This is a genomic window from Curtobacterium sp. PsM8 (assembly GCF_030433875.1).
Taxonomy (GTDB): Bacteria; Actinomycetota; Actinomycetes; order Actinomycetales; family Microbacteriaceae; genus Curtobacterium.
Genome location: NZ_JARUXD010000026.1, coordinates 1 through 45,385, shown reverse-complemented (window position 1 = coordinate 45,385; position 45,385 = coordinate 1). Strand labels below are relative to the sequence as shown.

Annotated in this window: 43 protein-coding genes, 1 pseudogene and 1 riboswitch; of the genes and pseudogenes, 25 read left to right on the top strand and 19 right to left on the bottom strand. The window is 72.9% G+C overall.

What is annotated here, in order from left to right:
• Positions 1 to 168: 168 nt before the first annotated feature.
• Positions 169 to 1,203, bottom strand: coding sequence for a FecCD family ABC transporter permease (locus QCD68_RS08280; RefSeq protein ID WP_301222671.1), 1,035 nt, complete (start codon positions 1,201 to 1,203; stop codon positions 169 to 171).
• A gap of 187 nt (positions 1,204 to 1,390) precedes the next feature.
• On the opposite strand from QCD68_RS08280, the gene QCD68_RS08275 reads away from it, so the two are divergent.
• Complete coding sequence (locus QCD68_RS08275; RefSeq protein ID WP_301222670.1) at positions 1,391 to 2,983, top strand: S1C family serine protease; 1,593 nt, start codon at positions 1,391 to 1,393, stop codon at positions 2,981 to 2,983.
• Between the two features lie 147 nt (positions 2,984 to 3,130).
• On the opposite strand, the gene QCD68_RS08270 is transcribed toward QCD68_RS08275, so the two are convergent.
• Together QCD68_RS08270 and QCD68_RS08265 are read right to left on the bottom strand one after the other, a co-directional pair.
• A complete protein-coding gene (locus tag QCD68_RS08270) occupies positions 3,131 to 4,303 on the bottom strand; it encodes a hypothetical protein (protein WP_301222669.1) in 1,173 nt (390 codons plus the stop codon).
• A gap of 77 nt (positions 4,304 to 4,380) precedes the next feature.
• Positions 4,381 to 4,674 (bottom strand): hypothetical protein, encoded by a 294-nt coding sequence (locus QCD68_RS08265; protein ID WP_301222668.1) that lies wholly within the window; start codon positions 4,672 to 4,674, stop codon positions 4,381 to 4,383.
• Positions 4,675 to 4,763: 89 nt separating this feature from the next.
• On the opposite strand from QCD68_RS08265, the gene QCD68_RS08260 reads away from it, so the two are divergent.
• Positions 4,764 to 5,126 carry an RNA-binding S4 domain-containing protein gene (locus QCD68_RS08260; RefSeq protein ID WP_111075053.1) on the top strand — a complete coding sequence of 121 codons (363 nt, stop codon included), beginning with the start codon at positions 4,764 to 4,766 and terminating at the stop codon, positions 5,124 to 5,126.
• Positions 5,127 to 5,150: 24 nt separating this feature from the next.
• On the opposite strand, the gene QCD68_RS08255 is transcribed toward QCD68_RS08260, so the two are convergent.
• The 3 genes from QCD68_RS08255 to QCD68_RS08245 form a co-directional block, all read right to left on the bottom strand.
• Entirely contained in the window at positions 5,151 to 6,092 is a 942-nt protein-coding gene (locus tag QCD68_RS08255; protein ID WP_111075052.1) for a DnaJ domain-containing protein, read from the bottom strand.
• 110 nt (positions 6,093 to 6,202) lie between these two features.
• Positions 6,203 to 6,949, bottom strand: coding sequence for a phosphotransferase enzyme family protein (locus tag QCD68_RS08250; RefSeq protein WP_301222667.1), 747 nt, complete (start codon positions 6,947 to 6,949; stop codon positions 6,203 to 6,205).
• A gap of 188 nt (positions 6,950 to 7,137) precedes the next feature.
• Positions 7,138 to 8,085, bottom strand: a complete 948-nt coding sequence (locus QCD68_RS08245; RefSeq protein WP_301222666.1) for an NUDIX domain-containing protein — start codon at positions 8,083 to 8,085, stop codon at positions 7,138 to 7,140.
• Between the two features lie 67 nt (positions 8,086 to 8,152).
• Positions 8,153 to 8,249: riboswitch (TPP riboswitch) on the top strand.
• On the opposite strand from QCD68_RS08245, the gene thiM reads away from it, so the two are divergent.
• The 3 genes from thiM to thiD all read left to right on the top strand — a co-directional run bounded on the left by thiM (position 8,238) and on the right by thiD (position 11,268).
• On the top strand, positions 8,238 to 9,101 hold the full coding sequence (gene thiM / locus QCD68_RS08240; RefSeq protein WP_301222665.1) for a hydroxyethylthiazole kinase: 864 nt from the start codon (positions 8,238 to 8,240) through the stop codon (positions 9,099 to 9,101). (Overlaps the previous riboswitch by 12 nt.)
• On the top strand, positions 9,101 to 9,766 hold the full coding sequence (thiE, locus tag QCD68_RS08235; protein ID WP_301222664.1) for a thiamine phosphate synthase: 666 nt from the start codon (positions 9,101 to 9,103) through the stop codon (positions 9,764 to 9,766). Before thiM ends, thiE begins: the two co-directional genes overlap by 1 nt.
• Positions 9,763 to 11,268 (top strand): bifunctional hydroxymethylpyrimidine kinase/phosphomethylpyrimidine kinase, encoded by a 1,506-nt coding sequence (gene thiD / locus QCD68_RS08230; RefSeq protein ID WP_301222663.1) that lies wholly within the window; start codon positions 9,763 to 9,765, stop codon positions 11,266 to 11,268. The genes thiE and thiD overlap by 4 nt, the downstream gene beginning before the upstream one ends.
• 38 nt (positions 11,269 to 11,306) lie before the next feature.
• Here the strand turns inward: thiD and QCD68_RS08225 are convergent, their stop codons facing one another.
• The 4 genes from QCD68_RS08225 to QCD68_RS08210 form a co-directional block, all read right to left on the bottom strand.
• On the bottom strand, positions 11,307 to 11,846 hold the full coding sequence (locus QCD68_RS08225; protein WP_301222662.1) for a metallophosphoesterase family protein: 540 nt from the start codon (positions 11,844 to 11,846) through the stop codon (positions 11,307 to 11,309).
• A gap of 10 nt (positions 11,847 to 11,856) precedes the next feature.
• A complete protein-coding gene (locus QCD68_RS08220; protein WP_221851623.1) occupies positions 11,857 to 12,333 on the bottom strand; it encodes a MarR family winged helix-turn-helix transcriptional regulator in 477 nt (158 codons plus the stop codon).
• Positions 12,334 to 12,501: 168 nt separating this feature from the next.
• Positions 12,502 to 12,963: a VOC family protein gene (locus tag QCD68_RS08215; RefSeq protein WP_301222661.1), complete on the bottom strand. Its 462-nt coding sequence runs from the start codon at positions 12,961 to 12,963 to the stop codon at positions 12,502 to 12,504.
• A 17-nt stretch (positions 12,964 to 12,980) separates the two neighbouring features.
• Positions 12,981 to 13,277 carry a GNAT family N-acetyltransferase gene (locus tag QCD68_RS08210; RefSeq protein ID WP_301222660.1) on the bottom strand — a complete coding sequence of 99 codons (297 nt, stop codon included), beginning with the start codon at positions 13,275 to 13,277 and terminating at the stop codon, positions 12,981 to 12,983.
• A 94-nt stretch (positions 13,278 to 13,371) separates the two neighbouring features.
• Here QCD68_RS08210 and QCD68_RS08205 point away from each other — a divergent pair, with 94 nt between their 5' ends.
• On the top strand, positions 13,372 to 14,019 hold the full coding sequence (locus QCD68_RS08205; protein WP_301222659.1) for an NADPH-dependent F420 reductase: 648 nt from the start codon (positions 13,372 to 13,374) through the stop codon (positions 14,017 to 14,019).
• 104 nt (positions 14,020 to 14,123) lie between these two features.
• Positions 14,124 to 15,914 carry a hypothetical protein gene (locus QCD68_RS08200; protein ID WP_301222658.1) on the top strand — a complete coding sequence of 597 codons (1,791 nt, stop codon included), beginning with the start codon at positions 14,124 to 14,126 and terminating at the stop codon, positions 15,912 to 15,914.
• A 22-nt stretch (positions 15,915 to 15,936) separates the two neighbouring features.
• Here the strand turns inward: QCD68_RS08200 and QCD68_RS08195 are convergent, their stop codons facing one another.
• Positions 15,937 to 16,479: a hypothetical protein gene (locus tag QCD68_RS08195; protein WP_301222657.1), complete on the bottom strand. Its 543-nt coding sequence runs from the start codon at positions 16,477 to 16,479 to the stop codon at positions 15,937 to 15,939.
• A gap of 70 nt (positions 16,480 to 16,549) precedes the next feature.
• Positions 16,550 to 17,407: a LysR substrate-binding domain-containing protein gene (locus tag QCD68_RS08190; protein ID WP_204608201.1), complete on the bottom strand. Its 858-nt coding sequence runs from the start codon at positions 17,405 to 17,407 to the stop codon at positions 16,550 to 16,552.
• Positions 17,408 to 17,530: 123 nt separating this feature from the next.
• Between QCD68_RS08190 and QCD68_RS08185 the strand changes: the two genes are divergently transcribed.
• Positions 17,531 to 19,024 (top strand): MFS transporter, encoded by a 1,494-nt coding sequence (locus QCD68_RS08185; protein WP_301222656.1) that lies wholly within the window; start codon positions 17,531 to 17,533, stop codon positions 19,022 to 19,024.
• On the opposite strand, the gene QCD68_RS08180 is transcribed toward QCD68_RS08185, so the two are convergent.
• On the bottom strand, positions 19,018 to 19,665 hold the full coding sequence (locus QCD68_RS08180) for an NAD(P)-dependent oxidoreductase (protein ID WP_181439266.1): 648 nt from the start codon (positions 19,663 to 19,665) through the stop codon (positions 19,018 to 19,020). The genes QCD68_RS08185 and QCD68_RS08180 overlap by 7 nt on opposite strands.
• Positions 19,666 to 19,809: 144 nt before the next feature.
• Here QCD68_RS08180 and QCD68_RS08175 point away from each other — a divergent pair, with 144 nt between their 5' ends.
• The 4 genes from QCD68_RS08175 to QCD68_RS08160 all read left to right on the top strand — a co-directional run bounded on the left by QCD68_RS08175 (position 19,810) and on the right by QCD68_RS08160 (position 24,549).
• Positions 19,810 to 20,175 (top strand): winged helix-turn-helix transcriptional regulator, encoded by a 366-nt coding sequence (locus QCD68_RS08175; protein ID WP_301222655.1) that lies wholly within the window; start codon positions 19,810 to 19,812, stop codon positions 20,173 to 20,175.
• Between the two features lie 49 nt (positions 20,176 to 20,224).
• Positions 20,225 to 21,253, top strand: a complete 1,029-nt coding sequence (locus tag QCD68_RS08170; protein WP_301222654.1) for an NADPH:quinone reductase — start codon at positions 20,225 to 20,227, stop codon at positions 21,251 to 21,253.
• Positions 21,254 to 21,492: 239 nt separating this feature from the next.
• Positions 21,493 to 22,371 (top strand): patatin-like phospholipase family protein, encoded by an 879-nt coding sequence (locus QCD68_RS08165; protein WP_301222653.1) that lies wholly within the window; start codon positions 21,493 to 21,495, stop codon positions 22,369 to 22,371.
• Positions 22,372 to 22,458: 87 nt separating this feature from the next.
• Positions 22,459 to 24,549: a S9 family peptidase gene (locus tag QCD68_RS08160; protein ID WP_301222652.1), complete on the top strand. Its 2,091-nt coding sequence runs from the start codon at positions 22,459 to 22,461 to the stop codon at positions 24,547 to 24,549.
• 50 nt (positions 24,550 to 24,599) lie between these two features.
• Here QCD68_RS08160 and QCD68_RS08155 read toward each other — a convergent pair whose 3' ends face one another.
• On the bottom strand, positions 24,600 to 25,793 hold the full coding sequence (locus tag QCD68_RS08155) for an acyl-CoA dehydrogenase family protein (protein WP_301222651.1): 1,194 nt from the start codon (positions 25,791 to 25,793) through the stop codon (positions 24,600 to 24,602).
• A gap of 63 nt (positions 25,794 to 25,856) precedes the next feature.
• Here QCD68_RS08155 and QCD68_RS08150 point away from each other — a divergent pair, with 63 nt between their 5' ends.
• Positions 25,857 to 26,534 carry a QsdR family transcriptional regulator gene (locus tag QCD68_RS08150; protein WP_301222650.1) on the top strand — a complete coding sequence of 226 codons (678 nt, stop codon included), beginning with the start codon at positions 25,857 to 25,859 and terminating at the stop codon, positions 26,532 to 26,534.
• The gene (locus QCD68_RS08145; RefSeq protein WP_301222649.1) at positions 26,531 to 27,022 is read left to right on the top strand and encodes a hypothetical protein; all 492 of its coding nucleotides are present in this window, start codon (positions 26,531 to 26,533) and stop codon (positions 27,020 to 27,022) included. Before QCD68_RS08150 ends, QCD68_RS08145 begins: the two co-directional genes overlap by 4 nt.
• Positions 27,023 to 27,114: 92 nt before the next feature.
• Here the strand turns inward: QCD68_RS08145 and QCD68_RS08140 are convergent, their stop codons facing one another.
• On the bottom strand, positions 27,115 to 27,552 hold the full coding sequence (locus QCD68_RS08140) for a VOC family protein (protein WP_111075030.1): 438 nt from the start codon (positions 27,550 to 27,552) through the stop codon (positions 27,115 to 27,117).
• Between the two features lie 109 nt (positions 27,553 to 27,661).
• Positions 27,662 to 31,165, bottom strand: coding sequence for a bifunctional proline dehydrogenase/L-glutamate gamma-semialdehyde dehydrogenase (locus tag QCD68_RS08135; protein WP_301222648.1), 3,504 nt, complete (start codon positions 31,163 to 31,165; stop codon positions 27,662 to 27,664).
• A gap of 82 nt (positions 31,166 to 31,247) precedes the next feature.
• Here QCD68_RS08135 and QCD68_RS08130 point away from each other — a divergent pair, with 82 nt between their 5' ends.
• From QCD68_RS08130 to QCD68_RS08115, 4 genes are all read left to right on the top strand, one after another.
• Positions 31,248 to 32,150: a LysR substrate-binding domain-containing protein gene (locus QCD68_RS08130; RefSeq protein ID WP_221851657.1), complete on the top strand. Its 903-nt coding sequence runs from the start codon at positions 31,248 to 31,250 to the stop codon at positions 32,148 to 32,150.
• Between the two features lie 166 nt (positions 32,151 to 32,316).
• Positions 32,317 to 34,128 (top strand): putative Ig domain-containing protein, encoded by a 1,812-nt coding sequence (locus QCD68_RS08125; protein WP_301222647.1) that lies wholly within the window; start codon positions 32,317 to 32,319, stop codon positions 34,126 to 34,128.
• A 235-nt stretch (positions 34,129 to 34,363) separates the two neighbouring features.
• Complete coding sequence (locus QCD68_RS08120) at positions 34,364 to 36,046, top strand: putative Ig domain-containing protein (RefSeq protein WP_301222646.1); 1,683 nt, start codon at positions 34,364 to 34,366, stop codon at positions 36,044 to 36,046.
• 123 nt (positions 36,047 to 36,169) lie between these two features.
• Entirely contained in the window at positions 36,170 to 36,814 is a 645-nt protein-coding gene (locus QCD68_RS08115) for an FMN-dependent NADH-azoreductase (protein ID WP_301222645.1), read from the top strand.
• A gap of 50 nt (positions 36,815 to 36,864) precedes the next feature.
• Here the strand turns inward: QCD68_RS08115 and QCD68_RS08110 are convergent, their stop codons facing one another.
• Positions 36,865 to 37,884 (bottom strand): MBL fold metallo-hydrolase, encoded by a 1,020-nt coding sequence (locus QCD68_RS08110; protein ID WP_301222644.1) that lies wholly within the window; start codon positions 37,882 to 37,884, stop codon positions 36,865 to 36,867.
• Positions 37,885 to 37,988: 104 nt separating this feature from the next.
• Between QCD68_RS08110 and QCD68_RS08105 the strand changes: the two are divergent.
• From QCD68_RS08105 to QCD68_RS08095, 3 genes and pseudogenes are all read left to right on the top strand, one after another.
• Positions 37,989 to 39,004 (top strand): annotated as a pseudogene (locus tag QCD68_RS08105) (ATP-dependent DNA ligase).
• A gap of 147 nt (positions 39,005 to 39,151) precedes the next feature.
• Positions 39,152 to 39,313 carry a hypothetical protein gene (locus QCD68_RS08100; RefSeq protein WP_221851670.1) on the top strand — a complete coding sequence of 54 codons (162 nt, stop codon included), beginning with the start codon at positions 39,152 to 39,154 and terminating at the stop codon, positions 39,311 to 39,313.
• Positions 39,310 to 39,459 (top strand): hypothetical protein, encoded by a 150-nt coding sequence (locus QCD68_RS08095; protein ID WP_181439262.1) that lies wholly within the window; start codon positions 39,310 to 39,312, stop codon positions 39,457 to 39,459. The genes QCD68_RS08100 and QCD68_RS08095 overlap by 4 nt, the downstream gene beginning before the upstream one ends.
• 21 nt (positions 39,460 to 39,480) lie before the next feature.
• Here the strand turns inward: QCD68_RS08095 and ligD are convergent, their stop codons facing one another.
• The gene (gene ligD, locus QCD68_RS08090) at positions 39,481 to 40,500 is read right to left on the bottom strand and encodes a non-homologous end-joining DNA ligase (protein WP_301222643.1); all 1,020 of its coding nucleotides are present in this window, start codon (positions 40,498 to 40,500) and stop codon (positions 39,481 to 39,483) included.
• Positions 40,501 to 40,590: 90 nt separating this feature from the next.
• Here ligD and QCD68_RS08085 point away from each other — a divergent pair, with 90 nt between their 5' ends.
• From QCD68_RS08085 to QCD68_RS08075, 3 genes are read left to right on the top strand one after another with little or no spacing between them, the layout of a single operon-like run.
• Entirely contained in the window at positions 40,591 to 41,424 is an 834-nt protein-coding gene (locus tag QCD68_RS08085; protein ID WP_301222642.1) for a DUF429 domain-containing protein, read from the top strand.
• 9 nt (positions 41,425 to 41,433) lie between these two features.
• Positions 41,434 to 42,633, top strand: coding sequence for a glycosyltransferase (locus tag QCD68_RS08080; protein ID WP_301222641.1), 1,200 nt, complete (start codon positions 41,434 to 41,436; stop codon positions 42,631 to 42,633).
• Between the two features lie 11 nt (positions 42,634 to 42,644).
• On the top strand, positions 42,645 to 43,298 hold the full coding sequence (locus QCD68_RS08075; protein WP_301222640.1) for a uracil-DNA glycosylase: 654 nt from the start codon (positions 42,645 to 42,647) through the stop codon (positions 43,296 to 43,298).
• Positions 43,299 to 43,342: 44 nt separating this feature from the next.
• Here the strand turns inward: QCD68_RS08075 and QCD68_RS08070 are convergent, their stop codons facing one another.
• On the bottom strand, positions 43,343 to 43,780 hold the full coding sequence (locus QCD68_RS08070; protein WP_301222639.1) for a DUF6892 domain-containing protein: 438 nt from the start codon (positions 43,778 to 43,780) through the stop codon (positions 43,343 to 43,345).
• 96 nt (positions 43,781 to 43,876) lie between these two features.
• Here QCD68_RS08070 and QCD68_RS08065 point away from each other — a divergent pair, with 96 nt between their 5' ends.
• On the top strand, positions 43,877 to 45,334 hold the full coding sequence (locus tag QCD68_RS08065; protein WP_301222638.1) for an APC family permease: 1,458 nt from the start codon (positions 43,877 to 43,879) through the stop codon (positions 45,332 to 45,334).
• Positions 45,335 to 45,385 lie beyond the last annotated feature (51 nt).

Genomic DNA, 45,385 nt, shown 5'->3' with positions numbered 1-45,385 from the left:
CCTCGTGGAGCGACGACACGCGCCTGCCACTCCCGGAGGCACGCGCAGGCCGTGGGCGCCCCCCCCCGCCCCCCCCCGCGGGGGGGGGGCGCCCGCGCCCCGGGGCGGGGGGGGGGGGGCCCCCCGGCCCCCGCGGCCGAGGCTGGTCCGTCCGGGTCGTCGTCGCCGTCACAGTCCGCGCACCACCCGGGAGCGGACGAGCGCGATGAAGACCGGGGCGCCGATCAGCGCGGTGACGATGCCGACCTGCAGCTCCCCCGGGTACGCGACGACCCGGCCGATGACGTCGGCGACGAGCAGGAGCGCCGGTGCGACCACGGCGGACAGGAGGATCGTCCAGCGGTGGTCGGGTCCGGACAGTCGGCGGACGGCGTGCGGCACGGCGAGCCCGACGAAGGCGATCGGTCCGGCGGCGGCCACCGCGGAACCGGCGAGCAGCACGGTGACGACCGCGCCGACCGCCCGGACGAGCACCACGCGCTGCCCGAGCGACGCCGCCAGCTCGTCGCCGAGCGCCAGGGTGTTGAGCGAACGGCCGAGTCCGACGGCGATGACGAGCCCGACGACGATCGGGGCCACGACGATGCCGGCGGTGCGGAGGTCCTTGCCAGCGAGGGCCCCGACCTGCCAGAAGCGCAGCTGGTCGAGCAGGCTGGCGTTCGTGACGAGCACCGCGGTCGTGACGGACGACAGTGCCGCGGCGGTGACGGCGCCGGACAGGGCGAGCCCGACCGGGGTCAGTCCGCCGCGGGCGACGGCGGCGATGCCGTACACGAGCAGTGCGGCGAGCGCGGCGCCGGCGAACGCGAACGGCAGGTAGGTGGCGGTCCCGCTGATGCCGAACACGGCGATGCCGACGACGACCGCGAGGGCAGCGCCGGCGTTCACGCCGAGGATGCTCGGGTCGGCCAGCGGGTTCCGCGTGATCCCCTGCATGACGGCGCCGGCGACACCGAGGGCCGCGCCGGCGAGCAGCCCGACGACGGTCCGGGGCACGCGGTTGCCGAGCACGATGAGCCCGATCTCGTCCGTCCGCCCCGGGTGCAGGAGCGTGTCGACGACGACGCCGAGCGGGATCGGACGTGACCCGACGGCGACGCTCAGGCCGCACGCGACGGCGAGCACGACGACCGCGAGGACGGTGGCGAGCACCAACCGGGACACGGGAGCGGGCGCCGGAGGCGCGACGGATCGGGATCGCATGGGAAGTGAGGCGAGCCTAATGGATGCTCCCGGCGCGGTTCCGAGGGGCAGTGGCGTCGCTGTCGGCAAGCGTCGAGCAGCTGCTCGGCACCACCATGGTCCGTTCATAGGGTCGTCATGGGAACGGGGCCTGTACTGACATCCATCGACGGCCGACCGGGCCGCGAGGAACGACCGGAGAGCACCGATGAACGAGACCCCGAACCCCATGCCGGACGACGAGCGTCGCGAGCCGGAGCAGGCCCAGCGGCAGGAGCAGCTGCCCTCGTGGGAGGCGCCGCACGCGGACCGGGTGTCCCTGCGTCCCGCCTACGCCTTCGACGGTTCCGGTCCGTACCTGTACGGACCCGACGGCTCCGGTCCGTACGCGTACTCCCCCGACGGGCGCGGTCCGTACCTGGTCGGCAGCCCGGCACTCGGCGGGACGCAGCAGGGCGGCCCGACCGGCGCCCAGTACGGCGGGCAGTACGGCGCCGCGCAGTACGGTGCCGCGCAGTACGGTGCCGCGCCGCAGGGCTGGACCGGGGCGTTCGGCACCGCGCCGGGGACGAACCGACGCTCCCGCAAGCTGGCGCTGGCGATCGGCTCGGGCATCGCGGCGCTCGCGATCGTCGGTGCTGCCGGTGGCACCGCGCTCGGGCTGTCGTCAGTGCACACCACGACGACGTCCAGCCAGGGCTCGTCGCAGGGCACGACCACGACCCCGGGCACCGGCTCCGGCACCGGCTCGGGCTCGACGGGTGACGGCAGCGGCACGAACGGCTTCACCGTCCCGGGCCAGGGCACCGACGGCTCGGGCACCGAGGGCTCGGGCACCGGCACCAACGGCACCGGTACCGGCAGCACCTCCGAGTCCGCCGCCACCCCGGCGACCGCGGCGCAGAAGAAGGGCGTCGTCACGATCGACACCGTGATCGGCTACGACCAGTCGCAGCAGGCGGCCGGCACCGGCATGGTCCTGACGTCCGACGGCACGATCCTGACGAACAACCACGTCATCCAGGGCGCGACGTCGATCGAGGTCACCGACGAGACGACCGGCAAGCAGTACACCGCCGACGTCGTCGGTGCGGACGCGACGAACGACGTCGCGGTCCTCAAGCTGCGGGGCGCTTCCGGGCTGTCGACCGTCACGCTCGACGACGACGGCGGCGCCTCGACCGGTGACGCGATCACCGACGTCGGCAACGCCGAGGGCACCGGTGACCTGGTGGCGGCGACGGGCACCGTGACCGCCACCGACCAGGACATCCAGGTGCAGAGCGAGTCCGGCACCGGCACCGAGTCCCTGACCGGGCTGCTGCAGCTGGCGGCGCAGGTCGTCTCGGGCGACTCCGGCGGCCCGGTGCTCGACAGCGAGGGTGAGGTCGTCGGCATGGCGACCGCCGCGTCCTCGGGGACGGCCGACGTCACCGGGTTCGCGATCCCGATCAGCACGGCGAAGTCGATCGCGGACAAGATCCTGGCGGGCGACTCGTCGGGCACGATCACGATCGGGCTGCCGGCGTTCCTCGGGGTGCAGATCAGCAGCACCGCGACCGGCACGACCAGCGGGGTGCCGATCGCCGGCACCGTCGAGGGCTCCGGGGCCGCGAGCGCCGGACTGGCCGCGGGCGACACGATCACCAGCGTCGACGGCACCGCGGTGACGAGCTCGGACCAGCTGACGAAGACGATCAGCGGCCACGACGTCGGCGACCGGGTCTCGATCGGCTACACGACGAGCGACGGCACCGCGAAGACCGTCACCGTCACCCTGACCGCCGGCCCCGCAGCCTGACCCGACGGCCTGACCAGACATCACGTCCCGACTCCACCGACAGCACCGGTCTGTCCACGACACGGACTCCCCCGCACGATGCCCGCGCCCCACGGCGCGGGCATCGTGCTGTCCGGGGTCGTCCGACCGGCAGGAGGTCCGGGTCGCTCAGCCGAGCAGCGCGCGGACGAGCGTCCGGTAGACGTTCGCCGACGCCTCCGCCGCGAAGGCCGTGGTGCCGCCCTCGGTCCGGCCGACCCGGGCGAAGCCGATCCCCTCGGCCGAGACCACGACGAGCGGCCGGGTCCGACCGGGGCGCACGAGCGCCGAGACCGTCCACGGGGCCGCCCAGAACGCGGCCAGGGTCGGGTCGTCCGCGGCCACGGCAGCGGGCAGGTCGGGCGTCGACTCGCCGCCAGCCAGGCGTCGGTCGAGCAGGTCGCCGGGCAGGACCGCCGTGCGGAACGGCCAGGTCCACGTCGGGCGGATGCCGAGCCTCCCGGCCAGCAGTCCGACAACCCGTTCCGGCGGGACGGACGCGACCACGGACCGGCCGTCGGCACCGGTGTCGACGACGGTGCCGGACCAGGCCTGGAGGCGCGTCACCCGCCCGTCGTCGTCGTGCTGGTCGAGCGTGGTCGGCTGCACCCCCGCGGCCCAGGGGGCGAGGACGGCCGCGGTGTCCGGCGGGACCGTCCCGAAGCGGCCGACCAGGTCGGCGGCGACGAGTTCCCGCCCACCGTCGGTGCGGAGGAGCGCGGGGTTCCAGCGGCGGCCGGCGAGGTTCTGCAGGGTCGAGACGGCCTCGGCACCGAGCGACGGCCCGGTCAGGGTCGATCCGCTGAGCAGCACCGGCAGCGGTTCGAGGCTGCGCGACCCGCTCGCGGTGACCCGGTCGAGGACCCGGACCGAGTCGAGGACGGCGAAGACGACGTCGTCCGTGGCGGTCATCCGGGCGAGGGGCCGTTCGATCGTCAGGTCCACGCGGTGCCGCCCCGTGACGAGCAGCAGGTGCGCGCCGGCGACGTCGCCCTCCTCGTCGGGACGGACGTACTCCACCAGACGTGCGGGGGCGCCGGCCGTGGTCCAGACGTCACAGCCCACCAGGAGCAGCCCGTCGACCGAGCCCGGCAGCCGCTCGAGCAGCGAGGCGTTCTCGTCGCCGATCGCGCGGTCGCTCGGACGGGAACGGACGGTGAGGACGACGTCGTCGCCGCGGACCCGGAGGTCGGCGCCGGCGGCCTCCTCGGTGCGCCAACCGGACGGGCGGACGAAGCGGACGCGGGCGGTGCTGTCCTCGGTCTGCCCGGCAGCGGCGGCGGGTGGGTCGGGGACGAGCATGCTGCGAGGCTACGTGCGGGCCCGCGGCCTCGGGTCAGCGGCTCGCCGGGACGGGGCGGATCACCGGGCCGGCGGGATCAGCCGGCCGTCCGGCGCGGTCGGGGTGGCGGGGGCGGCGGGACCGGCTTCGCGGCGACGACGTCGGCGCGACGGACGGTGACGGGTCCGCGGCGGGTGGCGACGGTCACCGTCTCCGGGGTGCGGTCGGTGAGGTCGCCGAGGGCGTCGCGTGCGCCGTCACCGTCGCTGTCGTGCGCCCGGACGACCAGCCGGTCGCCGAGCGTCGCCGCGTCGAGCACGGCGAGGGCCTGCGCGCGGGCGATCTCGGCCTGCGAGGGAGCGGCGGCGGGATCGCGTTCGGCGGCGGACATGCCTCGAGGGTACGGCGGCCGGTCGGCGGCGGGGATGCCTGCTGGCGACGGCCCGGGGTCCGTCCGACCGCCGCGGCTAGGGTGGCCGGATGGACAAGGCCCGGGTGGACAGCTGGATCTGGGCGGTCCGGATCACCAAGACCCGGTCCGCCGCGACGACGGCGTGCAAGGCCGGGCACGTCAAGGTCAACGGCGAGCGGGCGAAGCCGTCGCAGCCGGTCGGCCCCGGGGACGAGGTCCGGGTGCGCCAGGCCGGGTTCGACCGGATCGTCGTCGTGAAGAGCATCATCCTCAAGCGCGTCGGTGCGACCGAGGCGGCGAAGCACCTCGAGGACAACACCCCACCCCGGCTCCCTCCCGAGGAGGCCGGCTTCGTCCCGATCCGCGAGCGCGGCGCCGGGCGTCCGAGCAAGCGGGAGCGCCGCGACCTCGAGAAGCTCCGCGGGTACTGACCGGCGTCCCGCCGACCACACGGCTCAGACGAAGCGGACGGTCTGCTGCAGGCGGTCGCGGATCGCGAAGACGTCGACCGAGCCCTCGGGCGACCAGTTGCCGGCGAGCACCTGCACGAGCGCACTCCGTCGGACGATCAGCGCCGTGGGCTTCCGGGGCGTGCCGATGAGTTCGACGTCCTCGTCCACCGCGGAGTCCGGCACGACGAGCAGCCGCCCGGTGAAGCGCACCCGGGTCTGCTTCTGCACGGCACGGGCGGCGCGGACGAGTTCCTTGACCGGGCGCTCCCCCGGCTCGAGCGTCTCGCCGACGACCTCGCCGTGTTCGATCAGCACCGGACCGCCCCAGTCGATGGACTCGACGGCCCAGAGCCCGGTCGGGGTGAGGACGGCGTGGTCGAGCTTGCCCTCGGCGCCGGCGTCCAGGTCGTGCCACACCGTCACGCCGATGCCCATGTCGGCGATGATCGCAGCGGTCGCTTCCTCGGCCAGTGCCTCGCCGAGCAGCCGGCGGACGGACCGCGGTGCGGAGCGGACCAGGGCGGGGTCGTAGGGGTCCTCGATCGGGTCGCCGAGTCCGACCCACTCGCGCTCGGCTGCCAGGAAGACCTCGCGCGACCGACCGCCGGGGTGGCCGTGCGACCGGGCTCGCGGGCGGGAGTCGCGACGCGCTGTGGGCGGTGCGTAGTCGTCGCGACCGGCACCGCTCCTCCAGGCCGCCGACCCGGACGGCGCGGACGACGAGCCGGGACGGACCGCGCCGGTGTCGTAGGCGCGGCGGGCGGCCGGGGTGCCGATCAGCTCCCACGCGACCTGTACCCGGCGGAAGTGCTGCGCGTCGCCGCCGAGGTCGGGGTGGCTCTCGCGCGCGGCTCGACGGTAGGCACGGCGGAGGGTCTCGTCGTCGGCGCTCGCGGGGACGCCGAGGACTTCGTACGGGGTGGCGTCGGCCGGGCTGTCGGTCATGGCCCTGGAACGCTACCCGACACGGGGTCGGTGTCCGCCGCGAGCGGGCTGGGCGGCTGCTGAGCAGAGCCGACCGACGACGCCGGTGCGGCCTGACCACCCCGGAGTGGTCAGACCAGCGCTGCCGTGATCGCGTCCCCGTGCTCCTCGAGCCAGGCGACGTCGGCGCGGTAGAGCTCCGCGTGCCCGTGGGCCAGGTCGCTGACGAACTTCGGGTTGCCCGCCGCCGCCTCGGTGTCGATCGTCGTGACGAGGGCCACCAGGCTCGACGTCATCGTCTCGACGAGCACGCTGCGGGAGCGGGCGTCCAGGCCGTAGGCGCGGCAGAACTCGGCGGCACGGGTCACCCGGTCGGCGAACTCGGGCACGGGCCCGCCCTCGTCGGCACTGCTGGTGAAGGGGGCGAAGCGGTACACGGCACTGGCGACGTCCCAGACCCGCGGGCCGGGGTGCGCCGTGTCGAAGTCGATCACGCCGACCGCCGCGATGCCGTCGTAGACGACGTTGTACGGGGCGAAGTCGCCGTGCACGATGGTCTCGACCGGCAGCCGCTCGGCCTGCGACCAGACGTCGGTCGTGTCGTCACGCGGGAACGAGGCGGCAGCGTCGTGGAACTGCCGCAGCAGGCGTGCGGTCGTGACGAGGGCGGCTTCGCTCGCGACGTCCGCGGTCCAGGGGTACTCGCCCGCCTCACCGGGGACGAACGTCACGGTCTCGAGCTGTGCGCCGAGGGCGATCGGGGCGGGGGCCGCGACGAAGCCCTGCTCGTGCAGGTGCGTCAGCAAGCGGTGCACGGTGGGGGTCCACGGCCCGGCAGGCCGGTGCACCCGGTCGTCGGCCTTGGTGATCCGTTCCATGGGGGAACCTCCTGAGCGTCGTCGTCGACGTGCTCGCCACTGTAGTGGCAGGAGCGGACGCTCGGGTCGGCCGACCGGCGACCATCCGATCGGCGCGCCGTCGGCGAGACGGAAGGCGCAGTCCGGACAGGAGCAGGCCGGCCAGGAGCGGGCCGGCCAGGGACGGATCGGAGTCTGACCGGTCGACGTCAGTCCGGCAGCAGCTCCCGCAACCAGCCCGGGCCGCGGACGTCGGCACCGAGCACCTGCACCCGGTCCCGCAGGCCACGGTCGGCGGTCACCACGACGACCGGTGCGTCCCCCGCGGCGACGGCTGCCTCGACCGCGGCGACGACGGCGTCGTCACCGGAGGCCGCTGCCCGGTCGATCGTCACCGGCGGCAGACCCGGCCGCGGGGCGGACGGTACCGGCTCCGTGGTGGCGCTGCGGGCCTCCCCCTCGAGCACGACGGTCCAGCGCGGCCACCAGGCGGTCGACGGCAGGTCGAGCGCGGTCGCGGGGACGCCGGCCGCGGCGAGCGCGCGGACCTGCTCCACGAGTCGGGTGGCGGCGCCGGCGCGGTCCTTCCACCAGCCGTCGGGGACGCTGCCGACGACGTTGGCGGCGTCGACGACGACGTGCGGGGTGCGGTCGAGGGTGGCGCTCAGGGCTGCCCAGGAGCGGCCGAAGCCGGGGTGCAGGTCGAGCGTGTCGACGTCGGGGACGGGGACCCAGGCCAGGGCGAGGCTCTCGCGGTCGGCCATCACGGGTTCGAAGGGCCGGGAGGCGCGCCCCACGACGGTCGTGTACGTCCAGAACCCGAGGTCGAGGACGGCGGTGTGGCGGAGGTCGACGGCGTCGTCGGGGACGCCGGCTTCCTCGGCGGACTCGCGGAGGGCGGCGGTGACGGGGTCCTCGTGCTGGTGGCGGGCACCGCCGGGGATGCCCCAGGTGTCGCCGTGGTGGCTCCACTCGACGCGGTGCTGCAGCAGGACGCGGCCGTGTCCGTCGTCGACGAGCAGGCCGGCGGCGCCGAAGCGGCCCCAGGCCTTGGTACCGTCCTCGCCGTACGCCCAGGCATCGCCCGGGTCGCGGGGGCCGGAGGGGGGTCCGGGCGGCGGTCCGGCAGGGGTCGCGGTCCGTCGTTCGTCGTCCACGTGTCCACCCTTCCACAAACGTCCGTCAGGAGCCCCTGGACGTCGGTGCCGATGCGTGTACGGTGTCGTCCGAGACACGGGGTGCCGCATCCGAGCGGCTGAGATCACACCCGTCGAACCTGCTCGAGCTCGTACTCGCGAAGGGATCGTCCATGGAGAACGCTGCGCCCACGATCGACTGGGCCCACCGAACCGCCGACCTGCTGGAGGCCGTCCGCACCCGGGCGCCGCTGGTGCAGTGCATCACGAACACGGTGGTGCAGAACGTCACCGCGAACGTGCTGCTCGCGCTGGGGGCGTCGGCCGCGATGGTCGACGTGCCGACCGAGGCGGGGCCGTTCGCCGGCGTCGCGGACGGACTGCTCGTCAACACCGGCACCCCGCACGCCGAGCCGCGCGTCGCCTCGCTCGAAGCCGCGGCCGCCGCCGTGGTCGCGGGGACGCCGTGGGTCCTCGACCCGGTGGCGGTGGGGTCGTTGCCGGTCCGGACCGCGTTGGCGCGTGACCTGCTCGCGCTCCGGCCCACGGTCCTCCGCGGGAACGCGTCGGAGGTGCTCGCGGTCCTCGGTGCCTCGGCGGGCGGTCGTGGTGTCGACAGCACCGTCGGGACGGAGGACGCGCACGACGCCGCGGTCGCGGCCGTCCGGGCCGACACGGTCGGGGCCGTCGCCGTCTCGGGTCCGGTCGACCTGCTGGTGGCGCCGAGCGGGCTGGTGCGGGTCGCGAACGGTACGGAGCTGCTCACCCGGATCACAGGCGGCGGGTGCGCGCTCGGCGCGGTCGTGGCGGCCTTCGCGGCGGTCTCCCCCGGCAGTCCGTTGGACGCGTCCGTCGCCGCGACGGCGGTGCACACGATCGCCGCCGAGCTGGCCGCGCGGGACGCCGGAGGTCCCGGTACCTTCCAGCCGCTGTTCCTCGACCGGCTCGCATCGCTGACGCCGGAGGACGTCGTCCGGGAGGCCCGGATCACCGCCGACACGTCGGCTGCGGCGGTCAGCGTCGGCGGGGCCGCCTGATGCCCGGTACGGACGACTTCGGCGTCTACCTGGTGACCGACTCCGCGCTGGCGGACCGGCACGGGCACGGGGTGCTCGGCGTGGTCCGGGCCGCGGTCGGTGCCGGGGTGCGGATCGTGCAGGTGCGTGACAAGACCGCGTCGGCTCGTGACCTGCTGGCGCTGACCGCCGCCGTGGCCGATGCGGTGGGCGACCGGGCGCTGGTGGTCGTGGACGACCGGCTCGACGTCGCCCTGGCGGCATGGCATGCGGGACACCGGGTGGCCGGTGTGCACCTCGGCCAGTCGGACGTCCCGGCGAGCGCCGCCCGTGCGCTGCTCGGCCCGGACGCCCACGTCGGGCTGACGGCGAACACGACGCGGCACCTGGTGGAGGTCGCGACGATGCCCGCCGGGTCGGTCGACCTGCTCGGGGTCGGGGTGGTGCACCCGACGAGCACGAAGCCGGACCACCCGCCGGCGCTCGGCGTCGCCGGGTTCGGACGGCTCGCGGCGACGACGACCGTGCCGTGCGTCGGCATCGGTGGAGTGACGCTCGACGACGTCGGACCACTGCGGCAGGCGGGCGCCGCGGGGGTCGCCGTCGTGTCGGGGATCTGTGCGGCGCCGGACCCGGGCGCTGCCGCTCGGGCGTTCGTGGCGGCGTGGGACGGAGCGGGACGGTGAGCGGGAGCGCAAGTGTTCCGGTTGCGCCGCTGCCGCGGGTGCTCAGCATCGCCGGCACGGACCCGACGGGTGGTGCCGGGGTGCAGGCGGACCTCAAGTCGATCGCGGCGCACGACGGGTACGGCATGGCGGTCGTCACGGCCCTGGTCGCGCAGGACACCGTCGGGGTCCGGTCGGTGCACGTCCCCGACGCGGTGTTCCTCCGGCAGCAGCTCGACGCGGTGTCGGACGACGTGATGATCGACGCGGTGAAGACCGGGATGCTCGGGACGGCCGAGGTGGTGCGGGTCGTCGTCGACTGGCTCCGGGCACACCGGCCGGCGTGGGTGGTGGTCGACCCGGTGATGGTGGCGACGAGCGGCGACCGGCTGCTCGACGCGGATGCCGAGTCCGCGATGACGGAGTTGTTCGCCCTCGCCGACCTGGTCACGCCGAACCGCGACGAACTGCGGGTCCTCGCCCAGCTGGCGGGCGCGGCGCCGACCGACGGCACCACGACCGACGGCATCGACGCTGCTCGTGCCGTCGCCCGCCGGTGGGACGTCCGAGTGCTCGCGAAGGGCGGCCACGACGACGGGCCGAGCTCGGACGACGCCCTGGTCTCCCCGGACGGCACCGTCCGGGTGTTCACCGGCCCCCGGGTCGCGACGACGAACACGCACGGCACCGGGTGCTCCCTGTCGAGTGCGATCGCCACCCTCGTCGCCCGGCACGGCGACTGGGAGCTGGCGGTCGGGTCGGCGAAGACCTGGCTGACGGCCGCCCTCCGCGGTGCCGACGCGCTGCAGGTCGGCCGCGGTCACGGGCCGATCGACCACAACGCCCTCGTCCGGGCGGCCCTGCCGACACCACGCTGGACGGACGCCTGGTGGATCGAAGCAGCAGAGGTGCTTGACGAGACGCTGGACTGCCGGTTCCTCCGGGGCCTGGCCGACGGCACGCTCGACCCCGAGGTGTTCGCGGGCTACCTGGCGCAGGACGTCCACTACCTGCGGGCGTACGAACAGCACCTCGCCACGATCGCTGCCGGGTCCACCGGGGAGGCCGCCGCGTTCTGGAGGACCGCCAGCGAGGGCTGCGCCGCCGAGGCCCGCGACCTGCACCACCGTCGGCTCGCCGGATCGCACGCCGACGACCCGGTGCACCCGGTGTGCGCCGGGTACCTGGCACACCTGGCCGACGCGGCACGGCAGGGTGCCGGCACCGGCACCGGGGACGTCAGCGTGCTCGCGGCCGCGGTGCTGCCCTGCTTCCGGGTCTACGCCTGGGTCGGGGAGCGGCTCGGGACAGCACCGGTCGGGCACCCGTTCGCCGACTGGATCACGGCGTACGGGGACCCGGGGTTCGCGGCCTCGAGCGCGCGGGCCACGGAGCTCGTCGAGGAGCTCGCGCGGCGGGCCGACCCCGAGCTGCGGGGGCGGATGGCGCGCGCGTTCCGGCAGTCGGTGGCGCAGGAGCTCGCGTTCTTCCGGATGCCGGAGCAGTTGGGCGAGCCGGTCTGACGGCGGCGGGACGGGCCTCCCGGTCGAACCGACGGGAGTCAGGACGCTTCCGGGGACGCGACCAGGCGGATGCCGTCCGCGCCGGGGGCCCGCCGGACCAGCGTGACCGTCAGGTCCGACCCGTCGACCTCGCAGCGCATCCACGTGTGGTCGGGCTGTCGTCGGCGGTCCGTCGGCGAGCCGGGGTTGAGCAGACGCAAGCCGTTCGGCGCCGTGGAGTCCCAGGGGATGTGCGAGTGGCCGAAGACCAGGACGTCGACGTCTGGGTGGTCCGCCTCGGCCCGACGTTCGCGCCCGGTCGCCGGTCCGGTCTCGTGCACGACGGCGAAGCGCAGCGACCCGATACGGCGGGTGGCGACCAGGGGCAGGTGGTCCTCGAAGCCCAGGTCGTTGTTGCCGCGGACGGCGAGCAGGTCGCGGGAGCGGGCCCGGAGCAGGTCGACCGTCGCCAGGTCCACCCAGTCGCCGGCGTGCACGACCAGGTCGGCGGCGTCGATGTCGGCCCACAGCTCGGCCGGCAGGTCCTTCGCCCGCTTCGGCAGGTGCGTGTCCGACAACAGGACGAGCGTGGTGCTCACGGGGTCGCCGTCACTCGCCGGGGTCGCGGCTCGGCATCGGCAGGTCGACCTCGTCGGCGGCGCCGAGCCGTTCGAGCATGCCGGCGAGCAGTGCCACGTCGTCGTCGGACCACTCCGCCAACCGTTCGACCAGGGCGTCCCGGTGCAGCTGCACGGACCGGGCCAGCGCCGCACGGCCGGCGTCGGTCGCCTCGAGCGGCTTCGCGTTGCCGGAACCGCCGTCGACCGTGCGGACCAGTCCCGCGACCAGCAGCCCGGACAGCTGCCGCGAGATCGTCGACCGGTTCAGGCGCAGGTAGCGGGCGATGTCGATCGCCATGCACCCGGGGTGCTGGACGACGAAGTCGACCAGCGACTGGTCCACGATGCTCAGCACGTCGTCGGTGCCGCGGGCGCGGACGCTCGCACGGCGGGTGATGCGGGAGAGCTCGGTGTACGCCCGTCCGATGTCCGCTTCGCGGATCCCGGGGCCCCTCGGGTCGGCCATGGTGTTCCAGTCTGTCGTCCGGCGTCGGCCGGAGGTCGGTCGCCCCTGGTCAGGGCGCGGTGATGCGTGGCGGTCCCCGCATCGCTGACACGGGCCCCTCCGCCGACGGTGTCGCCCCACGATAACCGGGGGTCCGCCGAAGAGGGGACATGTGACCCGCGGGCGGGCTCAGGCCGGAGCGCCCGCCGCCCGGAGCGCGGCGATGTCGAGCTTGACCATGTCCCGCATCGCCTCGTAGACCCGGGTGGCCGCCGCGTGGTCGCCGCCGGCTGCCATCAGCTCCCCCATCATCGACGGGGTGACCTGCCACGACAGGCCCCAGCGGTCGACCAGCCAGCCGCAGGCCACCGGGTGCCCGCCCTCGGCGATCAGGGCGTCCCAGATCCGGTCCAGTTCCTCCTGCGTGTCGACGTCGACCTGCAGCGAGAGCGCGTCGGTGAACGGGTGCCCGGGGCCGCCGTTCATCGCCCGGTACGGCTGGCCCATCAGGGTGAACTCGACCACGAGCACCGAGCCGTCCGGACCGCGGCCGACGCCGTCGATCCGTGAGTCGGGGAACAGCTCCGTGTAGTACTCGGTGGCGTGCTGGGCCTGGTCGTCGAACCAGAGGAAGGGGACGATGCGGGGCATGGCGGTCTCTCGGTGGGTCAGTCCGCGACGCCGCGGCTGAGGAGGTCGTTCTTCTCGGGGTGCTCGTCGAACCACTGGCTGACGAACCAGCACATCGGGACGATGCGCTTCGACGACGCCGTCTCGACGTCGGACACGGCGTGTTCCACGAGTTCGCCCGCGTACCCGTGGCCGCGGTGTGCCGGCACCGTGTACGTGTGCGGGAAGGCGATCGCGTCACCGTTGACGCGGTAGTCGAGCACGCTCACGAGGGCCCCGTCGACGTACATGGCATACCGGTCTCGGTCGGCCTCGTTCCGGAACTCGTGTGTCATGCCGCCATCCTGCACCGCCGTTCAGGGTCCGGTGCCACCGCACTCCGGGGAACGCCAGACGGAATGCCCCGGCGGCGCTCGTGTTGCACCGTGCATGACAACCATCGGAATCATCGGAGCAGGCAACATCGGATCCCAGCTCGCACGTCTCGCGGTGCAGCACGGCCACCAGGTCGTGATCGCGAACTCACGCGGACCGGAGACCCTCACCGACCTCGTCACCGAGCTCGGTGAGCACGCCACCGCCGGCACCCGCGAGGACGCCGCCACCCAGGGCGAGATCGTCGTCGTCACCGTGCCGCTCGGCGCCATCGACACGATCCCCGTCGAGCCGCTCGTCGGCAAGGTCGTCATCGACACGAACAACTACTACCCCCAGCGCGACGGCCAGATCGCTGCCCTCGACGAGGAGACCACCACCACGGCCGAGATGCTGCAGGACCACCTGGTCGGCGCCCACGTCGTCAAGGCCTTCAACCACATCGGCGCGGACCACCTCACCGAGCACGCCACCCCCGCCGGCACCCCGGACCGCCGCGCCCTCGTGATCGCCGGTGACGACGCCACCGCCAAGACGACCGTCGCCGACCTGATCGACGAGTTCGGCTTCGACACCGTCGACGCCGGCGCCCTCGCCGAGGGATGGCGCATCCAGCGCGACACCCCCGGCTACGGCCCGCGCCTGACCGTCGATGAGCTCCGCGAGGCCCTCGCCGCCGCGAAGCGCTACCGCGACATGTGACGTCGACGCACCCCGCGCTCGACCCCCTCTGACTGGGGCTCTCGGCCGCTGTTCCTCCCCGGTAGAACTGACGATGGATCAATCCAGGGAGAGGAACAGCGGCCGTGGCGTCTCATCGCATGCCCGAGTCCGAGCGACCCCGCCGGGCGGTACCCGCATGGGTCACCGCTCCGCCGGAGGACGCCCGCCCCGTGGTGGCGGCACCGACTGCGGCGAGCGCCGGGGTCGCCCCCACCGTCGGCAGCGTGGAGGTCAGCGGCCGCCCCGTCGCCCGTGCGCTCCCCGCGGTCGGGGCAGTTCCCTCCGCCGGGGCGGTTCCCTCCGCCGGCGCAGTCCCCGCGATCGGCGCAGTCCCCTCGGTCGGCTCAGCGCCGGCGGTCGGCGCGGCCCTCGCGGTCGACGCAGTCGGTCTGGAGGCGCTCCGCACCTCCGCCACGCCGGCCCTAGACCCGAACGCGGTCGCCCCCGACTACCCGCCGGCGCAGGAGCTGCTGCCGCCGGCCCCGACGTCCCCGAACGTCGACACGATCCCCTTCGCCCCGGTCTCCAGCCCTCCCGTCGTCAGCGCTCCCGTCGTCAGTGCGCCCACCGTCAACGCACCCGGCAGCGGCGTGACCGTCACCACGGTCCCGGCGGGCAGCTCCGCGGTCGGCCGACACGGTGCCGGGCAGCACGGTGCCGGGCAGCAAGCGCCGACCGGACGTCGTGGCGCCGGTGCAGCCGGCATGGCGATGCCCGTCGCGCCCGGGACCGATGTGCCCGCCGCGGAAGTCCAGCGCCCACCGCTCAGCCCCGTCGACTCCGCCACACCCGGTGCACCCGCCAACTGGTACACACCGCAGTCCGGGGTTCCGGCGGCTGCGGAAGCAGCGCCCCCGGCCCACCCGGAGACTCCGGTGCCGTCCGGGTCCTGGCTGCCGACCGTCGGCGCGCCCGCCCTCGGTGGGAGTGACACCGCTTGGTCCGCGTCCGGCCCCGCTCTGCCGCCCACGCCGGCCGTCCCCGTCGTACCGGCGGCCGGTCAGCCGCGGTTCTCGGTGCCGGGGCTCGAGCACGTCGTCGTCGAGGGTGGTGAGCCCGAGCCGGTCGGCCCGATCGGCTACCGCACGCCCGCACGCTTCGCCCGACAGCAGGCCCGGGTCGTCCCGCCGGCCGCCACGGCCGCCACGGCTGCCCCGACGTTCGACGCGATCATCGGCGCGTCGGCACCCACCGGTGTCGCGCAGTCCGCCCGCCTGGACCCGGCCGTCAGCACCCCCTCTGTCCCGCCCCTCGCTCCGGTCCTGCCGCCGGTCATCCCGGCCGTCTCCGGCAGCGCCGACACCACGGCCGTCGACCCCGCTGCGGTCGCCGGACCCACACCGGCCCGAGAGCACCGGAACGCTCGCGGACGCGGCACGACCGGCCGCCGGCTGTTCGGGTCCCGCCGCACCGTCGAGGAGCCGCCGAAGCGCCGCTCGACCGCCGTCCCGCTCCCGGCACCAGCGGAGGTCCCGACCGTCGCGACGGCCGTGACGGAGGGTGAGGCGCGCCTCCCGGCCGGTGCGCAGCCCACCCCGGGCCGGACCGCACGACCCGCCCGGTCGCTCGGGCCGACGCAGGGCGCTGTCCTGGGTGCGATCGCCGGCCTCGGGATGATCGGACTGGCCGCCTGGTGGTTCACCGCTCCCGCGACCGTGCACGCGGTCGGCGTGGTCCTCGGACTGCTCGCGGTCCTGGTGTCCGTCGTGACCATGCGGAACCCGCTGACCACGTGGCAGCGGCCCGTCGCCCTGCTCAGTGCGGTGCTCGGCACGGTCGGCACCCTCGTGCTGCTGTGGGCGGTCGCCTCGGCGCTCGGCGCACCGCTGCCGGACATCACCGGCACCGGGACCGTCCCGACGATCGCGCCCTGACCACCGAACGCCGCTCGGCTGGTCAGCCCGACCGGTCCGTCGCGAACATCCGGAGCGCCGAGCGGAAGTGCTCGACGTCACTGCGCACCGGCATCGACAGCAGGAGCGTCGACGCCGAGAGCCGCACGGCCATCGTGCCCGAGGTCGGGAGGACCACCAGGGTCCGCAGCCCGACGCGCCATGCGGCGACCAGGTCATCGAGCACCCGGTCGTCGTAGGTGACCTCAGCATCGCTCGGAGCCGCAGCCTCGAGCCAGGTGCCGTAGGCGTCCGCGAGGGCGTCATCGAGGACGGCGTCCTCCAGGTGCTCCGCGAGGTGCTCAGCCCACGCGCTCGCCTGCCGGAGGAACTCGAAGTCCTCTTCCCAGCCGTCCGGCCGCGTGACGAGCGCCGCGATCGACGCCGACCACGCCGCGAGCCAACTGCTCCGATCTGCTCCGGACCACCCGGCCGCACTCGCCGATGTCGACTCGAGGAAGAGCAGCATGCACAGCGAGTGCTCGCGTCGTTCCTCGGTGATGAGCATCTCCGGTGGCCAGGCGGACGTGGCGGCGTCTGCGTACATCTGGGGTCCCTCCTGCATCGTCGAGACCGACATGCTGGCATACCGGGCGTCCGACGGGGAAGGCCGACAGTCAGACGGCGCGGACGACCCCGCGCGACAGGATCGCGTTCGTCAGGGCCTCGATCGGCTCGCGCTGCACGGTCGGGTTGGCGATCAGGACGTAGTCGACCGCCGGCAGGTCCGGCAACGACAGCCGCTGCGACACCTTCACCAGGTCCGCCGGGATCAGCGAGTGCGGGAACACCGCGACCCCGATGCCGGCACGGACGGCTGCGAGGACTCCGTTGACGTCGCGGGTGTTGCAGGTGATCCGCCAGGTGCGGCCGGCGGCTTCCAGCGCGTCGATCGCCATCTGCCGACTGATGCTCGGTGCCTGGTAGGCGATCAGCGGCACCGGGTCGTCGACTTCCAGCGCGATGCCGTCCTGCGCCATCCAGACCATCTGGTCCGAGGCGACCCGGGTCCCTTCGGCGGACTCCCCCGCGGTGCGCTTGATGAACACGAGGTCGAGCTGCCCGGCGTGCACTCGGCGGAGCAGCGGTGCGGACTGGTTCACCGTCAGCTCGAGGTCGACCTGCGGGTGCAGCTTCCGGAAGTCACGGAGGATGCGCGGCAACTGCGTGATCGCCAGGTCGTCGGCCGCGCCGAACCGGAGGCGCCCTCGAGCAGCAACGCCGGAGAAGTACGCGTCGGCCGTGGCGTGGGCGGCGAGGATCGTCCGCGCGAACCCGGCCATCGCGTCGCCGTTGTCGGTCAGGCGGACCCCGCGGGTGTCCCGGGCGACGAGGGTCCGCGAGACCGTCGACTCGAGCCGGCGGACGTGCTGGGACACCGTCGGCTGGCTGATGCCGAGCTGCACACCGGCCTGCGTGAAGCTCCCGGTCTCGGCGACGGCCAGGAAGGTCTGGAGCAGGACGGGATCGAGCACGACGGCCACCTCATTCGACATCGCAATGGAGTGATGCCGATCATAGGAGGATCGAATGGCCACCGAGGGGTTAGTTTCGGTTGGGTACCGTTCCCATCCTCGACAGCCGGAGTCCCCCGCACCGTGCGATCGTCACCGACGACCATCCACCCGCCCACCGAGCCGCTCCCGATCAGCACCGTCCGCCCGCCGTGGCGCCGGTCCTTCATCGCCCTGTCCGTGCCGAACTTCCGGCTGTTCACCGCCACCAACCTCGTCGCGATGACCGCCGGGTGGATGCAGCGCATCGCCCAGGACTGGCTCGTGCTGCAGCTCACCGGGTCGGTCGCACAGGTCGGCATCACGGTCGCGTGCCAGTTCGCACCGATGCTGCTGTTCGGGCTGCTCGGCGGGGTGTTCGTCGACCGCTACTCGAAGCGGGCGCTGATGATGATCACGCAGGGTGCCTTCGCGGTGCTCTCGCTGCTGCTCGCGGTGCTGACCCTGGCCGGGGTGGTGCAGGCGTGGCACATCTGGGTGATCGCGTTCCTGGTCGGCATGGTCACCGTCATCGACAACCCGGCGCGGCAGGTGTTCGTCACCGAGATCGTCGGACACCAGCACCTGCGGAACGCGATCAGCGTCAACTCGTCGGTGTTCCAGCTCGGCGGCATGATCGGCCCCGCACTGTCCGGCATCCTGCTCGTCGCCGTCGGCGCCGGGTGGTCGTTCGGCATCAACGCGATCGCCTGTGTCGCCGTGGTCGTGACGCTCGGGTTCCTCCGCGTCTCCGAACTGCACCGCACGCCGCCGGCCCCGCGGTCGAAGGGGCAGCTCATGGAGGGCCTCCGCTACGCCGCCGCGAAGCCGACGATCATCGTGCCGGTGATCCTGGTGGCGTTCTTCTCGGTGTTCGCGTTGACGATGCCGGTGCTGCTCTCCGCCTTCGCGTCGAAGGTCTACGACGTCGGCGCGGGCGGGTACGGCCTGTTCAACTCCGCGGTCGCCGTCGGCGCATTGACCGGCGCGGTCCTCTCCACCCGGCGCGCGGTGGTGCGGCTGCGCACGATCGTCGGCGGGGTGTTCTGGACCGGGGTCCTGCTCGTGGTCGCCGGGACGACCCCGACGATCGCGCCGTTCACGGTCCTGCTGGTCGTGGTCGGGTTGTCCCAGCTGCTCTTCCAGACGGCGTCGAACTCACTGGTGCAGCTGTCCTCGAACGTCGCCATCCGCGGCCGGGTGATGTCGCTCTACGTCCTCGTGCTCCTGGGCGGACAGGCGATCGGCGGCCCGCTGATGGGCCAGGTCGTCGACCACTTCGGGGCGCACGTCGGGATGATGGTCGCCGGCGGCGTCCCGGCCGCGGCCGCGGCGGTCACCGCGCTCGTCCTGGCGCGGCGGGGTGGCCTGCACCTCGAGGTGCGCATGCGCCACCACCTGCCCCTGCCGGCCATCGTCGGCAACCAAAGACATGACCGACGGGAGGCGCGCGGCCCCGGCGGGGCCCGCGGTGGGACGATAGAAAAAAAAGCCCCCCCCCCCCCCCAAACATCCCCCCGCGCGGGGGCGCCCCCGCCCCCCCGCGCCCCGCCCCCCCCCCGTCCGTCATGCGGTGACGTGAGCCGGTCGGCTCAGTAGGCCACGCCGAAACGCGCCTGGTGGTGCTTCGGCTGCTCGATCTCGTCGACGACGGCGATCGCGTAGTCGGCGCCCGAGATGTCGGAGTTGCCCTCGGCATCGGCGAGCAGGACGTCGTCCGAGGAGCGGTAGGTGCCGCGACGCTCGCCCGGGTTGTAGCCGCCGAAGGCCGCGGCGGGGCTGACGTAGAACCAGTCGACCGAGGTGTCGCCGGCGCGCAGGGCCTCGAGGATCTGGCCGTGGCTCTTCGCCTCGCCCTTGAAGGCGTCCGGGAAGTCGGGGGTGTCGTACAGGGCCGGGCCGCCCTCGGCGACGAGCATCGAGCCGGCGCCACCGACGATGCCGAGACGCGCACCCGCAGCCTCGGCGGCGTCGACGAAGTGCTGGAACTTGTCCTTCAGCTCGCTGCCGTCGGACTGGACCGCGTGCAGGGACACGATGACGACATCGGCGCCCTTGGTCACGTCGGACACGAAACCGGCGTCGAACGCGTCGCCCTGGGCGAGCGTGAGGTGCTCGGCGGCGTCGAGCTTGGAGGTGTCGCGCGCGACGGCGACGACCTCGTGGCCGCGGGAGAGGGCTTCACGGACGATGGCGGAGCCGGCGTAGCCGGTGCCTCCGAAGACGACGATGGTGGACATGCGAGCTCCTTCGTGTGACGGTTCCGACGCGGTCACGCGCCGTGTCACTCACTGTACGGGTGTTACTCTCTTTCGGTAAGTAGGCACCTCGTGGTGCGTGCCCCGCCCGGGCGCGTCGCGGGTCGTGTCCGACGGAAGGCCACCATGAGCGCGCTCGAGTACAGCCCCTACGCGGCGGACTGCCCCTCCCGGCAGCTCCTCGACCGGATCGGGGACCGCTGGAGCGTCCTGACGATCGGCGCCCTGGCGGACGGGCCCCGCCGCTACTCGGCGATCGCCACCCGGGTACAGGGCGTGTCGCAGAAGATGCTCACGCAGACCCTCCGTGCCCTGGAACGCGACGGGCTGGTCACCCGGACGGTGTTCCCCGAGATCCCGCCGCACGTGGAGTACGAACTCACCGACACCGGACGGTCCCTCCGCACGGTCCTCGTGCCGCTCGAACAGTGGGCGATCGACCACATGGACGGCGTCACCGAGGCCCGCTCGGGGTACGACGCGCGCGGCTGAACCCGTCCCTCCTGGAATCGCGACCGCCCGCCGGTGGTTGCGTGGAGACATGCGATCCATCGTCTACTCCCAGCCCGGAACGTCCGCCGTCCTCTCCCTCGCCGACCGTCCGGTCTCCGAGCCCGGTGACGGCGAGGTCCGCGTCCGCGTGGTCGTCTCCGGCGTCAACCCCACCGACTGGAAGGCCCGGCAGGGCGGGACCTACGGCGACGGCCTGCCGTTCCCGGAGATCACCCCGAACCAGGACGGCGCCGGCATCGTCGACGCGGTCGGCCCCGGGGTCGAGGGGCTGTCGGTCGGCGACCACGTCTGGCTGTTCATGGCCGCGGCCTCCCGCCCGACCGGCACCGCGCAGGAGTACACCGTCGTCCCCGCCACTCGCGTCGCTCCGCTGCCCGAGGGCGTCTCGTTCGATGTCGGCGCCTCGCTCGGCGTCCCCGCGATGACCGCCCACCGCGCCCTGACCGTGCACGAGGACGGTCCCGCCCGACTCTCCCCCGGCGCGCTGACCGGTCGCACCGTGCTCGTCGCGGGAGGCGCGGGTGCCGTCGGCCACGCCGCCATCCAGTTGGCACGGTGGGCCGGCGCGACCGTCATCGCGACGATCAGCTCCGACGACAAGGCAGCCCTCGCCACCGCGGCCGGCGCCCACCACACCGTCAACTACCGCGAGGACGACGCCGCCGACCAGATCCGCGCGATCGCCCCGGACGGCGTGCACATCGTCGTCGAGGTGTCGATCCCCGCGAACGCCGCCCTGGACGCGGCCGTGCTGGCGAACCACGGTGTCGTCTCGATGTACGCCGACAACGGTGGCGACGCGGCGTCGATCCCGGTCCGGCCGAACATGAGCATCAACGCCCGGTACCAGTTCCTGCTGCTCTACACGATCGGCGACGCTGCCCTGGCGGCCGCTGCCGAGGACGTCACCGCAGCACTGCGCGACGGTGTCCTGCCGGTCGGCGAGGAGGCGGGCCTGCCGCTGCTGCGCTTCCCGCTCGAGGAGACCGCGGCCGCGCACGACGCCGTGCAGGGCGACGCGGTCGGCAAGGTGCTCATCGACGTCGCGGCCGAGTAGCGGGGGCGCGGCGCGCTGGCGCGGCGCGGGCGCGCTGGCGCGGCGCGCTTCGGCGCAGCACAACAGGAACCGGGTCGAACCACGGGAAACCGCGGCGCGAGCCGGTTTCCGTTGTGCGCGACCCAGCGACGGACGGGAGGCGCGGGGCGGGGGCGATCCGCGCCTCCCGACCGGCTCGTGGCGGGGTCCGCCGGCCCGGCGTGGTGCGCGTTCATCACCGGACTTGGTATGCAGGACACATGACCGATGTTGCAGAGCCCACTCCCACGCCCGGAACCCGCGCGATCGTCCTCGGAGGCGGCGGGGTCGCCGGCATCGCCTGGGAGCTCGGTGTCCTGTCCGCGCTCGAGGACGCCGGGGTCGACCTCGGCGCCGCTGACCTGGTGGTCGGCACGAGTGCGGGCAGCGTGGTGGGCGCGTTCCTGCGGGCCGGCGCGGTGCAGGACGCCTACGCGCAGCAGACGACCCCTCTGCCGACGACCTACGAGGAGCCCGCCGCCGTGGACGTCTCCGAGGTCGAGCAGCGCTTCGGCGCCGCGATGCAGGGCGCGACCTCGGAGCAGGACGCCCGCGCGCGGGTCGGTGCTGCGGCGCAGGAGGTCACCACCGGCCAGAGCGACGACGAGCGTGTCGCGACCTTCCGGCAGTTGCTGCCGAGCGCCGAGTGGCCGGCGAAGCACTACGCGGTGACCACGGTCGACGCGGTCGACGGGTCCTTCCGGGTGTTCCGCGCCGAGGACGGCGTGCCTCTGGAACGTGCCGTCGCCGCGAGCTGCTCGGTGCCGATCGTCTGGTCGCCGGTGCGCATCGACGGACACCCGTACGTCGACGGCGGGGTGCGATCGGCGACCAACGCGGACGTCGCGGCCGGGTACGAGCGGGTCCTCGTGATCGCGTGCAGCCCGGAGGGGCCGTCGCCGCTCGGACCGTGGCTCGACCGGTCCGTCGCCGCGCTCCGCGATGCCGGGTCGCAGGTGGAGGTCGTGGTCGCGGACGAGACGTCGACCCGCGCCTTCGGGACGAACTCGCTGGCGCTGTCGACGCAGCGGCCCTCGGCTGAGGCCGGGCGGGCGCAGGCGGGGCAAGTCGCAGAGCGGGTCGCCGCGTTCTGGGCGTGACGGACAGTGCCTGTGGGTTCTGTCGGGTTCTCCACAGAGCCGGTCTGAGCCCTGTGCCGGGGGCTGTGTGGTCGGTAGCGTGACGGCATGACGACACCGTTCTCGGACCTCGACCAGTTCCTCGCGCTGCCCCGTGTCGACGGGCTCGTGCTGAGCCCCGACGGCGAACGTGCGGCCGTGACGGTGAGCACGCTCGACGCGGACGGCACCACCTACAAGAAGTCGGTGTGGGCGGTCCCGACCTCCGGCGACGGTGCCGCGAAACGGTTGACCCGCTCGGCGACGGGCGAGTCCGCGGCCGCGTTCACCCGGCACGGCGACCTGCTGTTCGTCTCCGGCCGGCCGGACACCGAGTCGGGGAAGGACGGCACCCCCGCGCAGCTCTGGCTCCTGCCGGCTGCCGGTGGGGACGCGCGCCCGGTCACCCGGCTGGCTGGCGGTGTCGGCAGTGTCCTCGGTGCTGCGTCGACATCGGACGTGCTGGCGGTCACGGCGCCCCTGCTGCCCGCGGCCGACGGGGATGTCGACCGCGATGCCGCCCTCCGGAAGCGGCGGGACGACCAGAAGGTCCGGGCAATCCTGCACGAGTCGTACCCGATCCGGTACTGGGACCACGACCTGGGGCCGGACGAGCCGCACGTGCTGCGGGTCGACCTGGACGCGCTGCGGGAAGCGCAGGGCAGCGACGGGGACGCCGACGACGGTGCCGGTGCCGGCGAGCCGCAGGAGCCCCGCTACCCGGCACACCTGCCGAAGCCGACCGACGCCACACCACAGCCGGGCCGCACGCTCGACGCCGTCGACGGCGCGCTGACTCCCGACGGACGCACCCTGCTCGCCTCGGTGGGCGTGCACGAGGCGCGCGGGCACCGGTTCGTCCTCGTGACGATCGACCTCGAGACGGGGACGCGGACCGTGCTCTTCGACGACCCGGGCGTCGACCACGAGATGCCCGCGCTCAGCTCGGACGGTCGGACGATCGCCTGGATGCGGACCGTCCGCTCGACCCCGGCCGGCGCGAACCAGCAAGAGGTCTGGACGGCGAGCATCGACGGCACCGGTGCCCGGCGGATCGCCACAGACTGGGACCGCTGGCCGAGCCAGCTGGTCTTCGAGCACGGGGACCGGGCACTGCTGGCGACGGCCGATCAGGACGGCCGGGCGCCGGTGTTCCGCCTGCCGCTCGACGGTGCCCCCGTCGAACAGCTGACGCACGACGACTGGGCGTACTCGAGCCTGCGCGTGGCGGCCGAGAGCGGCGTCGTGGTGGCCCTGCGGGCCTCCTGGGCGGCACCGCTGCACCCGGTCCGGATCGACGCCGACGGGACGGTGCACGTCCTGGCGACGCCCGCTCCCCTGCCGGAGGTCCCCGGACGCCTGGAAGAGGTCGAGACCACCGCGGCCGACGGCACGCGTGTCCGCGGCTGGCTGGTCCTGCCCGACGACACCGCGGCCACGGGGCCCGCGCACCCGCTGCTGCTCTGGATCCACGGTGGCCCGCTGAACTCCTTCAACCAGTGGTCGTGGCGGTGGACGCCGATGGTCGCGGCGGCGCAGGGGTACGCCGTGCTGCTGCCCGACCCGGCGCTGTCGACCGGCTACGGCTTGGACTTCGTCAACCGCGGCTGGAACGCCTGGGGCCAGGCGCCGTACACGGACCTGATGGCGATCACCGACGCGGTCGTCGCGCGGGACGACATCGACGAGACCCGCACGGCGGCGATGGGCGGCTCGTTCGGCGGCTACATGGCGAACTGGGTCGCCGGGCACACCGACCGGTTCGACGCGATCGTCACCCACGCCAGCCTCTGGGCACTCGACCAGTTCGCCGGCACGACCGACGCCGCGCACTACTGGCAGTCGATCTTCGACGCCGACGGTCTGGCGGCGAACGACCCGCACCGCTTCGTCGGGGACATCCGGACGCCGATGCTCGTGGTGCACGGGGACCACGACTACCGCGTGCCGATCGGCGAGGGACTGCGACTGTGGTCCGAGCTCGCTGAACACCATGCGGACGTCGACGGTCGGATGCCGCACCGGTTCCTGTACTTCCCGAACGAGAACCACTGGGTGCTGCAGCCCCAGCACGCGAAGCTCTGGTACCAGACGGTGTTCGCGTTCCTCGGGCAGCACGTGCTCGGGCAGGACTGGGAGCGGCCGGAGCTGCTCGGCTGAGGCGGAGGCAGCCGTCGCCCGGGCTTCCGAGCGACGGCTGCCTCAGCGGGTCAGACGAATGCGCCCTGGCCCGTCACCGCGCGACCGACGATGAGCGTGTTGACCTCACGCGTCCCCTCGTACGAGTAGATGGCCTCGGCGTCGGCGAAGAACCGCGCGACACCCTTGTCGAGCACGATGCCGTTGCCGCCCTGCACCTCGCGGCACCAGCCGACGGTCTCGCGCATCTTCGTCGTGGCGAATGCCTTGGCCATCGCCGAGTGCTCGTCGCCACCCACTCCCTGGTCCTGCAGCGCCGATGCCTGGGTGCAGAGCGCGATCGACGCGGTGATGTTCATGAGCGACTTGACGAGCAGGTCCTGGATCAGCTGGTGCGAGGCGATCGGCTTGCCGAACTGCACGCGCTCCTGCGCGTACCGGAGCGCTGCCTCGTAGGCCCCGATCGAGATCCCGACCGCCTGCCAGGCGACCTCGGTGCGGGTCAGGCGCAGGACGGTCGCGGTCGAGCGGAACGAGTCGGCGTGCTGCAGCCGACGGCCCTCCGGGACGCGGACGTCCTCGAGCGTGATGTCGGCGTTCTGCACGGACCGGAGGGCGATCTTGTCCTCGATCTTCGTCGCGGTGAACCCCGGGGTGTCCGACGTCACGAGGAAGCCCTTCACCTGGTTGTCCGCCTCGTCCTTCGCCCAGATGACGATCACGTCGGCGAACGTGGCGTTGCCGATCCACCGCTTCGACCCGTTGAGCACCCAGGTGTCGCCCTCGCGTCGGGCGGTGGTCCGGAGGCCGCGGGCTGAGTCGCTGCCGGACAGCGGTTCGGTCAGACCGAACGCTCCGACGATCTCGCCGGAGGCCATCCGGGGCAGCCACTCGCGCTGCTGCTCGTCGCTGCCGGCGACCGCGATGGAGTTCATGGCGAGGCCGGACTGCACGCCGATGAAGGTCGAGACCCCGGCGTCGATGCGGCCGAGCTCGAGCGCAGCCCAGCCGCGGTACACGGCGGAGTTCTCGAACTGGCGGACCAGCGGGATGCCCGGGCCGTACATGCCGAGTTCGGCGAGCGGTGCGATGACCTGCTTCGGGAACTCGGCGCGGGCCCAGTACTGGTCAGCGATCGGCGCGACGTCGCGCTCGAGGTACTCGCGGAGCTTCCCCAGGGAGTCGCGTTCCTGGTCGGTCAGCTGCTCCTGGAACCGGTAGAAGTCGGATTCCAGCAGGGGTGTCTGCGCGGCGGTCATTGACATGGACCCAACGATGCATCATTCTCTGAAACGTTGCAAGACCGGCACGACGACTCTGGGGGAACCGTGAGCAGGCAGGCACTCGGCGCGCTCGGCTCGGCCCTCGTCCCGAGCGCGCTCGCCACCCGCCTGGAGGCCCATCCCGACTCCCAGCGCGCCTTCCGTGCTGCGCGGCACAGCTTCATCGACGGCGCCCGCATCGACATGGGGGCGCTCGCGTCCTCGCTCGGGGTCGACCGGACCTCGCTGTTCCGCTGGGTCGGCAACCGCGACCAGCTGCTCTCCGAGATCCTCTGGTCGCTCGCCGTCCCGACGCTCGACGCCGCCGGACGAGCCGCCGCCCCTTCGGGCGCGGAGCGCATCGTCGACGTCCTCGACCGGTTCACCGCGGACCTGATCCGAGCGCCGTACTTCCGGGCGTTCCTGACCCGTGAGCCGGCCCGGGCACTGCGCCTGCTCACGACGACCGACAGTGACGTGCAGCGGCGCTTCGTGGCCGTCGTGGCGTCGCTCATCGAGACGGAGCGAGCTGCCGGCGTGTTCGACCCGGCGCCGCTCTCCCCCGAGGAACTCGGCCGTCTGCTCGTGCGCGTGTCAGAGTCGTTCACGTACGCGGACCTGATCTCCGGCGAGACCCCGGACCCCGACCGGGCACGCACGACGTACGAGTACATCCTTCGGCCCGTCGGGCACGGGTCCGACGGCTGCACGCCGTCACCGACGAGGAAGGCCACCGCCGCGTGACCAGGACACCCGCCGCGATCACGATCGCCGCTGCCGCCGTCGTCCTGCTCGCCGGATGCACCGGCGAGCACACCACGGCCGAGCCACCGACGATGACCAGTGCGCAGGCGAAGCAGGCGGTCGTCGACATCGTCGACCGGTCGTACGCCGAGATCGGCGGCGACTGGACGATCCGCAGCGGGCCCGCGGTGCAGTCGTGCGAGCTCTCTTCAGGCGGATCAGGAGCAGCCTTCACCTCCATAGTCGACCGAGCGACTGGCGGAGAACCGTCGAGTGACATCAAGAAGCTGCAGCACTTCTGGTCCGGTGAAGGCATCAAGGCGGGCCCGTACAAGAACGGCGGCAGCAACCCCGTTCACGGCCTTTCGGGTGTCGGCGGTCCGACCACGTCGATCGATCTCTACGCGGACCCGACGGGCTACACGATCGAGGGGTTCTCGGTGTGCACGGTCGGCGACGCTGCCGAGATGCAGGGCAACGGCGAGTGACCGGAAGGCCCGGGCAGACGGCCTCGATCGTCCGACCGGGCACCGGATGCCCGGGCAGACGGCCTCAACCGTCCGACCGGGCACCCGACGTCTCACTTCCGGGCGGCGAACTCCAGGTTGATGTCATCGGGGTCCTGCACCGACAGGATCGTCATGCCGGCGTCCCCGAGTTCGGTGACCTCTCCGTGCTCGATGCCCGCCGCGTCCAACCGGGCTGCGGCCTGGTGCAGTTCGTCGACCGAGCCGAGGGTGAAGCTCACGTGGTCGAGACCCACCGTGTCCGGGTCGAACCGCTGCCCGGACGGTGCGACCGGACGCAGCCCGAACACCTGGTCGCCGAGCGGGAACACGCAGCCGCCGTAGAAGCGCTCGCGGTCCTCGGTGACGCCGGGCTGGTCGACCTGGTCGCTGAAGTCGATGACCGGATCGACGCCGAGCAGCTGCTGGTAGAACGCCTTGCTGCGGGCGATGTCGGTCACGGTCACGCGGACGTGCGCCAGGGCGGTGGGGTGGGCGATCGGGTCGGTCATGTGGTGCTCCTCGGTGTGACTCGCCACCGTCGTGGTGGCCGGTCCGAGGCAACGCCGGACAGCTGACGGTGCGCCCACAACGTGCGGCGACCGGACAGCTGCCCAGGCGTCAGAGAAGCTCGTCGGACAGGTGGTTCGGCGTCCCGAAGCGGTGCGCCGTGATGGACACCGCCTGCTCGCGGAGGAACGGCAGCATCTCGATCCGCCCGGCCTCGGTGACCGGTTCGGCGTAGACGGCGATGTCCGGGCGTCCGTTCGTCCCGACGGCCAGGGCAGCAGCATCCCCGTCGACGAGTCGCACGCGGGTGGAAGGGCCCGCAGCGATGCGCGCCGCGAAGGCCTCGTCGGACTCCCCCTGCCGAAGCGTGCCGACGATCGACAGGCAGCGGAGGGCCGTGGCGACCGACACAGGCAGGTCACCGGCGACGGAGACGTCGACCGGGGTGCCGGCCCGCAGCGCCGCGGCGACGACCCGCACGAGACCGTCCACGCCCGACCCATCCGAAGCAGCCGCGGCCGAAGCGGCCGAAACCCCAGCCGCCGCCAGGCGCACCTGCACCCCCGGGTACGGCAGGTACCGGAAGACGTTCCGCTCGGCGGTCAGCGCCGACACGTCCGCGGCGACCCCGAACTCAGACGTCCAGGCGAGCTCGTCCGACGCGACCGCACGGCCGAGGGACTCGGAGTCCACCCCGGTCGCGCGGACGAACGCCGACACCGCCGACGACGGCGTGGACCCGGCGGTCGCAGCAGCGGGCGCCCACGAGCCGAGGCCGACCAGGTAGTTCACGCCGCCGGCCTTGGTGCCCGCACCCACGGCGGACTTCTTCCACCCGCCGAACGGCTGGCGGCGGACGATCGCGCCGGTGATGCTGCGGTTGACGTAGAGGTTGCCCGCCTGGATCCGGCCGAGCCACGTGCCGATCTCGCCCGGGTCCAGGGAGTGCAGGCCCGAGGTCAGGCCGTAGTCGACGTCGTTGACGATGTCGATCGCCTCGTCGAGGGTCTCGGCGGTCATCACACCGAGAATCGGGCCGAAGTACTCGGTGCGGTGGAAGTCCGAGGCGCGGCGGACGCCCTGACGGACACCCGGGCTCCAGAGCTTCCCGGTCTCGTCGAGCTGCTTCGGCTCGACCGCCCACGACTCCCCCGCGCCGAGCGTGGTGAGGCCGTCGAGGAGCTTGCCGGCGGCCGGTTCGATGATCGGCCCCATCTGGCTGGTCGGGTCGCTCGGGTACCCGACGGTCAGCGAGGACACCGCGTCGAGGAGCTGGTTGCGGAAGCGCTTGGACTTGGCGACCGACCCGACCATGACGACGAGCGACGCGGCGGAGCACTTCTGGCCGGCGTGCCCGAAGGCCGAGGCGACGACGTCCTTCACGGCGAGGTCGAGGTCGGCGGACGGCGTGACGATGACGGCGTTCTTGCCCGAGGTCTCGGCGAGCAGCGGCAGGTCCTGCCGGAACGAGCGGAACAGCTCGGCGGTCTCGTAGGCGCCGGTCAGGATCACCCGGTCGACGAGCGGCGACGCGATGAGCTCCTTGCCGAGCGAGGACTCTTCGACGTCGAGGAACGCCAGCACATCGGCGGGTGCACCGTGGGCGTCGAGGGCCGTCTCGATCACCGACGCCAGGACGGCACCACTGCGGGCGGCCGGCGGCGCGGGCTTCAGCACGACCGCGGAACCGGCAGCCAGGGCAGCGAGCGTCGACCCGGCCGGGATCGCGACCGGGAAGTTCCACGGCGGGGTGACGAGCGTCAGAGCCGCCGGGGTGAAGGCGGCGCCGTCGACGGTGTCGAGCGAGGCCGCGAGCTCGCCGTAGAAGTGCGCGAAGTCGATCGCCTCGGACACTTCGGGGTCGGCCTGGTCGATGGTCTTGCCGGTCTCCGACGCCATCACCTCGACGAGGGCTGCGCGGTTCGCCTCCAGCGCGTCACCGACGGCGTGCAGGACGGCACCGCGGGCCGCCCCGGACCAGGAACCCCAGGTGGTGCCGGCGGCACGGACGCGCCGCAGGGCGGACTCGAGGGTCGTGGCGGAGGTGATCCGGGCCTCCCGGACGGCGGAGACGCCGAGCGTCGACGATGCGATCCGGGCGGTGATGCCGGCACCCCACTCGCGGACCGACCCGACCGACGGGTCACTGTCGGGCGTGTTCTCGAAGTGGCCGGGTGCCGGGCGCTCGACGGCGGCGTACCGGTCGGCGACGCGGTGCGCGGCGGGGGCGTCGAGCCCACCGGGCAGTGCGAGCGGTGCCAGCGAGTCGCGGAAGCGGGCTTCCTCGCGGGCGAAGAGCGTCGGCGACGAGGCGAGCGAGAACACCGCGGACATGAAGTTGTCCTGCGACGCGCCCTCTTCGAGACGGCGGATCAGGTAGGCGATCGCGACGTCGAACTCCCCCGGGTGCACGACCGGCGTGTAGAGCAGCAGTGAGCCGACGGTCTTCTTCACCGCGGCGGCCTGGCCCTGCGCCATGCCGAGCAGCATCTCGAACTCGATGCCGTCGCGGACCCCGCGCTGCCCGGCCAGCAGCCACGCGTGCGCGACATCGAACAGGTTGTGGCCGGCGACACCGACCCGGACGTTCGCGATGCGCTCGGGCGTCAGCGCCCAGTCGAGGACGCGCTTGTAGTTCGTGTCGGAGTCCTGCTTGGTGTGCCAGGTGGCGAGCGGCCAGCCGTGCACGGACGCCTCGACCTGCTCCATCGGCAGGTTCGCGCCCTTGACGAGCCGGACCTTGATGTCCGCACCACCGCGGGCACGGCGCGCCGCCGACCACTGCTGCAGGTGCTCCATCGCGGCGAGTGCGTCGGGCAGGTAGGCCTGCAGGACGATGCCGGCTTCGAGGTCGGTGAACTGCGGCTCGTCGAGGAGCTTCGTGAAGACCGCGATGGTGAGGTCGAGGTCCTTGTACTCCTCCATGTCGAGGTTGATGAACTTCCGCGGTGACGCGGCGGCGGCGCGGGCGAACAGCGGGCGGAGCTGTTCGACGATGTCGTCGACGGCGTGGTCGAAGGCCCACGGCGAGTGCGGGTGGACGGTCGAGGACACCTTGATGGACACGTAGTCGACGTCGTCGCGGCTGAGGAGCGCGTGCGTGCCGGCGAGACGGCGGGCGGCTTCGCGTTCGCCGAGCACGGCTTCGCCGAGCAGGTTCACGTTGAGGCGGACGCCGTCCTGCTTGATCCGCGCGATCGCCGGCCCGAGCTTCGCGTCGGTCGCGTCGACGATGAGGTGGCCGACCATGTTCCGCAGCACCCGTCGGGCGATGGGCACGACGACGGTCGGGAGGCTCGGTGCCAGTCCGCCACCGAGGCGCACCAGGCCGCGGAGCGCGGCCGGCAGGAACCCGGGTGCGTCCGGCGCGATGGCGCGGAGCTTGCGGGCCGCGACGCCGAGGTCCTCGGGGCGGACGACGCCGTCCACGAACCCGACGGCGAACGCGAGGCCCTTCGGGTCGGCGAGGACGCCGGCGAGCTGCTTCGCGGAGCCGTCGACGGGGTACGTCTCGGCCTCGGCGAGCCACTGCCGGACGAGCGCGACCGACGCGTCGGCCAGGTCGTCGTGGACGGTCGGGGCGGCAGCGTCGGAGCGCGGCTGGACGTCGGTCATGGGGACAGTGTGCCGGGCGCTCTTTCGGTAGCGGAAGCAACCTTTCCTGATGCATTCCGTTCAGCTCAGCTACGCTTTCGGCATGCTCGACGTCCGGCGCCTGGTGCTCCTCCGCGAGCTGTCCATCCGCGGCACGGTCGCCGCCGTCGCCGAGGCGATGAACTTCACCCCGTCAGCGGTGTCGCAGCAGCTCGCGGTGCTCGAGCGGGAGGCCGGCGTGCAGCTCCTCCGCCGTGCCGGTCGGCGCCTGCAGCTCACCCCGCAGGCCGAGGTCCTGGTCGCGGCGGCGGGCGAGGTACTGGACACCCTGGAACGTGCGCAGGCGTCGGTGGAGTCGACGCTGACGACCGTGCAGGGACGCATCCGGGTCGCGGTGTTCCAGTCCGCCGCACTGGCCCTGATGCCGTCCGCCCTCCGCACGATGGCGCTCGAACACCCCGACGTCCGGGTCGAGATGGTGCAGCGCGAACCGGAGACCGCGCTCAACGAGACCTGGGCGCGGGACTTCGACATGGTGATCGCGGAGCAGTACCCGGCACACGCGGCCCCGCGGTTCCCGGGCCTCGACCGCCGTGACCTGACGACCGACCCGGTGCGGTTGGCGCTGCCGCCGGTGGCGACGGCACTCTGGCCGGTGACGTCGCTCGAGGAGGCCGCGACACTGCCGTGGGTGATGGAACCGCGTGGTGCAGCCTCCCGGCACTTCGCCGAGCAGACGTGCCGTCGTGCCGGCTTCGAGCCCGACGTCCGCTACGAGACGGCGGACCTGCAGGCGCAGATCCGGCTCATCGAGTCGGGCAACGCCGTCGCGCTGATGCCGGACCTGGTCTGGGCCGGTCGGTCGACGAGCTGCCGGCTGCTCGAACTGCCGGAGCCCGGGCGTCGGACGCTGTTCACCGCGCAGCGGCTCGCGAGCGCGGAGTCGCCGGCGGTGTCGGCGTTCCGGACGGCGCTCGAGCGGGCGGCCGGCGCTCCCCGATCCTGAGCGCTCCATGTCCGGAAATCCCCGATCATGACGGGTTTCTCGGCACTTTTTCCGTGACGTGTTCGTGACCATGTCGACCGGTTCTGCGGCCTCTGATGACCCTACGATCTGGCTACGGGCACGCCATCGGGAAGCCCGGCCACACGTCATCCCAGGGGGGAACCCAATGCACAAGAACTGCCTGCCACCGATCCACCGGATCGCGGCCATCGGCTCCGCCGTCGCGATCGTCGCGGCGTCGTCGGCATTCGGCATCGGCGCCGTCAGCGCCTCCGCCGACGAGCTCGCACCGAACACCAGCGTCGCGACGTCCACCAGCGTGGACGCACCGACCGCAACGCCGGCTCCGACCGGCGCACCCACTCCGGCGGCCGCTCCGGTAGCACCGACGAACCCGACTGCCGACGCCCCGGCAGCGGGGACGCCGGATGCTCCCACCGCGACCACACCCGCGGCTCCGGCTGCGGCGACGCCCGCTGCTCCCGGTGCGGCGACGCCCGCGCCGACCGCTGCCGCCGCCCCGACCGCGACGCCCGCCGGCACGGTCACGATCACCGGCACGACCCGCGCATGGCGGACCATCTCCGCCGACACCGCCGGTTGGCCCACGGGGACGACCTTCACCTACCGGTGGGACTTCCACCACCCGGTCCTCGGCAACCGCTACCCGGGTACCGAGCGGACCTACGTCGTGGACCCTGAGCAGGCCGACGGCACCTTCACGGTGACCGTCACCGGCACGGCTCCCGGCATGAAGCCGACGTCGGTCACCAGTGCGCCGAGCAGCACGGTCATCGTGGAGGACGCCGACCGCCAGTTCATCTACGACCAGCGAGTCGTCCCGGTGACGAGCGGCGAGCCCTTCTCCGTCGACCTCGCGCCGGCCGACAACCCGGACCTGTCCTTCTTCGTGAACGGCTCCATCAGCGGCACCGCGGACCCGAGCGTGCTGCCGGCGGGCGTGACCCTCTCGGAGAACGGCGTGCTCTCCGGGACCCTCGACTCCTCGACACCGCTCAGCGACCAGATCTGGGTCCACGTCTCGACGCCGTACCACCCGGGCGGCGGACTGTCTGAGCGGATCCTGCTGTCGGTCGCCCCGGCCGAGGACGACGGCGGACTGTCCTTCTCCGGCGGGTCGAGCGAGGACCACGCCGTCCAACTCCGGGGGCAGGCCGGCACGGCGTTCTCGCACACCTTCCGGGCCACCGGCGGTCCCGCCGACGAACCGGTGCGCTACTCGATCGTTCGGCCGGACGGACAGCCGTTCCCGGCGTCGGACATCGGCGCCTCGTTCCCGGCGGGCATCACGCTCGACCCGACCACCGGGGTGCTCAGCGGCACGGACGACCAGGCGGCCTCGTACTCGTTCGCCGTCGTCGCGACCTCGGGTGGCCAGAGCGCCACGCAGTACGTCGACCTCCGCACGACCCCCGCTCCGGCAGTCGGGGCCCTCGTGACCGTCACCCGCCCCGGCGACGTCCGGGAGCAGCGCACCTGGATCGTCAAGCCCGACGGTTCGGTCGAGACCACATGGTTCCCGAACGGACCGCAGCACGACATCGCGCAGCAGGCCGGCGGTCGCCCCACCGCGGCACAGCGGTCGACGCTGCTGATCGCGGCAGCGCCTGTCGACGCCTTCGGCAACATCACCGTTCCCCTGGACGGCGACTGGGACGGGCGGACGCCCATCGGTGTGACGAGTGACGTGGCGTCCGACGTGGTCAAGCGGGCCGGGTGGAACGCGGAGATCACGTTCCCGCACGCGTCGACGCACACGCTGACCGTGACGACCCAGGGCGTCTCGACCACGTTCCCCGTGACGGTCGTCCCGTCCGCCGGCGCAGCAGGCAGCGGCACCACCGGCAGCCTCGCCTTCACGGGTGCCGACGAGACCGGTCCGATCACCTGGGGCCTCGGTCTGCTCGCCTCGGGCGTGGCCCTGCTGACCCTGCGGGCACGGCGCCGCCGGGTCTGACCCACGAGACGACGAGGGGCGTGGCCGATTCGGGCACGCCCCTCGTCCGTGTGCGCCGAGCTGCGTGTGCGCCGATCGTCTTGCGGGAAACCGCACAGTCCCCCCAACTCGGGTCACATTCGGGCATCGGGGACGAATCGGTCCACCCACTACCAATACGATCCGAACACGTCGGGGATTCTCGGCTGATTCATACACTCCGGCACCTGACCGGACATGGACCCTGGGGGAACCCGTGCACCGCAGCACAGCCTTCGTCCGACGCGCTTGCGCCGTCGGCACCGCGACTGCCCTGATCGGCCTGACGACCGGCTTCGGCGTCATGACCGCGACCACCGCGTACGCCGCTGACGCACCCGTCGACACCGCCGCGACCGCGCCGGCTGTCTCGGGTGGCGACACGAGCACGTCGACCGCACCGGGCCTCCCGGCCGACGTCGGAACCGGCGCCGGCACCCCCACCGGCACCGCGACCAGCGCGCCGGCGGACCCGACCAGCACCGCCCCGACCAACACGGCGCCGACCGACACCACGCCTGCGGCGACGCCGGCCCCGACCACGGGTGGCACGACCACCGGCACCACGCCGACGACCGCCGCACCGACGGCTGTCGCTCCGGCTGCCTCCACCGCCACGGTGAAGCTGTCCGGCACCGCCAAGGTCGGCTCGACGCTCGTCGCCACGACCTCGGGCTTCACCAAGCCCACCTCGTTCTCCTACCTGTGGTCGGTCGGCGGTGTCGCCACCGACATCGACGACGGCAGCTACGTCATCCAGCCGGGCGACGCAGCGAAGGTCGTGACCGTCACCGTCACGAACACGCTCCGGGACGGCTCGGTCGAGACCTCCTCCGCGAAGTCGGCCGTCGTCACCGAGGACCCCGTGTTCGTCGACGCCGCCGGCAAGCCGGTCACCGCCGGTCTGGACCCGGACGGCGAGCGTCTCGCGCTCGACACCACCGCGGGTAACGCGTTCTCGTACACCTTCCGTGCCACGGGCTCGCCGGCACCGACCTTCGCGCTCGCGTACGCCTACCCGGACGACGTCTCGGACGACTCCTCGGACGACGGCGACGACGAGGGCTCGCCGGCCGACCAGCTGCCCGACGGCATCACCTTCGACGCGGCGACGGGCGTCCTGTCCGGCACGAGCGACGAGGCGACCGACACCGAGTTCGCCGTGACCGCGACCAGCGGTGGCACCACCGTCACGCAGTACGTGGAGATCACCGTGGACGCTGCGGCGGCCGCCGGCGTGCAGGTCTTCTCGACCGACCGCGACGCGTTCCTCGAGTACGTGAAGAGCGGCTCCGGCGACAGCCCCGCGGACGGCACGCTGACCAGCTGGATCATCGACACCGACGGCCACGTCATGACCGACGTCGAGACCTTCCACACCACGGACGACGGCTGGGAAGGCAGCTCGATCGTGACCGACGGCGGCCGTCCGACCGTCAAGCAGGGCGGCACCCTCCTGCTCAACGGCGACCTGGTCGACCGGTTCGGCAACTCGGTGACGGATGACGAGGGCGACTCGCCGGAACTCGCCGTCACCTCGGACATCGCCTCGGACATCGTGCGCGAGGACCCCGACCTCGGTGACTACGGCAACTTCCTCGACGTCACCTTCCCGCACGCCTCCACGCACAACCTGACGGCGAGCGCCGCCGGCTTCTCGACGAGCTTCGCCGTCGAGGTCGTCCCGACCGCCACCGCCCCGGTCGCGACTCCCCCGGTGGTCACGCCCCCGGTCGCAGCCGCGCCGATCGGCACCGTCCCGGTCCGGACCGCCGCGCACGGCCGCCTCGCCTACACCGGTACGGACGCGACCGACTCCCTGCCCTGGGCGCTCGGCATGCTCGCCGCCGGTGCGGCACTGGTCGGCCTCCGCTTCGCCCGTCGGCGCGCACAGCGCTGATCCGGACGGGAGGCTCCTCCCGCGGCCCCGTCGATCCCTCCACGGATCGACGGGGCCGTTCCGTCATCCACAGGCCGGCGACGTGCGCCGGGCCGAGCGGGAGGCGCGGCTAGCGTTGGAGCCATGCCGAGCCTGCTGCACATCGATTCCTCCGCCGACCTGTCCCACTCCCGTTCCAGGGCGCTGACCGCCGCCTTCGCCGATGCCTGGCGTGCCCGCGGTCCGGAGTACACGGTCGTCCGCCGCGACCTGCACGTGGACCCGCTGCCGCACCTCGAGACGTCGGCGCTGCACTGGGCCGCAGCAGACCGCACGGCGGACGAGTCCGTGCCCGACGCCGCCGAACAGCTGCGCCAGGACGTCATCGACGAGCTGCTGGCCGCCGACGTCGTCGTGATCGGGTCGCCGCTGTACAACTACACGGTGCCGTCCAGCCTCAAGGCCTGGCTCGACCGCGTGCACATCCCGGGCGTCGTCGTCCCCGGACCCGACGGCACGCCGCAGCCCCTGGCCGGGCGTCCCGTCGTCACCGTTGTCAGCCGCGGCGGCACCTACGACGCGGGGACGCCGACGGAGCACTGGGACCACGCGTCGCCGGTGCTCGACATCATCCTCGGCACGGCACTGGGCATGAAGGTGCACCCGGTCGTGGTCAGTGCGACCCTCGCCGACCGGCTACCCGGACTCGCACCGTTGGCCGACCACGCCGCCGCCGAGTTCGCCGACGCGACGGTCGTCATGGAACGCCTGGCGTCGACGCTCGGCTGACCCACGGCAGTTGCCGAGGCCGAGTCCGCCGGGGCTGTGTCCGCGGGGGCTCAGGCCAGGCGGAGTTCGCCGGCGCGGCCGAGCAGGTCGGCGTGGAACACCGTCTGGCTCAGGGCGCTGGCGAGCAGGTACCCGGACATCGACTCGATCCCACCGCTGAACGGCACGCGGGACGCCACCTCGAACACCGTCGGGTGGTCGAGTGCGTCGAGCGCGCCGGCGACGTGGCGCGTGCGTTCGTCCCGGTGGGCGGCCAGGGTCCGGGCGCGGGACACCACATCACGGAAGCGGTACTCGTGCCCGGGGCAGACCTCGAACGCGGCGAACGGTTCGAGCGCCGCCAACGAGTCGAGCGAGTCCCGCAGCGGGTTCGAGTCAGTGCGGCCCCCGAGCCCGATGCCGGAGTTGATCCGCGGCAGGACGTGGTCGCCCGTGAACAGCAGGCCGTCGGGCTCGTCGACGAAGCAGACGTGACCACCGGTGTGCCCCGGCGTCCACAGCACGCGGAGGTCCCGCCCGGCGATCGGCAGCCCGTCACCGTCCTCGAGCTCCAGGTCGGCGAACGGCGCCTCCACGGTCCCCTGCCCGAGCTGCCGGCCGGAGCCCCAGACTGCTAGGACACCGTCGAGCCGGTCGTCGGGGACGCCCCAGGTCCGGGCGTCCCGCTCGTTCTGATCGGCGTCGGCGCGGGCGTGCTCCAGCGCGTGCACCTCGGCCGAGTGCATCGCGATCGGCGCCCCGGAACGACGACGCAGCGCGGCGGCCGCGCCGAGGTGGTCGGCGTGCAGGTGCGTGACCGCGATGAGGGTGACGTCCTCGACCGCTCGGCCGATCTGTCGCAGACCGGCGGTCAGGACGTCGAGTTCGCCGCCGTCGCTCCACCCGGGGTCGATGACCGCGAGCGAGCCGTCGTCCCCGGCGACGACGTAGACCAGGGTGGCGTCGGGCACGCCGCCGCGGAACGGGACTGCGAGCGTCCAGATGCCGGGGCGGACCTCCTCGACGGGCGGGAGCGCACCGGCGGCGAGCGCCGCGGCCTGGACCGGGCTGACGGGCGACGGGTTCGACACGCGACCAGCGTAGTGAGCGCCGTGCGGGGCGGTCCTGGACCGTGCGGGGCGGGCCGACACCGTGCCTCCAGGCCGTCGCCGCCGGCAGCGCGTAGACAGGCGGCATGGAGACCATCGCGCCCATGCTCGCCAAGGCCGTCGCCACCGTGCCGGACCCCGACAGCGTCACCGGAGGACTGCGGTACGAGCCGAAGTGGGACGGCTTCCGCGGCATCGTGACGATCGACGGCGACGACGTCGAGATCGGCAGCCGCGGGTCGAAGCCGCTCACCCGCTACTTCCCCGAGCTGGTCGAGGCGTTCCGCATCCAGTTCGGCGGACGTCCCGGCCCGGTCGTGCTCGACGGCGAGGTGATCGTCCGGTCGGGCCAACCGGGGCACGAGGAGCTCGACTGGGAGGCGCTGTCCCAGCGCATCCACCCGGCGGCCTCACGCATCGCGAAGCTCTCGGTCGAGACGCCGGCGCAGTTCGTGGCCTTCGACCTGCTGTACCTGGACGGGGAGGACCTGACCTCGAGACCCTCGGCACCGACCTGACCGCGCCCCTGTTCGTGACGCGGACCACGCTCGACGTCGAGACCGCGCGGCGCTGGCTGACCACGTTCGAGGGCGCCGGCCTGGACGGCGTCGTCGCCAAGCCGCGGCAACGCCCGTACGAACCGAACAAGCGCACGATGCTGAAGATCAAGCACCACCGCGAGGCCGACGTCGTCGCGGTCGGCTACCGGGTGCACAAGAGCGGCACGGGCGTCGGCTCGCTCCTGCTCGGACTGTACGACGCCGACGGCGAACTCCGGATGGTCGGCGGTGTCTCCGCCTTCACGGACAAGCGGCGGCGCGAGCTGGTGGACGAGCTGGAGCCGCTGGTGGAGCGGGATGCGGACGGGAGGCCCGTCACCGGTGACGGCGAACGGTCCCGGTTCTCGTCGGGTCGCGACACGTCGTTCGTCCGGCTGGCGCCGGAGCGGGTGCTCGAGGTCCGCTACGACCAGATGGAGGGTGACCGCTTCCGGCACACCGTGCAGTTCGCTCGCTGGCGGCCGGATCGTGACGCCCGCTCGTGCGGGTTCGACCAGCTCGAGGTGCCCGCGGCCTACGACCTCAGCGACGTCCTGAGCTGAGCCCCCCCCCCCGGACGAGTGACGGGTTGTCCATTTGACGCTCAGCCGTCATCAGTAGTTAGCCGAACTAGTGATTCTGTGGAAGCATTCGAGACATCAGGGAAACGGTGGTTCTCCACCCCCTCGAGATCACGGATCGGAGTGGAAATGAGCAGCGAGACCCTCGTTCGCCGAGCACAGCGCAACCCTCTCAGCGAGGTCCGCGAAGCACGCCACCAGCGTGCCCTGCAGACCAGCGCGATCATCAGCGGGATCGCCGGCGTGACCGTCGCAGCGCTCGCCTTCGTCACGATCGGCCTGGGCGCATGATCGTCCTCGACGGCATCACGCAGGACAACCGCCGGACCTGGTCTCGACTCACCCGCCTGCACACGGCGACGGTCGGGCTGCCGCTGCAGACCTCGCGCGTCGACGACGACGACCTGCGCCGCGAGGACACCTCCACGCTCGTCTGACCGATCGGTCTCGCGCCCCGCTCAGGCCTTCTTCGCGCGGGACGGCTGCACACGGGGCGGCTCCCCCGGCATCTTCGGGAAGTCCGGCGGGAACGGCAGCTCGCCGAGTCCGTCCGCCAGGTCGCGTCGCCACCAAGCCAGGAGCGGGTCGATGCTCCGGGGCTCGGCGGACATCGTCTCCCACGGGTCACCGGTCGTGGCCAGACGCTGTGGCACGGTCAGGATCGTGAAGGAGGTCGGGTCGGCTGCGTCGAGTTCGTCCCACGCCAGCGGCGTCGACACCGCAGCGTTCGGCAGCGCACGCGGACTGTAGGCCCCGGCCATCGTGCGGTCGCGGTTCGCCTGGTTGAAGTCGACGAAGATGCGCGAGCCCCGCTCCTCCTTCCACCAGGCCGTGGTCACCTGCTCCGGCATCCGCCGCTCGAGCTCCCGGGCCGCGGCGATCACCGCGTGGCGGACGTCGAGGAACTCGTACGCCGGCTCGATCGGCGCGAAGACGTGCAGGCCGCGGTTGCCGCTGGTCTTCACCCACGCCTCGAGGCCGACCTCGGCCAGGACCTTCCGCAGCTCGTGCGCGGCGGGGACGGCGTCGTGGAAGTCGGTGCCCGGCTGCGGGTCCAGGTCGATGCGGAGCTGGTCAGGGTGGTCGCTGTCCTCGGCCCGGGAGGCCCAGGGGTGGAAGACGACGGTGTTCATCTGCGCTGCCCACACCGCGACGGCCGGCTCGTCGATGACGAGCTGCGGGTGGCTCCGGGCGCTCGGGTAGGTGACGGTCACCGCGCGGACGTAGTCGGGGGCGCCCTTCGGCGGGTTCTTCGAGAAGAACTGCCCGCCGTCGACACCGTCCGGGAACCGCTGCAGCGAGATCGGCCGGTCGCCGTTGGCGCGGACGAAGGCGTCCCCCACGTCGACCAGGTACCGGGCCAGGTCGAGCTTGGTGATGCCGAGGTCCGGCCACAGCACACGGGACGGACTGGAGATCCGGACCTTCCGGTCGCCGTCGGGTCCGGGCACGGTGAGCGTCGTCGCCGGTGTCGCCATGCAGCGGAACGTACTCCGACGCCCGGAGCCCGGCGCGCAGCACGACCGCAGCGCGGCGCGCAGCGGGACCGGACGGGGCAGGATGGACCGGTGACCGCGTACCTCGGGGTGGACCTGGCCTGGGGCCTCGGCACCGAACGCCGCGCCCCGAACGAGACCGGCCTGGCCGCCCTCGACGACGCCGGCCGGGTGATCGACGCCGGGTGGGCCCGCGGGGTCGACGAGGTCACCGCCTGGATCGCCGAACGGCTCGGGCCCCGGACCCTCATCGCGGTGGACGCGTCGCTCGTCGTCACGAACCCGACGGGCATCCGCGAGTCCGAACGCCAGGTCGGGCAGCGCTACGGCCGGTGGAAGGTCGCCGCGAACCCGACGAACCTGGCCTCGGCCGCGAGCGCCGGCGCCCGGCTGCTCGATCGGCTGACCGCCCTCGGCGTGACGTACGTCAGCGACACCGGGACGATGCGCGCCCGGAGCGGCCCGGCGGTGTTCGAGTGCTACCCGTACACGACGCTGGTCGGGGTGGCGGAGTTCGGGTACGACGTCGAACGTCCCCGCTACAAACGGCTCGACACGTCCGTGCCCCCGGCCGTCGCCCGGCAGCGTCGCGCAGAGGCGTTCGACGAGCTCGTCCGCCGCATGCGTACGACGGCGTTCGACCCGCCGCTCGACCTCGACGCGCACCCGCTGACCCGCGACCTCCGCGACCCGTCGGTGCTGCACGGGCCGACGCACAAGCACCGCGAGGACCTGCTCGACGGGGTCCTCTGTGCGTGGACGGCGGCGTTCTGGGAGCGACACGGCGACGAACGGGTGCAGGTGCTGGGTGGTGATCCGGGCCTCCCGTCCGACCCGCTCGACGCCGCGGGCCGCCTGCCGGCCCTCATCGCCCCCGCGCGCCGGTCGCAGCGCCCGGCTCACTAGGCTGGACCGGTGAGCACCACGACCGAACCGTTGCGCATCGGGCTGGTCTCGTTGCACACCTCCCCCGGCGACGAGCCCGGATCCGGCGAGGTCGGCGGCATGAACGTCGTCGTCCGCCACCAGGCCGAAGCGCTGGCCGACCGCGGCCACCAGGTGGACATCATCACCCGCCGCTCGGCACCGACGCAGCCGGACTCGGTCGCCCTCGTGCCGGGCGTGTGCCTGCGGTTCCTGTCCGCCGGGCCGGCCGAACCGGTGCCGAAGGGCGAGCACGACGCCTTCATCGAACCGTTCCGCCGCGGCCTGGCCGAACTCGGTCCGTTCGACGTCCTGCACTCGCACCACTGGTTCTCCGGCGCCGCGGCCCTGCCCGTCGCCCGCGACCGTGGCATCCCGCACGTCCAGTCGTTCCACTCCATCGCCGCCGACAGTGCGACGCCGCTGTCCGAGGGCGAGCGTCCCGAGTCCGCCGGTCGGATGGCCGGGGAAGAACGCCTCGCGCGCGAGTCCGACGCCGTCGTCGTCGTCAGCGAGTCCGAGGCACACACCGTCCGCTCCCGACTGGGCGGCGACCCGTCGCGCGTCTGGATCGTGCCGCCGGGGGTCGACGGGTCCGTCTTCCGCCCCGCCAGCGTCGGCGCGCGTCGCGCCGCCGCGCCCTACGTCGTCGCGGCGGCCCGCGTGCAGCCGCTCAAGGGCCTGGACCTGGCCATCGAGGCGATCGCCGGCATCGACCAGGAGGCCCGACCCACCCTCGTCATCGCCGGGGACGCCTCGAGCGAAGCAGGCGACCACGTGACCGAACTGCGTCGGCTCGCCGCGTCACGGGGCATCGCCGACCGGGTCACCTTCATCGGACCGCAGTCGCGTGCCGACCTGGCGTTCCTGTTCCGCGGCGCGGCAGCCGTGCTGGTGCCGTCGCACTCCGAGACGTACGGCCTGGTGGCGCTCGAGGGCTCCGCGTCCGGGGTGCCCGTCGTGGCCGCCGCAGCCGGAGGCCTCCGTGAGGCCGTGGTCGACGGCGAGACCGGGGTCGTCCTCGAGTCCCGCGACCCCGCGGTCTGGGCGTCGGAGATCCAACGCATCCTGACCGAACCGGAGTACGCCGCCGCGCTGGCCTCCGCCGGGCGCGAGCACGCCGAACGACTCAGCTGGGAGCGGTCGGCGGCCGGGCTCGAGCAGGTCTACCTGCGGGTCCTCGGACACTGACGAGCCCGCTCGTGCCGGACTCCGTGCTCCACTCCGCGCTCGACCTCGGCGCGTTCTGGGACGCCCTCGACGCGGTCCCGGCGGCGACCGACGCCGAGGCGCTGTTCGACCCCAGCGGTCCCGACCCGGCGTCGAGGGCGGCCGGAACGCTGCGGCGGAGGAACCTCGACCGCTACCTGCAGCACGCCGGGCCCGAGGCGGACACGATCCTGGTCGCCGAGGCACCGGGCTGGCGCGGCATGACGAACACCGGCATCCCGTTCACGAGCATGCGAGAGCTGCAGGACCCCGACGGGCTGTTCGCCGGCCTGTCCTTCGCGGTGCCGCCCGATCCGACGGCAGCGTGGGAGGCGTCCTCGCGCGTCGTGCACGCGGCGCTCCGGGACTGGCACGGCCCGCTGCCGGTGCTCTGGGCGGTGTTCCCGCACCACCCCTTCGCCGCCCCGGACCGGTTGACGAACCGGACACCGCGTCCGGCCGAGGTCCGTGCCGGCGCGCCCGTCGCACTCGCGTTGGCCGAGGCGGTCGGTGCCCGGCGGTTCGTCGCCGTCGGCCGGAAGGCGCAGGGTGCGCTGGCGGCGGCCGGCATCGACGCGATCGCCGTGCGCCACCCGGCGCAGGGTGGGGCGAGGGAGTTCACGCAGCAGATCGCCGCGCTGCGCTGACGTGCGGCGGGGCGGTGGTCGGCGGGGCGGTGGTCGGCGGGGCGTCAGGCTGAGCGGACCTCGACGCCCTTCGCGGCGAGCGCGTCCGACACGTGCGCGGGCAGCGGGGCCGCCGCGTAGACGACCTTCAGCGACGGCAGGTCGACCAGGTCATCCCAGTTCTGCGGGTCGTAGCGGTCGTCGGAGCCGTCCCACCCGGGGTGCAGGTCCTGCAGGATCTCGAGGTCCGAGTCGACCGTCACCTCGGTGACCAGGTCGAGCTGCGAGGGCAGCAGGTCGAGGTCGTCGTAGTACTCACGGGCCCGGTCGTCCTGTCCGTCCACGTCCTCGTCGTCCACCGCCGCGTCCTCGTCGTCGTCAGCGTCTCCGTCGTAGGGCTCGATGACGTCCAGGTCGTAGCAGAGCACGTCGAGGACGAGCAGCTTCGCGTTGAAGTCCGCGAACTCGATCGGTTCTTCGGTGGTCGTCGACGCCTCGTCCATGCAGGGCAGCGTATCGACCGCCCGCTGGCCCCGCCCACGTCGAACGATTTTGCTGTGGGACTGGACAGGAACGGCTCGGCAGGAACAGGGTGATGCATGGCGACCACGACGAAGACCGAGCGCGACCCAGGGCAGCAGACCGAGCTCCGCCGTGTGATCGGTCCGAAACTCCTGCTGCTGTTCATCATCGGGGACATCCTCGGCACCGGCGTCTACGCCCTCACCGGGCAGGTCGCGGCCGAGGTCGGTGGTGCCGCGTGGCTGCCGTTCCTCATCGCCTTCTCGGTGGCGCTGCTCACGGCGTTCTCGTACCTCGAGCTCGTCACGAAGTACCCGCAGACGGCGGGTGCGGCGCTGTACGTGCACAAGGCGTTCGGCGTCCACTTCGTCACCTTCATCGTGACGTTCATCGTGATGTGTTCCGGCATCACCTCGGCGTCGACGGCGTCCCGGGCGTTCGCCGCGAACCTCGGCGTCGGCTTCGGCCTGGAGCTGCCGAACACCGTGGTGATGCTCATCGCGATGGGGTTCATGCTCGCCGTGATGGCGGTGAACTTCCGCGGCGTCAGCGAGAGCGTGAAGACGAACGTGGTGCTGACCCTCGTCGAGCTCTCCGGTCTGGTGCTCGTGATCCTGGTCGGCTTCACCGCGATCGCGGGCGGCAACGCGGACTTCTCGCGCGTCGTGATGTTCGAGACGCCGGAGGACAAGAGCCTGCTGCTGAGCATCTCGACGGCGACGTCGCTGGCCTTCTTCGCGATGGTCGGCTTCGAGGACTCGGTGAACATGGCCGAGGAGACGAAGGACCCGTCGCGGATCTTCCCCCGCGTCATGCTGACGGGTCTCGGCATCACCGCCGTCATCTACGTCCTGGTGTCGATCTGTGCCGTGGCCGTCGTGCCGATCGGTGAACTCGCCGGCAACGAGACGCCGCTGGTCACCGTCGTGCAGACCGCCGCGCCGGACTTCCCGATCGGGGCCGTCCTGCCGTTCATCTCGATGTTCGCCGTCGCCAACACCGCGCTGATCAACATGATGATGGCGTCCCGACTGCTCTACGGCATGAGCAAGCAGGGCGTGCTGCCGGGCTTCCTCGGCCGGGTCTCCCCCGCCCGTCGCACCCCGTCGAACGCGATCGTCTTCACGACCCTCATCTCGCTGGCCCTGATCGGCTGGGTGTCGCTCGACCCGGAGTCGCCGATCGTGGTGATCCTGGGTGGGACGACCTCGCTGCTGCTGCTCGCGGTGTTCGCCGTCGTGAACACCTCGGTGCTGGCACTGCGACGCGACAAGGTCGACCACAAGCACTTCAAGGCCGGGGTCGTGATCCCGGTGATCGGGATCGTCGCCTGCCTGTGGCTCGTGCTGCCGTTCTCGTCCGGCCGCGCCTGGGAGCAGTACCAGATCGCCGGCGCGCTGCTGGCGCTCGGCATCCTGCTGTGGCTCGTCACGTGGTTCACCCACGGTCGGAAGACCGCCGAGAAGGCGCCGACCGGCATGGTGACCGAACCGACCGCGGTGCAGCGGGACCCCCGGCACGACCACGACCGCTGACCTCGCTCCACCACCACGACGCTGGAGGCCCGGCACCCATCGGGTGCCGGG

What these genes read in the sequence shown, in the direction of transcription:
- QCD68_RS08155 (WP_301222651.1), bottom strand. Translation starts at nt 25,793, where the DNA reads ATGTCAATGACCGCCGCGCAGACACCCCTGCTGGAATCCGACTTCTAC.
- QCD68_RS08270 (WP_301222669.1), bottom strand. Translation starts at nt 4,303, where the DNA reads ATGCTCGTCCCCGACCCACCCGCCGCCGCTGCCGGGCAGACCGAGGAC.
- QCD68_RS08210 (WP_301222660.1), bottom strand. Translation starts at nt 13,277, where the DNA reads ATGACACACGAGTTCCGGAACGAGGCCGACCGAGACCGGTATGCCATG.
- QCD68_RS08280 (WP_301222671.1), bottom strand. Translation starts at nt 1,203, where the DNA reads ATGCGATCCCGATCCGTCGCGCCTCCGGCGCCCGCTCCCGTGTCCCGG.
- QCD68_RS08115 (WP_301222645.1), top strand. Translation starts at nt 36,170, where the DNA reads ATGCCGAGCCTGCTGCACATCGATTCCTCCGCCGACCTGTCCCACTCC.
- QCD68_RS08065 (WP_301222638.1), top strand. Translation starts at nt 43,877, where the DNA reads ATGGCGACCACGACGAAGACCGAGCGCGACCCAGGGCAGCAGACCGAG.
- QCD68_RS08100 (WP_221851670.1), top strand. Translation starts at nt 39,152, where the DNA reads ATGAGCAGCGAGACCCTCGTTCGCCGAGCACAGCGCAACCCTCTCAGC.
- QCD68_RS08095 (WP_181439262.1), top strand. Translation starts at nt 39,310, where the DNA reads ATGATCGTCCTCGACGGCATCACGCAGGACAACCGCCGGACCTGGTCT.
- QCD68_RS08255 (WP_111075052.1), bottom strand. Translation starts at nt 6,092, where the DNA reads ATGACCGACAGCCCGGCCGACGCCACCCCGTACGAAGTCCTCGGCGTC.
- QCD68_RS08165 (WP_301222653.1), top strand. Translation starts at nt 21,493, where the DNA reads ATGACCGATGTTGCAGAGCCCACTCCCACGCCCGGAACCCGCGCGATC.
- QCD68_RS08180 (WP_181439266.1), bottom strand. Translation starts at nt 19,665, where the DNA reads ATGTCCACCATCGTCGTCTTCGGAGGCACCGGCTACGCCGGCTCCGCC.
- QCD68_RS08215 (WP_301222661.1), bottom strand. Translation starts at nt 12,963, where the DNA reads ATGCCCCGCATCGTCCCCTTCCTCTGGTTCGACGACCAGGCCCAGCAC.
- QCD68_RS08070 (WP_301222639.1), bottom strand. Translation starts at nt 43,780, where the DNA reads ATGGACGAGGCGTCGACGACCACCGAAGAACCGATCGAGTTCGCGGAC.
- QCD68_RS08275 (WP_301222670.1), top strand. Translation starts at nt 1,391, where the DNA reads ATGAACGAGACCCCGAACCCCATGCCGGACGACGAGCGTCGCGAGCCG.
- QCD68_RS08175 (WP_301222655.1), top strand. Translation starts at nt 19,810, where the DNA reads ATGAGCGCGCTCGAGTACAGCCCCTACGCGGCGGACTGCCCCTCCCGG.
- QCD68_RS08130 (WP_221851657.1), top strand. Translation starts at nt 31,248, where the DNA reads ATGCTCGACGTCCGGCGCCTGGTGCTCCTCCGCGAGCTGTCCATCCGC.
- QCD68_RS08170 (WP_301222654.1), top strand. Translation starts at nt 20,225, where the DNA reads ATGCGATCCATCGTCTACTCCCAGCCCGGAACGTCCGCCGTCCTCTCC.
- thiM (WP_301222665.1), top strand. Translation starts at nt 8,238, where the DNA reads ATGGAGAACGCTGCGCCCACGATCGACTGGGCCCACCGAACCGCCGAC.
- QCD68_RS08260 (WP_111075053.1), top strand. Translation starts at nt 4,764, where the DNA reads ATGGACAAGGCCCGGGTGGACAGCTGGATCTGGGCGGTCCGGATCACC.
- QCD68_RS08135 (WP_301222648.1), bottom strand. Translation starts at nt 31,165, where the DNA reads ATGACCGACGTCCAGCCGCGCTCCGACGCTGCCGCCCCGACCGTCCAC.
- QCD68_RS08265 (WP_301222668.1), bottom strand. Translation starts at nt 4,674, where the DNA reads ATGTCCGCCGCCGAACGCGATCCCGCCGCCGCTCCCTCGCAGGCCGAG.
- QCD68_RS08160 (WP_301222652.1), top strand. Translation starts at nt 22,459, where the DNA reads ATGACGACACCGTTCTCGGACCTCGACCAGTTCCTCGCGCTGCCCCGT.
- ligD (WP_301222643.1), bottom strand. Translation starts at nt 40,500, where the DNA reads ATGGCGACACCGGCGACGACGCTCACCGTGCCCGGACCCGACGGCGAC.
- QCD68_RS08195 (WP_301222657.1), bottom strand. Translation starts at nt 16,479, where the DNA reads ATGTACGCAGACGCCGCCACGTCCGCCTGGCCACCGGAGATGCTCATC.
- QCD68_RS08205 (WP_301222659.1), top strand. Translation starts at nt 13,372, where the DNA reads ATGACAACCATCGGAATCATCGGAGCAGGCAACATCGGATCCCAGCTC.
- QCD68_RS08220 (WP_221851623.1), bottom strand. Translation starts at nt 12,333, where the DNA reads ATGGCCGACCCGAGGGGCCCCGGGATCCGCGAAGCGGACATCGGACGG.
- QCD68_RS08125 (WP_301222647.1), top strand. Translation starts at nt 32,317, where the DNA reads ATGCACAAGAACTGCCTGCCACCGATCCACCGGATCGCGGCCATCGGC.
- QCD68_RS08250 (WP_301222667.1), bottom strand. Translation starts at nt 6,949, where the DNA reads ATGGAACGGATCACCAAGGCCGACGACCGGGTGCACCGGCCTGCCGGG.
- thiE (WP_301222664.1), top strand. Translation starts at nt 9,101, where the DNA reads ATGCCCGGTACGGACGACTTCGGCGTCTACCTGGTGACCGACTCCGCG.
- QCD68_RS08140 (WP_111075030.1), bottom strand. Translation starts at nt 27,552, where the DNA reads ATGACCGACCCGATCGCCCACCCCACCGCCCTGGCGCACGTCCGCGTG.